The organism is Bifidobacterium sp. WCA-178-WT-4B (assembly GCF_009696495.1).
GTDB lineage: Bacteria > Actinomycetota > Actinomycetes > Actinomycetales > Bifidobacteriaceae > Bifidobacterium > Bifidobacterium infantis.
On sequence record NZ_VULV01000007.1, the window covers coordinates 1 to 57,671 of the forward strand.

Sequence of the window (57,671 nt, forward strand, 5' to 3'; positions counted from 1 at the left end):
TGGCCGCCTACCTGACCCACTACAATGAAACCAGGATCAAGAAGTCACTGGACTGGATGAGCCCCGTGCAATACCGCAGAAGTCTTGGACTGGCCGCCTGACCGTCCAAAAAAACATCCGCACCCCCTTCATTGCAAAAAAAGGCAATTCTTTTCACGCGTTCACATCCTTATATACATTGTGGTTGTTACCTTTTCCGCACAGCCGTTTAAAACTCACAAAGATGACGAGAAAAACGGTAGTGCAACACAAAGAAAGACAAAAACATGGCAACGAACGCCTTACATTGGCCTTACAAGGCACATCCAATTAACATTAAACGCGGAATTTACTACGGCATGCTCGACTTGATGGGCGGCGGCTGGAACAATATCGTCTCCGGCGTTATCTTCGCCTACCTGACACTGGCTCAGGGTTTCAATCCCGTCATCGCTGGCAGCATCGCAGCAGCAGGCCGTATCGTGGACTGCATCTGGAATCTTTTCCTTGGCCTCATCACCGATAATTTCTACACGACCAAGCTCGGACAGAAGTTCGGACGCCGTCATTTCTTCCTGGTGACAGGTCTTATCCTCTTCACCTGTGTGTTCCCGCTATTCTGGATTTCGTCCACTAGCTGGCTGTACTACCTTGCGGTCTATGTCGCGATGGAGATCATCATCGCCATGCTGATCGTCCCGTGGGAGTGCCTGCCTACGGAAATGACTCGCGATTACAAGGAACGTACCGTGCTGTCCGGTTCTCGTATGGTCATTTCCTCAACCGGAACTGCAATCGTGTTCATTATCCTTGCTGTGCTTAAGCAGGCGAACAACCCCAACGCATACCTCGTCGCAGGCATCGCTTGGACCATCCTGTTCGTCATCGCCATCGCCATCTCCACCTTCGGCACCTGGGAACGCCCAATTACCGACGAGTTCATTGAGGAACATACAAACCAGCCTAAGGTGAAGATCAGCGACTTCATCAAGAATTCCATTCACGAATACGCAGAGACCTTCCATAACAAGGCATTCCGCACCCATCTTGCGGTGTACCTGTTGTCCTTCACCGGCAAAGATTTGTTTTCCACCTTGCTACCGACTTTCATTGTGTGCTGCATTACCGGTGCCGGAGAAAGCTGGCCTTGGACGCTCCAAGCTCTATCCATCGTCGGTATTCCGGTGACCATCGTCGCAACGAAGCTCATGGTGGTGAAGGGCCCGAGGTTCATTTTCCGTCTGAGCTATATTAGCATCATCGCGGCAATGGTAGTCTACATCGCGGTCTACCTGCTGAATATTCACAACCCGTTCTGGATTTTCATCATCGCTTCGCTAGTCTACCAGTGCGGTCGAGCCCTGCTGGAATTCACCCCTTGGAACCTGTTCCCGTTCATGCCGGATGTTGATTACATCATGACGCGTGGCGACCGTGCCGGTCTGTACGCATCCGTGATGACCTTCTTCCGTAAGTCCACTGGAGCAATCGCCACTTGGATCGCCGGCATTCTACTGGAGTTCACAGGCTATAACTCCGCGACTATGAAGAACTACGAGACCACCCCAGCTCAGGTACGTTTCAGTATCACGCTCATCTTCTTCTTGGGCACCGTGATGCTGATTGCGTATGCTCTGTGGCTCTCCAGGCACATCTACCTCGATGCCGATACGCACGCCGTACTGAAGAGCGAAATCGAGCGTCTTGAAAATGGCGGAGATAAGAAGGATGTGTCCGATGAGGCGCGTCTGGTCTGCGAGGAACTGACCGGACATCCTTATGAATCCCTGTGGCCGGAGACCTCTTCCGTCAAGAAGTGATTCCCTCTCCACTTGAAGATTGATATAAGAAGGTGGTAGGTAAAAAATGAACCGCACCCCGATTGTTGGATTGAGGAAATTCAGATTCGATAATCGGAGGTGCGGTTCTTTCGTATGCGTGAGGATTGAAGGAAACACTACGACGATGGGTTCCGGCGCGAGGCGCTGGAACCCATCAAGGCCGGAGCCGGCGGGGACACGCTCGCCAGACGGCTTGCCATGCCCAGACGGACCGCGGAAAAATGGATCATACGTACAGGTCCGGTGGCGAGGAGGCGGTCATGGGAGGCAACGGCGGCAGACGCTACGACTGGGAGACGAAGGTCGCCGCCGCGCGCGACCACGTCGAGAACGGCATGACCAAGACGGAGGTCATGGCCAAGTATGCGATCGCAAGTGTGTCTGTTCAATAGAAGTTAGGCCGAATGCGGGATAAGGGGCTGCGAACGTTTTCTTGGAGACTGAGCGAAAGGTTTTTCGTATGTTCAGTCTTGAGGAACGAGAGCGTGCGGTGGGCCTGTATTTCACCACGCCGATGACCACGGCCCAGGTGGTGGAGCACCTGGGTTATCCGACCAGGCAGTGCCCGGAACGCCGGCTGGCAAAGGATCCCCGGTATGCTGGCCATATGGCCAAACCCATCATCCCCCTGGAGACACGGCTGAAGGCGATCGAACCGGTGCTGGGCGGCATACAGCAGAAACAGGCCGCCGAACGGCTCGGCGCGGGCGTCGGCGCGGTGCATGGCTGGGTCAGGGCGTACCGCAAGGGCGGCATGGCCGCGTTGCGGCCCCAAAACGGGAACGCCGCGCAGGGCAATAAGCCCGCTGACTCCCGTCGCCGGCCGTCCGCAGCCGATGATGATGACGCGGAGGCTTTGCGTCGCAGGGTCGAGGAGCTGGAGTTGGAGAACGCGTTGATGCGGGAGGTGGCGGAGGTCCGTAGAAAAAAGACCCAGGCGCCGACCTTGATAACGCCCGTCTTCTTGCGCAGATTCGGTTGTGAGTTCCGATGAAAAGGACATGGCCCGGCTTTGGTACGATTTTCAGTCGCTTACACATGAAAACCGCGAATGGAAAGAGGCCGGGAACCATGCCCAAGGAAATCATACAGTTCGATCAGGCCATGTTCGAGTCCAGGCTCGACCGGATGGTGCGCAAGAAGGTCGAGCAAACCATCGACCTGATGCTTGACGCGGAGGTCGACGAAATCGCCAACGCCGCCAGATACGAGAGAAGCGGCGACAGGAAGGCCTTCCGCGCCGGCCACTACGACCGCCACCTGACCGCCAAGGCCGGCAAGCTGAACCTTCGGGTCCCGAAGCTGAAGGGCGAGGTGTTCCGCAGCCAGGTGATCGAGCGCTGCCGGCGACGTGAGGAAAGCGTCGAGGAGGCGCTCATGGAGATGTACATGGCCGGCGTCTCCACGCGCCGCGTGGACGACATCAGCCAACTTCTGTGGGGCGACGGTAGTGCCCGTGAATAAGTTAGGTCATCTTTATCGTAAGGCGAAGTACAGAGACAGTGGCCCGTTTCTCAAGACACACCGTAACAAATATAGCGGCTGGAAGTCCAGCCGCTATAAGGTCACCGATACCGTCTTTCACCGAATCGGTGTGTCAAGGTGTCGCAACATCCATCCGGCAATCTGTTCAGGACGCATGGACTCAAACGAGTACTGATCACTTGAGCGAGCTCCTAATCGCAATGCGCCAAAGAAGGAACGCCGTAGTACCGGATCGGCACCGCCGTGCCCACCTTCGTCAAGATGTCCATGATCAGTCGTAACGCACACCAACCAATCCTCGTCCGGATAATTGGACGAACGACGTTCGACTGCATCAAGTATTTCACCGACATGCTCATCCACACGGGATAGCGCGGATTCGTATTCCTCGCTAATACCACCATACAAATGACCAGCCTCATCCACCTCACCAAGATAGATGAAGGAGACATCGGCGGGATCATTACATATTGATATCACCGCAAACCGTGCAATTTCACTGTCGGCAAGACGGTACCCATACGTCTCACCATCGCGTACCACCAAACGGTGATGACAAGAGATAATCTGATCGTTGCGTGTTGCAATAACCGGACCAGGACCTGCAGGATCCACCAATGGGGGCCAACTTGAAGCGGCAACCGTTTTCATCATCGGATGAGCAACAGCCGCACGTGTCAGAAAATCGGGGCACTCGTATAAACGATTTCCACGGAAGGTGTTGTCCTGCACCCCATGCTGAGCATGAGTGGTGCCCGTAAGTATCGATGACCATCCCGGCCCTGATATAGTAGGCACTTCCATTGTCATTTCAGCCGAAGATCCATTATTGAGAATCCGATTAATATTCGGTGCGTGATTTTCTTTACGCACAATGTCAAGGCGTACTCCGTCCACACCAATAAGGAGAAGTTTTTGTTGCATAGAAAGTCCTTTCGCAGAATCCCGCGGATTCCGTAATTCGTTGTGACGATTTTTATCGGTAGAGGCGGAATTAAGCAACACACTCGACTCTTCGCGCTGTGCATAACATAGGCTCGTCGGCAATCCTCACCATTACCGAGCATCCCGGAGTGAACAGCTGTGCGTCCTTCGACGGCAAATCTACACGAAGATGCAATCCGTCACCCATGGCAACCATTACACTGGTGAATGCGCCACGCAATACAGTTGATGTAACCGTTCCCAATACAGCATCGTGATCATTGAGGTCATCATTGGCAATTTGCAAACGCAGCTCCTCCGGCCTGACGAACACATCAACAGGACCGGGGTTCAACGTCGCCGCACCGGCTGCTGCGTGTACAGGCACGCGACAACCAATCGTCTGTGCCGTTCCATCGGTCGACAACACGCCAGGCAGCACATTCATAGATCCGACAAACCCTGCTACAAACGCAGTGGCAGGCGAATGATAGATTTCTGCAGGCGTTCCAACTTGTTCGAAGCGTCCGTTGTACATAACAGCAATCCGGTCGGCCATCACAAGAGCTTCCTCTTGATCATGCGTAACCATTATGGTCGTGGTATGAGTTTCTAATTGCAAAGCACGGATTTCGTCCCGCAACTGCACACGCACCTTGGCATCAAGAGCCGACAAGGGCTCGTCGAGCAATAAAACTCGCGGTTTAGTGGCCAAAGCACGAGCCAACGCCACGCGCTGTTGCTGACCGCCTGATAGCTGCGCTGGATAACGATCTGCGTAATCAGCCAACCCCACACTAGCCAGTAGCTCAACGGCGCTGCTTTTCGCCTCTGTCTTGGCCACATGTCGTATGCTGAGCCCATACATGACGTTTTCGACCGCGTTCAAATGGGGGAACAGCGAGTAGGCTTGAAACACCAGTCCGATGTCACGACGATTTGTCGGCACACCGCTCACATCAACATCATCCAGTAACACTGAACCCTGATCTGCGGCTTCAAAACCAGCGATTATGCGCAGCAATGTACTCTTGCCGCAACCCGAAGGTCCCAGCAATGCGACTAACTCACCGGAATGAATATTGAGGTCAAGTCCATTGAGCACCTTCGTAGTCCCGAAGGATTTAGTCACATTACGCAACGTGACGGATGTCCCCTGTGGTAAAGAACTCACAGCAACTGTCGTCATTTGTTTTCCTTACTACTGTATTGTGCGGTTTTATGTTTGCCAGTTCCTCCAACCATTGACAGCAGTCCAAGCAGTATCCATGTGACCATAATCGTGATGAAGGCCAACGCTGCAGCCGAGTGCGGATGCGCAGTACCAACCTGCGAAAGAATCACAGGAAATGTAGTCTTGAGCAAAAGCTGAGCAATAGCAAATTCACCTAAAACAATTGCGCATCCCAACAACGATGCCGACATGATGGCACTGCGAAGGTTAGGCAGGATGGCACGCACCAACGTGGTAACCGCACCTGCCCCCAATGATGAACTCGCATCCCAAAGCGTGCGCACATCAACAACCCGAATGCCCGCATCAAGGGAACGGTACACGAATGGCATTATCACCACCATATAGAGAGGAACTAAGCCCAGTGGACTATTTAACGCCTGAGGCAGGATGATGCGATACAAAGGCCCCACAGCACTGACTAAGGCAATGGCAGGCACTACGTATGGCAACACGGAGAAGCCCTCCGCCACAGGCAACATCTGCGGTGCTTTTAAATGTAAAATTAACAAAGTTGGCAACATAAGCACCAAAGAAAGCAGACACGTCATTAAGGCCAGTCCAATGCTGAGAGCAATCGACTCACCAATACCAGGCATGTGAACAATCTCCATCAACGGATCAAAAGTGATGAAGGTGCCGGGCAAATGGATTCCGAACCAAAGCGAAGCGAGAAGAGGTAACAGGAAAAACACCGCGCAAACGCTTAATACTATTGTCTGCCCCACATACCTCGGATGGTTCCGTCGAACGTCGGAAAACGCATTTCCCGCAAAACATTTGGCACCACTAGCGGAATCGTGGTTCGTCTCGGCACCAATCCGCGATTCCGACTTTACTGACGAGACGGCCTTCGAATCAGTAGTCACTGCAGCCATTTCGCAGTTCTCCTTTCAAGCACAGAACGCATGATAAAGGCCACGAGGATGATGGCAATCATTCCGACAATGAGCGCAGCACCAAAATTCTCATCCACAAATACGTTGCCTGTCAGGAAGACGCCCACCATAATGGCAATAAGATTCGCCGACCCTCCGCTGAGTGCATAGGCAGTAGCATAGGCAGCAAAGGCATTGGCAAACAGAAGCAACATAGTGCCAATTATCGCGGGTGTCAGAACTGGAATGGTCACACGCATCAGCGTCTGCAAGGCACTGGCACCCAATGCAGCGGAGGATTCCGACCACTCTTTCTTTAAACCTAAGATAGGCGGCATAATGAGTACAGCCATCAAAGGAATCTGAAAGTATAAATAAACCACGGTCAATCCCCAGAAGGAGGACAAATCAAGGAACTTCGAGATATCGACACCGCTGACATTCCGAATAGCCACAGTCAGCACTCCCTCGGTACCCATCAATGCGATAAAGGCGAAGGCCAGCGGGACGCCACCTAGTTGGGAGGCTACAGCTGAAAATGAGAGCATAATCTTGGCCAGCCATCGTGGCTTGGTAGCCGTGCAGAGCGCCCATGCCAGCAGTAGACCCAGCAGGCCACCCAATAAAGCAGTGACCAAAGATAATTTAATGGTGTTCACGTAGGCATTAAGGTATTCAGGAGCAAAAATGCCTCGCAACGGCTGCAACGACCATGCTCCGGAACTATCATGTAGACTTCGCCAGAAATTAAACAGCACTGGGATGACCAGAAACAAGGTCATGAATACTGCGAACGGCAGCAGCCCTAGCCATCCAATGAGCTTCGTACGCGACACGCCTTGCTTAGCCCGTTGCCGCTTAGAGGAGGCATCCCCGGTAACGTTCATCATGATAATTACGCCACTCCACTCTGCATCTCATGATGCCTTATTCGAAGTTAGCGACTTGACTGCCCCAGTTCTTGACCACCAACTGCGACATCTTGTTACCTTGCTCGATGTTCGGGAAGCTGATCCGCTTAAGCGTGTCGGCATCAGGCAATCCGGCTTCAGCTTCCTTGGTCAGGGTACCGGCTTTCTTCATCTCTTGGAATCTCGCCGGGATAGCGCCATGCTCAGCATAAATATTGGCACCATCATCACTCAGCAACCATTCAAGCCACAACCTTGCGGCGTTTGGATGCGGGGCATCCACCAACGCGGATTGAGCATAGTAATTGCCAAATACACCATCCGTCGGCACATTGACCGTAAGCTTGACGCCGGCCTTCTCAACTTCGTCACGGATGCCGTTGAAATTATAATTCCAATCGAGCACCACAGCAGCTTGTCCGGTAGTCAAAGCCTGCGCCGTGCCACTAGCCTTGGCAAGATATCCATCCTTAGCGAGTTTAGAGAAGAAATCAATACCCGGCTGGATGTTGTCCAACGAACCCCCATTCGCAAGCGCAGCCGATGCGACTGCAGCGAGCTGGCTGGCCCCCTCTCGAGGATTTCCTATATAGATCTTACCCTTGTACACAGGCTTGAGCAGATCTTTCCAACTGGTTACTGCAGGTACTTTGCTTTCGTCCACGCCAATGCTCAACACGCCATAGTATGCGCCAACCCATTTTCCATCTGGATCTTTGAGATTGGCAGGCAATTCATTGGCCACCGACGGCGTATAAGAACTCAGCAAGTTCTTCTGCTTAGCCGGATCAGTGAACGAATAACCCAAATCGGGAACATCGGGCTGAGAAGGCTGTCCTTTGAGGGTCTGTATGCTTTGGATTTCTTCCGCGCTGGAAGCATCCGGGCTAGAAACGTGAATCTTGATGCCATACTTCTTGGTGAACGCCTTGAACGAATCGCCATAACCAGCCCACGTTTCCGGATAACCAATCAACTCCAACTTACCCTCTTGCTTAGCAAGCTTGGTGATTTCCTCAAGATTTGAACCGACCTTCGTATCGGACTCACTTTGTGCAGAAGACGTACCGCAAGCTGACATCGTGATTCCCAACAACGCCACCAATAATCCGGCGACACCCTTGCGCAGTGTATTCGTCATAACCATCCTCTTCATAAAGAATTTCTATCTATTCATTCACACTGGAAAACGCGGCTTGTCTCCGCCTTCCCATCGAGCGATGGTAGATGACCCAAATGGCGCGAATCTATCTTTGACGTGAATTCAAAACGCATATTGCGGATAGTGAGTAACAAACATATGAACCAGTAATAAAGCCGTTTGCATGTGTTGAGCACTTGAAATGCTCAGTGAATTATTCGTCTTTGTACGAACACCAGAAAGCAAGCCCCTGTAAGTCCCGACATTACATCATGTCCAACCCCAAACACGAAGTTAAAAACGGAGATGGATTTGCGTGATAACCGGAATAACGAATGACGACAATGCATCTTCATTCATGTGAGAGCGAAGAAACGCCATGTCCAAAATCTGTATGCCGACCGCATTGAACAGTTGAACGAATACCTGACGCAACCCTCATAGCATACCACGGAACAGAAAAGTGGTCCCGCCGCTAAACGGCAGGACCACTTCGTGCATTCCACGCGCCAGTGCATCACGCATCAGGCGCGGTCAGTACGCCATGGCATCACGCCTTGGCAACCTCCACACCCAGCTCGGCGCCTTCCTTCACCTCGAAGGAGGAGGCCAGCGTCTCATGGGCGATCAGATCGCGGAACTGCTCGACATCGGCCACATTGGCGGCCGGCACGGTCAGCACCAGGGCGATGCGATCGGCGATGTCCAGACCGGCGTCCTTGCGGGCGTCCTGAATGGCGCGGATGGTGTCGCGGGCGTAGCCTTCGGCGAGCAGATCGGCGTCAAGCGCCGTGTCGAGAATCGCGAAACCACCGGTCGGCAGGGCGGTGGACACCGAGGAGGCGGCCTCCGTGGCGTTCTCCTCCTCCACACGGTTGATCAGCTCATACTCGCCTTCGACCAACTCGAGATCGCCGGACGGCGTCGACACCACGGGGGCGCCGGACGTCGCATCGACATGCCAGTCGCCGGACTTGGACGCCTTGATGGCGAACTGAACCTGCTTGCCGAGGCGCGGGCCGGCGGCGCGGGCGTTCACCTTCAGCTCGTGCACGATCTTCAGACCGTGGGCGGCGGCATCCTGCAGCGTCGAGAACTCGATGTTCTTGATGTTGAGCTCGGCCTTCAGCAGCTCGTCGTAGGCTTTGACGGCCTCCACGTTCCCGGCCACCACGGTGAGCTTGGAAAGGGGCTGGCGCACGCGGATCTTGGCGGCCTTGCGCAGCGACAGCGTGCCGGAAACGACTTCGCGCACCTTCTCCATCGCATCCACCAAGGCCGGATCGTCGACCAGCACGCGGCCAAGCTCGGTATCGGCGCCGGTTTTCTCGTCCACCACGAACGGCCATTCGGCCAGATGCACGGATTCACCGCCGGTCAGGCCGCGCCACACGGACTCGGCCTCCATCGGGGCGAGCGGCGCGAGCACGCGCATGAACGCCTCCAGCACGGTATACAGCGTGTTGAACGCGGTGGCATCTTCGTTCCAGAAGCGGTCGCGGGTATTGCGGATATACCAGTTGGTGAGCACGTCGATGAAGTCGGAGACCGCATCGCAGGCGTCGGAGATGGCGAACTCGTTCAGCGCCTTCTCGGTCGCCAATACCAGGCGACGGGTGCGGGCCAGCAGGTAGCGGTCCATCTCCGGCAGGCCGGCGACCTCGTCCGCGCGCAGCTGGCGGGCGTCGAATCCGGCGCCGCCGTTGGCCGCATTGGCGTACAGGGTGAAGAAGTAGTAGGAGCTCCACACCGGCAGCATGACCTGGCGCACGGTGTCGCGGATGCCGTCCGCGGTGACGATCAGGTTGCCGCCTCGCAGGATCGGCGAAGACATGAGGAACCAGCGCATGGCGTCGGAACCGTACTTGTCGAACACGCCGTTCACGTCCGGGTAGTTACGCAGGTGCTTGGACATCTTCTGGCCATCGGAGCCGAGCACGATGCCGTGGCAGATCACGTTCTTGAACGCCGGCCGGTCGAACAGGGCGGTCGCCATCACGTGCAGCAGGTAGAACCAGCCTCGGGTCTGGCCGATGTACTCCACGATGTAGTCGGCCGGGAAGTGCTGCTCGAACTTCTCCTTGTTCTCGAACGGGTAATGGAACTGCGCGAACGACATCGAACCGGACTCGAACCAGCAGTCCAGCACGTCGCTGATGCGGCGCATGTGCGACTTGCCGGTCGGGTCGTCCGGGTTGACGCGAACCAGGTTGTCGATCCACGGACGGTGCATGTTGATGTTGCCGTCCTTGTCGCGCGGGTAATCGCCGAAGTCGGCCTTGAGCTCTTCGAGCGAACCGTAGACGTCCACACGCGGATGCTTCGGATCGTCGCTGACCCACACCGGAATCGGGGAGCCCCAGAAACGGTTGCGGGAGATGGACCAGTCGCGGGCGTTGGCGAGCCACTTGCCGAACTGGCCGTCCTGGACGTTGCCCGGAATCCAGTTGATCTGCTGGTTGAGTTCCAGCAGACGCGGCTTGATCTTGGTCACGGACACGAACCAGGAGGACACCGGCTTGTAGATCAACGGGGTGGCGCAACGCCAGCAGTGCGGGTAGGAGTGCACGTAGCTTTTCTCCTGGAAGAGGATCGCGCGGCGTTCCTCCGGGATGGAGGCGAGCGGTCCGTCGCCGGCGCGCAGGTTGCGCAGGATCGGCAGGTTGGCGTCGAACACGAAATCGCCTTCGTAATCGGGGCATTGCGAGGTGAAGCGGCAACCCTCATCGAGCACGTCGGTGCTCGTGATGCCGTGCGCGTTCAACGTGTTCATATCGTCCTCGCCGTAGGGGGCCTGATGGACCAGACCGGTGCCTTCGACGGTGTCGACGTAGTCGGCGGTGAAGATTGTGTAGCCGTTCGGGCCGGGCACATGGCCTTCGGATTCGGCCTCATCGCCCGAGAAGTACGGGAAGACCGGGTAGTAGCGTCGGCCTGCCAGCTCGTTGCCCTTGAGCTCGCGCACGACCTCGTAGTTCTCGCCGAGTTCCTTCTCGTAATGCGGCAGCAGGTCCTTGCCGAGATAGAACTTCTTGCCCGCGAACCTGCCTTCGGTCGGGCGCACTTCGACGTAGTCGATGTCGGCGCCGACCACGATGGCGAAGTTGGTGGGCACGGTCCACGGGGTGGTGGTCCAGAAGACGGCGTAGGCGTCGTCCTCATCGCGCATCTTGACGGCCACGGATACGGTGGTGTCCTGGCGGTCCTGGTACACGTCGGCGTCCATGCGCAGCTCGTGCGCACTCAGCGGCGTGCGGTCCTTCGGGCAGTACGGCAGCACACGGTACCCCTGGTAGGCCAAACCCTTGTCGTAAAGCTGCTTGAAGGCCCACATCACGGATTCCATGTATGGAATGTTCAGGGTCTTGTAGCCGTGCTCGAAGTCCACCCATCGCGCCTGACGGTGCACGTAGTTCTGCCATTCGTTGGTGTATTTCAGCACGGAGGCGCGGCAGGCGTCGTTGAACTTGTCGATGCCCATCTTCTCGATCTGGTCGACCGAGTCGATGCCGAGTTCCTTCTGCGCCTCCAGTTCGGCGGGCAGGCCGTGGGTATCCCAACCGAACACGCGGTTGACCTTGCGGCCCTTCATGGTCTGATAGCGCGGAATCACGTCCTTGGCGTAACCGGTCAGCAGGTGGCCGTAGTGCGGCAGGCCGTTCGCGAAGGGCGGACCGTCGAAGAACACGAATTCGTTCTGGCTATGGTCGCCGGAGGGGTTGCGTTCGATGGACTTCTGGAAGGTGTCGTCCTTGTCCCAGTAGTCGAGAACGGTCTCCTCCATGTCGGGGAAGCTGGGGTTCGGCGCGACGTGCGCGGTCTCGCCGCCCTCGTTCGCCTTGGGATATACGTTTTCGCTCACCGTAAATCTCCTGTTTGTACTGTGCACTGGTCCTACAGGAGCGTCATCGATGGCCGTCGCCGGGCGCCGACGTTCATCGGCCCGATCCACGGAGGTCACGCCGGGCCGCGAACCCGATCGTCAATCGTCTCGTGGCCGGAACCAACCGTGTTCCGCCCGGAACAGCCATGTCTGCCGTTCCTGCCTACGAGGACGATGACGGGCGTCGATATGCGTCCCGCACCGCGGTACCACCTCGCTTATCGCGTCGGCCGCCGCACCCCGAACCGTTACGTTCGAGGCCGCGAGCCTGCGCGACCGCTTGTGTTCGGCTGTCTCGGGCCGATCCCGTCGGTTCTACTGGGCGATTGCCGCCGTTCTTCCGAAGACTCCCCGCTGATAACGGATCACTGCCTCACAACGGTGCATATCCTAACACGCCACGCGGTCAAATCGCCGGCCCACGGCCACGGCACCGTCAGGAGCCCGATTTAGATTGAGACCAGCCACCACGGACCGAGAAAGGATTGTCGGACAATGACGTATGATTTCACGTCCATCATGAACAGGCATGGCATGGATTCGATCGCGGTCGACGGACTGGGCACCGACCCGGGATTCGCACCGGACCCGCCACGTGAGGGTTTCGACGTCATCCCCATGTGGGTGGCGGACATGAACTTCCCGACCGTGCCCACGATCCCGCAGGCCATCATCGAACGGGCGAAGCATCCCGCCTACGGGTACTTCTCCCCCACCGACGACTATTACGGCTCCATCATCGACTGGCAGTCCACGCGCAACGGGGTCACCGGATTGACCCGGGAGGCGATCGGCTACGAGAACGGGGTCCTGGGCGGCGTGATCAGCGCGCTGACTGCGTTCGCCGCCCCCGGCGACGGCGTGCTGCTGCATAGCCCGACCTATATCGGGTTCACCCGGAGTATCGAAAACAACGGCTACCGCATCGTCCACAGCCCGCTCACGCTGGACGAGCACGGCGTATGGCGCATGGATTACGAGGATATGGACAGGAAGCTCAAGGAGCATCACATCCATGTGGCCGTCTTCTGCAGTCCCCACAATCCCTGCGGGCGTGTATGGGAGCGTTGGGAGATCGAGAAGGCCATGGAGGTGTACCGGGCCAACGACTGCGTGGTGATCTCCGACGAAATCTGGTCGGATCTGACGTTGGGCGACCACCGGCACATCCCCACCCAATCGGTCAGCGAGGACGCACGCAACAGGACCGTGGCGTTCTACGCGCCCAGCAAGACCTTCAATCTCGCCGGACTGGTGGGAAGCTACCACATCATCTACAATCCCACGCTCCGGGACCGCATCGTGGCCAAAAGCTCGAAATGCCACTACAACGACATGAACGTGCTTTCCATGCACGCGCTGATCGGCGCCTACCGGCCCGAAGGCCATGAGTGGCTCGACGAATTGAAGGCGGTGCTCACCGGCAACGTCGATTACGCCTACGACTACATCACCGGGCATTTCCAAGGCGTGAGTCTGGCCAAACCGGAAGGCACCTACATGCTGCTGCTCAACTGCGAGCAGTGGTGCGAACGCCACGGCCTGAGCCTGCCTGAGTTGGAGAAACGCGGTTGGGATGTGGGCGTCGCGTGGCAGGACGGCGACATGTTCCAGGCCCCCTACAGCATCCGCGTCAATCTCGCATTGCCCTTGAGCCGCGTCAAGGAGGCCATGCGCCGCCTTGACCAGTACGTGTTCAACGCCTGATCGATGTGCCGGCGCGTCGGATCCCACGCGCCGGCACATCGCGGCGAGCCCACGGCCCGGGGCTTTCCTCAGCCCTTGACGACGGTGGATTCGCTCACTTCGAGCGGCGTGCGAGCGAGCGGCAGTCCGCAGTCCTTAAGCACCGCGGCGATGCGTTCGACGTTCTCACCGGCGAGCGGCGCGACCGGATTGGGCATCTGGTTCGTATCGAAGACGCCGAGCAACGCGAGCGCCGTCTTGAATGCGCCGACGCCGGCGCCGAACCCCTGCACACCCTGCACGACGCTGGTGATGCGCATGAGCGCCGCCATCTTGTCCTGTTCGGTGCGCACGGAACCCCAATCGCCTTTCCGGTAGGCGTTCCACATGCGCACGTATGCGGTCGCCTCCACATTCGCGAGTCCGGGGACGGAGCCGTCCGCGCCGGCCATGTAGGCGCCGTCGACGACGACCTCCTGCCCGGTGAGCAGCGTCAGCGGATGGCCCGCCTTGTTGTTGTCATCGACCAGGAAACGGAACGAGACGTCATCGTTCGAGGAATCCTTGACGCCCGCAAGAACGCCGTCGAGTCCCAGACGCACGAGCATGTCGCCGGGCAGTTTCGTGTGCACGCACACCGGAATATCGTAGGCGAACAGCGGCAGATCGGGAACCGCCTCGTGGATGAGACGGAAGTGCCGTTCGACTTCGGCCATGCCGCCGAGCGCATAGAACGGCGCGGTCGCGACGATCGCCGACGCGCCGAGCTCACGGGCTTGGCGGGCGTGTTCGATCACGCGGTTCGTTTCGGTGTCGATGCAGCCGACGAACACCGGCACACGACCGTCGACGATGTCGATCGCCGCGCGAATGATCTCCTCGCGGCGGGCATCGGTGCTGAACGCGACCTCGCCCGACGAGCCGAGCGTGAATATGCCGTTGATCCCGGCGTCGATCATGCGGTTGATCGAGCGGGTGAAGCTCGGCAGGTCGAGCTCCTGGTCTGCGGTGAGCGGGGTGACCGCCGGCGGAATGACGCCGTGGAATTGCTGTGCCATGATTGATCCTTTGTGTGTAGGGGATATGGTGCGCCGGTCCATCGTCGAACGTGGCACTCGGCGTGTTGATACGGATGGTGGATGGGTGTTGTCGGTCCGGTGGCGCACGCCGCGTGAGACGCGCGCCACCGGAGACGTGTGTGCCGCTATGCGCACTCCTCGGCCGTTGGATGCAGCAAGGATGGCGCGGCCGCCATGAGCGTCCTCGTGTAGTCGTCGACCGGATGGCGCATCACCTCGTCGGCGGTGCCATGTTCCACGATCGTGCCGTGGTTCATGACGATGACGTCATCGGAGATGTAGCGAATCGTCTGGATGTCGTGACTGATGAAGACCATCGACAAACCGAGCCGACGTTTGAGATCGCTCAACAGGTTCAGAATCTGCGCGCGCACCGAGACGTCGAGCGCGCTCGTCGGCTCGTCGGCGATGATCGCATCCGGGTTGAGCGAAAGCGCGCGTGCGATCGCCACACGCTGACGCTGGCCGCCGGAAAGCTGCCCGGGGAGGGCGCCGAGCACCGAGAACGGCAGACCGACCATGCGGATCAGCTCATGGGCGCGCTTGTCGCGTTCCTTCTTGCCGCCGAGATGGTGCACGGCGAGCGGATCGATGAGCTGATCGGCAACGCTCATGCGGGCGTTCAGCGCGGTCGCCGGATCCTGGAAGACGACCGAGACGACACGGCCGATTTCCATGCGCTCCTTCGCGGTGCGATGCGTGACGTCCTGTCCTTTGAACAGCACCTGCCCGGACGTGAGCGACTGCAGTCCGCACATCACGTTCGCCGTCGTCGACTTGCCGCAGCCGGACTCGCCGACGATGCCAATCGTCTTGCCCGGCATGAGCTTGAGATTCACGCCGTTGACGGCGGTAATCCTGTTGCGGTGGAACAGGCCCGAACCCGCACGGGTCGTGAACACGACCTTCGCGTCCTTCAGTTCGATGATCGGGACGTTCTTGTTCTCATGGGGTTTCGTCAGATCGATGCGTTCGCTCATCGTGCGCCTTCCTTTCCGTCCCGCGGGTCTTCGGCAGCGGTGATCGTCATGTCGCCGATCTCGGCTTCTGCGGCTCTCGCGGAGTTCTCTTCGGAGGCCTTCTCCACTTTGGCCGGCTCCTGGAGCATGTGTTCGTCGGCACGGGTGTAGTTGGCCGGTTCGGGCAACGGGGTGCCCGGCTGCGCCGCATAGAAGTGCCATGTGCCGGGCACACGGACCATGACCGGCCTCGTGTCGAGGCCGACGTCCGGATGCGAGGAGCGCGGAGCGAAGCGATCGCCCTTCGGGAAGTCGATCGGGCTCGGAACCGTGCCGGGCACCTGGTGCAGACGCGGGGCGCCCGCTTCGATCGACGTGACGGCACCAAGCAGGCCACGGGTGTACTCGTGACGGGGGTCGGTGAGGATCTCCTTCGTCGAACCCTGCTCGACGACCTGCCCCGCATACATGACGGTGATCGAATGGGCGACCTTGGCCACGAGCGCGAGATCGTGGGAAACGAAGACCATGGCGAAGCCGAGCTTCTTGCGCAGCGAGTTGAGCAGATCGATGACCTGCTTCTGCACGGTCACGTCAAGTGCGGTCGTCGGTTCGTCGGCGATGATGAGCTTCGGGTCACGGGTCAGCGCCATGGCGATAAGCACACGCTGGCGCTGGCCGCCGGAAAGCTCGTGCGGATACGATTCAAGCGTGCGCTTGGGATCAAGGCCGACGAGTTCGAGCAGTTCCTCGGCGCTGCGCGTGCCGCCGCGCTTCGTCAGCTGCTTCATCTGCGTCTTGATGAGCATCGACGGGTTGAGCGAGCTCAGCGCATCCTGGTAGATCATCGCGATCTCATGGCCGCGGATCTTATTGTATTGGCGCTGATCGCATCCCACGAGGTTCCTGCCGTTGAGCAGGATCTCGCCGCTGATTCTCGCCTTCGGGTCGAGCAGGCCCATGATGGCGAGCGAGGTGATCGACTTGCCGCAGCCGGACTCGCCGACGAGACCCATCGTCTCCCCCGGACGTACGGAGAAGTTGAGGTGGTCGACGACGTTGACGTCGCCGTAGCGCGGGAACTGGATGCACAGATCCTTGACCTCGAGCACGGGGGGTTCGGTGCTCCACGGCTCAAGGCGATCGGTGCGCTTGAGTTCGGCGTTGCGCAGCTTGGTGAGCGAATCGACGAGCGCATCATGCTGCTCGGCGTAGGCCGCGACCGGGTCGGTGAGCAGACGGTCTTCCTTGCGGTCGGCAGCCACGTCGGCCGCGGTCTTCTCGACCGGGGCGGTCGGGGCCGCCACCATCGCGTCGGTTATGCCTTCGGACAGGATGTTCAGGCACAGTACGGTGATCATGATCGCAAGACCGGGGTACAGCGCCTGCCACCAATACCCGAAGATGACGCCTTCCTTCGCGGACGACAGGATGTTGCCCCATGTAGGCGTCGGCTCGGGGATGCCGGCATTGATGAAGCTCAGTGACGCTTCGAAGACGATCGCGTCGGCGACGGATAGGGTCGTGAACACCATGACCGGCGCCGCGATGTTGCGCATGACGTGCTTGATGAGAATCCACGGGGCACGCGCGCCGGAGACGATGACCGCCCTGACGTAATCCTTGCCGTATTCGCTGATGATGTTGGCGCGCACGATTCTTGCGATCTGCGGAACGTAAAGAACGCCGATCGAGATGATGATGCCGATCATCGACTGGCCGAGCACGGCCACGAACACTGCGGCGAGCGCGATGCCGGGAATCGACATGACGATGTCGATCAGTCGCATGATGATTTCGGAGATCCATGCGCGGCTCACGGCGGCGATCGCACCGATGATCGAGCCGAGGACGAGCGCGAACGCGATCGATGACAAACCGATGACGAGCGAGTATCGCGCACCGAAGATGACTCGCGTGAGCACGTCACGGCCAAGGTTGTCGGTGCCGAACAGGTGGGCGCCCGTCGGGGCCTGATAGCTTTCGGTGATCGCCATCGGGCTGTACGGCGTGATCACCGGAGCGAACACCGCCGCGACGACGAGCAGCAGGATCACGATGAACGAGATCTTCGATCCCAACGTCATCTTGTTGAAGCGGTTGAACCTGACCTTGGGTTTGGTCGCCGCCGCCTTGACGACTTCGTTTTGTCCGAACAGCATCTCACACCGTCCTAATCCTCGGGTTAATCAGCACGTAAAGCAGATCAACCACGATATTGATGATGATGAACGAGAGCGCCACGATGAGCACTACACCTTGCACGAGCGTCGGCTCGTTGCCGTTGATGCCATCGAACATCGCCGTGCCCATGCCGGGGAGTGCGAAGATGACTTCGATGACGATAGCGCCTCCGAGCAGGTAGCCGATTTTCATGCCCAACGTTGTGATCGGCGTGATGAGCGCGTTGCGGAAGACGTTGCGCGCCACGACGACGCCCTTCGGCACGCCCGCGCCGATCGCGGTGCGCACGTAGTCCTTGTCGAGCTCCTCGACCATCGACGTGCGGATGATGCGTGTAAGCTGGCCGGCGACCGGCAGACCAAGCGCAAAGGTCGGCATGGCCATGCGTTCGAGATAGGCACCCGGATCCTGCGAGAACGGGACGAGCGGACCCGCGCCGGGCAGCCAGGAGAGCTTGATCTGCAGCACGTAGATGAGCAGCACGCCGAGCCAGAACGACGGCGTCGCGATCGCGATGATCGAAAGGACGCGGATCGTCTGGTCCACCCACGTATCACGGTAGAGCGCGGCGAGCACGCCGAAGATGATTGCGATGACGACCGCAATGAGCAGTCCGATGAACGTGAGCTGCAGTGTGATCGGGAACGCTTGTCCTATACGCTCGGAAACGGAGTCCTTGTTGACGCCGTACACGCCCATGTCGCCATGGCACAGACCGACCAGATAGGACCAGAACTGCGACCACCAAGGCTTGTCGTAGCCCATCTCGTGCCGAAACGCCTCCAGCTGCGCGCCGGTCGCGTTCTCGCCGAGCGCGGCGACTGCGGGATCGTACTTCGAGAACGACATCAGGAAGAACACGAGAAAGATGACTCCGAATGCCATGAACGGCAGGGCGATCAATCTGCGCCCGAGAAGTCTGAGGAAATTACTCATGATATGTCCAATGGTGAAAGAATCGGGAATAAGGGAATGGGGAAGACGGGCCCGTCCACGGATCGCGGAGGGAAGGGGAACAAGATGAACGGGCCTGTCTTGGTATCAGATCGTCAGGGAAGGGTTCTGCGCCATCGCTCCTTTGCGTGGCTCACTGTGCGACTTTGGCCTGGACCAGGTTGAGACCCGTCGTGCCCATCGTCTTGTATTCGTCGAAGACACCCTTCTTGACGGCCGTGCTCACCTTGCGGTGGAAGAGCGGATAAAGCGGCACCTGCTCGGAAAGCAGATCGAAGCACTGGTTCCAGTAGTCCTGGCGCTCGGCATCGCTCGACGCGGACAGGGCCTTGCCCATCAGGTCGTGCAGCTCGTCATAGCCTTCCGACCCCTTCCAGAACGTGCGCTGCTTGGTCCAGACGTTGTCTCCGTACCACCAGTTCATCAGCAGGTCGGGGTCGTTGCCGAAGACCGAGGGATCGCCCGGGGCAAGAACCATCGAGAAGTCAGCGCCGTCCTTGTCGGTGATCGACGGATACAACGCCGACGACTTCATCGACTGGATATCCACGTCGATGCCTGATTCCGCAAGATCGTTCTTGATCTGTGGGGCGAGCTGCGTGACCCAGGTCTGGTCGGTCGTGTACAGCGTGGTCTTGATCGGACCGTTGACGCCTGCTTCCTTCAGCAGTTCCTTGGCCTTCGCGGTGTTCTTCGTGTAGACGTTCTTCGCCTTATGGTAGTTCGCGAAGTTCTCGGGCAGGAAACTCGTGACGGTCTGCGCCTGTCCGGACAGCTGGTTGTCGATGAGCTTCTTCGTGTCGATCGAGTAGAACACGGCCTGACGCACGCGGGGGTCGTCGAACGGCTTCTTCTTCGTGTTGAACATGATGAACGCCTGGTTGAAGCCCTGCACCGTCTGGATGTCGGAACCCGAGGACGTCAGCGTCTGCACCGCCTTCGCGGGCACGTTTTCCATGACGTCCGTCTTGCCGGCCTGCATCGCGGTGACTCGCGCGGTGTCGTCGACGTTGACGTTCCAGACCATCTTCTTTGTCTGGGCCGGATACTTGCCGTTGTAGGCGTCGTTCTTCTCGAAGCTCACCTGCCGGTCGGTGATCGCCGTGTACTTCCACGGCCCGGAACCGGTGGGCATCTTCTTGAGTTCGGCGTCCGACTTGCCGGACGGGACGATCGGGATGAGCGCCAGACGCTTTTCGAACATCGGGAAGGCTTCCTTGAGCTTGAAGTCCACCTGGTTGTCGCCCTTCGCCTCGACGGAGTCGATGAAGTCGAGCATCGAGATGAACAGGCTGCCTTCGGCGGTCGAGCGCTTGTAGGAGCTCACGACATCGGACGCCTTGACGGGCGTGCCATCGGAGAACTTCGCGCCGTCACGCAGCGTGATCACGTACTCGGTGTCGGAGACCTTCTGAGGCGCGCCTTTGGCGAGCGCCGGGAATGTCTTGTAAGTCGTGTAGTCAAGCGCGTACAGCGGTTCGACGACATGCCAGTTCGCCGACATCGGCAGCGCTCCGGACGTCGTGTTCGGCATGAAGTCACGGCTCGCGTATGCCACTTCCGTCGTGATCGTGTCTGGAATCGAGGTGCCGGTGGCGCCGGCCGTGGCGGACGAGCCGCCGCAGCCGGCCATGGCGACAACCATGCCGCCGGCCAGGATGGCCGCCACGGCCGCCCTGACCCTTGCATTAATCTTGACCATTGAGATCTCCTCATCGTTGAGAATGTGTCATCGTGCGTCCAACTCGACGATAGTCGACATCGACAATCGTCCAGGCCGGCCGGACCGCCAATCCGCCGTGCCTCCGTTTCTGGGCTGAACTGGGTTTAATGATAAGACGTCTGACGTCTTATTTCAAATATCCCGACCCGCATGTCGCCAACCACGCGCCACGCAGGTGCGGCATCCCCCGACGTGCGCTACCATTGAAATCAGACGTCTGATGTTTCCCGTTGGTTGGATACCATGACTTCAGATGTCCCATTCATGGCACGGCATATATACGGGCCCGCTCAAAGGAGAGTCATTGACCATGGCAGCATCCAACCCGATCAGCTGGTCACAACGAACATTCCCCTCATCCGAAGGCACGATCGCGTGCAGATTCCGCGCACACGCGGACGGCCGCATCTTCGATGCCGTCAATGAATCGGCGAATGACGCGCCGCTCCTCATATGCGCCATCGAACATGACGCTCTGCGCGTGCGCGCGACGACGCCACGACAGCGCGTCGATTTCGACATCGAGGACACGACGGGGATAGCCGACGGCGCCATGCACACGTTCGCGCTCACATTCGGCGAGTTCGGCACGCGCGTCTACCTCGACGGCTCCCAGTGCTTCAGCGGCACGGCGAACCTGTGCCCCACGACGCTCACCGGAACCGAGGGGTCAGGCCAAGGCGCGATTCGCCTCGCGGGCCCGTCCATCGACGTGACCGACATGCGTCTGCATGCAATCCCCCTCACCTCCGAAAGCATCGCCGCCTTGACGCCGAGACCCGCACCGGACATCGACTTCGCCGCGGCCCAGCTCGCCCCGCGAGATGTGCGCCGCGTGCGCACGCTACGTTCCGGCACGATCTTCATGCATTTTCGTGTGCGCGGACCCCGCCAGTACGGCACGCTTCTCGCCGCCGGCGAGCGCGGCGAGGAACGCCTCGCCGTCTCGATCGACGACAACGGCATCACGATGACGGCCGCGGATGGCCTGTATGAGCCATCCACCTACCATGCGCGCGGCGCATGGGATGACGGCCGATGGCATGATCTGTCGATTCGTTCCGCGCGTGGCGCCATCGACATGTACGTCGACGGCTGGCACGAACTGCATCAAGCGGGACAGGTGTTCTTCGGCGACTGGCCGCAACTGGATGAGGTGGCCATCGGGCAGAACACGGAAGGCGTCAGGCTCATGGGCGAGGTGCGCAACGGCGGCGTCTTCACGACCCCGCTCACCGACGGCGCGATCCGCAGGCTTTCGGACGCACCGGCGCTCACGACGACCGCACTGTTCGACAAGGGTTACCACGGATCCGTGAGTTATCGCATCCCCTCGATCATCCGCACCCCTCATGGCGTGGTCGTCGCCGGCGCCGACCAGCGCACCGCGATTGCGAATGACGCGCCGAACCACATCAACTTCGTCATGCGCAGGTCGCTTGACGGTGGCCGCACCTGGCTCGACATGCAGACCGTGATCGCCAATCCAGGCGAAGGCGTCGACGGCGCGTGCACGATCGACTCATGTCTTGTATGCGACGAACGCAATGGCCGTCTCACCGTCCTCATCGACCGCTTCGCCGGCGGCGTCGGGTTGCCGAACAACACGCCCGGCACCGGGGTCGACCGGCACGGGCGACCGTGCCTGTACGATCGCGCAGGCACACGCTATGTACTCGCCGATGACGGCACGGTGCTTGACGGCGGCGGCGAGCGCACCGGATACCGGGTCGACGCGCACGGCAACGTGACGCACGAGGGACGGGCCTCGGGCAACATCTACCTCAAGGAGGGCGCTGACCCCGACGAATCACTGCTCATCGAACGCACGAGCTTCATCATCGAACTGCATTCCGACGATGACGGCGAGACGTGGAGCACACCACGCAACATCAACCACATGATCAAGGAGGATTGGATGCACTTCCTGGGCGTCTCGCCCGGCAACGGCATCCAGCTCCAGGCCTCCGAACATCGCGGGCGTCTGCTCGTCCCGTTCTACTGCACCGGCGCCTCACTCAAGCATTACTCGGGCGGAGCGCTCATCAGCGACGATGGCGGCGACACATGGCGACGTGGTTCGATGATCAACGACGGCCGCATCGTCAACGGCACCGCCGTCGACCCGAAGAACATCCGGGACGATGACGCGACCACGCACGAATCCGTGTTCGTCGAGCGCGCGGATGGCACCGTCGTGTGCTTCTTCCGCAACCAGAACCATGCCGGGCGCATCGGCGTCGCGCTCAGCCACGACGGCGGCGAGACATGGGATGACCTGTACTTCGACAAAGACGTCCCCGACATCTTCTGCCAACCGAACGCCGTGGCCTGCGCGCCGCTATCGGACACGATGGTGTTCGCGAACGCAAGCCAGATGCTGCCGTATCGCGGCAACGGGGTGCTGCGACTGAGTCTGGACGGCGCACGCACATGGGCGGCGCATCGCTGCATCAACCCCTATCATTACGGCTATCAGTGCATGACGATGCTGCCGGACGGCGAACTCGGATTACTCTGGGAGCGCGAGACCGCGGGATTGTACTTCACCATGCTGCCGTTGAGCGTATTCGGCGCGGCCGAAACGCACTGAGGGCGTGTTCGGGAACACGTGTGCGACGCATGTTCCCGAACACGCCCCCACCGGCCGCTAATGGTCGAGCCGGGCGGCGAACCAGCGCGTGATCGACGTCGGATGGGTGATCGCCGTGCCGACGACGGCCGCCCACGCGCCGCGGCTCATCACGTCATGCAGCTGTTCGGGCGTATGGATGCGGCCCTCGCATAGCACAGGCGTATCGGGGAACGACGACACCATGTACTCGAGCAACTCGAGATCGGGGCCGTCGGTCTTCTCCCGTTCGCCCGTGTACCCGGAAAGCGTCGTCGAGATGATGTCGCTGCCCGCATCGACGGCGCGGCGCGCATCGTCGAAGCTGCCGCAATCGGCCATGACCGTGACGCCCTCATCGTGCAGCGCCTGCACGGTCTGCGCATAGGTCCGCCCGTCCGGGCGCGGCCGTCCCGTCGCATCCAAGGCCACGATGTCCGCGCCCGCCGCCGCGCAACAGCGCGCATGACGCAGCGTCGGCGTGATGTACACGCCTTGCGAACCGTCCTTCCAGATGCCGATGACCGGCACGTCCACCTGGCCCTTTATCGCCGCTATGTCGGCGAGTCCCTGACAGCGGATGCCGACCGCGCCGCCCTCGACGGCCGCCATCGCCATCTGCGCCATCGTCTCCGGGTGGCGCAGCGGTTCGCCGGGGTACGCCTGGCAGCTGACGATGAGTCCGCCTTTCACACGTTCGATAACCGGATTCCTGCTCATCATTATGTATCCTTTCCTTGCACAGAGTATGCCGGACGCCGCGCCCGAACGCGACGGCCCGATCAACCGACGACGCGACGGGACGCGACGGCCGCGCCGATGAGCGGCGCGTCGCCGCCGAGCTCGCCCTCACGCATCCGCACATCGCGCAGCAATGGCAATGCGGAACGGGCGAACCCATCGCGCAACGCATCCCACCACACCGGCCCCGCATTCACGACCGACCCGGAGACGACGATGCCGTCGGGATCCACCAGATTCGCCATGCCTCCGATGCACGCGCCGAGCGCCCGGGCGCTGTCTTCGATGACCGATGAGGCAAGCGCATCGCCATCCGCCGCAAGCGCGGCGACGTCGCCGCCATTGCGCACCGGTTCGCCACCGGCGCGCATGTTGTACAACGTCGCCAGTCCGGTGCCGCTTGCGACCGGTTCGACATGCCCCTCGACGCTTCCGCACGAGCACGGGACCCCGGCACCGAGAGCGCTCACGACATGTCCGGCGTGTCCCGCCATGCCATGCGCGCCGAGGAACGGCACGCCGCCGACGATGATCGCGCCGCCGATGCCGGTGCCCACGCCGATCGACAAGAGGACACGGGCGCCACGCCCCGCGCCGTAATGCGCTTCGCCGAGCCCATGCGCGACGACGTCGCCGACCATATGCACCGGCAGATCGGTGATTGCGCCGAACGCATCGTAGATCCGCTGGCCTTTCCATCCGGGGAGCAGATCCGTCGCGGCGATGATCTCGCCGGTCTCGCCGTCGGGCACGCCGGCGGCCGCGATGCCGATGCCGCACGGCTCTATGCCTTGGGCGCGCGCGCGGTCGAGCTGACGGCGCGCGGACGCGACGATGCGCTCGCGCACGGCGTCGCCTCCCTGCGAGGCGTGTGTCGGCTCCTCATCGCGCAGCAACACGGTGGGAGCGTCATCGCCGTCGGACAGCCGGACGAACCCGCTGGCGATCTTCGTGCCTCCGATGTCGAATGCGAGGAAATCGCTCATTGTTCCACCGCCTCATGGATGTGCGACAGGTAGCGCACGCGCTCGTCGAGCGTCGCGTCCCGTGGCACGCACACCTTCGCGCCGACATAGGCGATCGGCCGTTTCTGCGTGTTTGCGGCGTGCATGCATTCGGCGATCGCATCCGCATCCATAAGCGATGTCGGCTCGTCCGGATTCATCGGCAGATGTCCGTCGATCCACGGGTATCCATAGATCGTCTCCTTCGGCCCCGCTCCCGAGAACATCAGTCCGGTAAGCGTGTCGGCGTCGGCGCACCGGCGCACGTGTTCCAGCGCGGTCCGCGCGCTTCGGCCTTCGACCGCGGACCGTCCCCAGTTGATGGTCAGTCCGATTCCCAGCTCCTTGCACAACGCGATCTCGTCGTCGAGGCGGAGGAAGCCCTTTTCCGGCTCCTGCCCGTCTATGTAGCGGTCGCAATGTTCGATGACGAGTCGTGCGCCGCTCCAATCCCATGATGCGAGCAGTCGCAACGATTCCTCCATACGCTCGGCATCGGAGACCCGTCTTGGTGCGCTGTGCAGTTCGATGTAGGCGATGTCCTGCGCGCCGCGGACGCGCGCGACGTCGGCGACGGCGCGTCGCAGGTCCTCGAAGAATCCGATCGCATCGCGGCGCCCGGCCTCCTGCGGGCTGGCGAGTCCGAACCACGGATCCTCGTTCATGCGCCGCATCGTGCCGGGGATGGCCGTGACCGAGTTCGTGTGCCAGTGGGCGGGCAGGTGTTTGGCGAGCCAATGGCGGTCGTCCTCATTCGCAAGGTCGCCGGGGAACGGCAGTTCCGTCCCGCGGACCCATGACTGCTCGCCCAGCAGCATGTAGTACAGTTCCTGCGACGGACGCCCCTGCGGAAGCGACGCATACGCGCCAACGATGAATTCCGGCTTCATATTTCCTCCTCGAAATATGAAATGGTTGAGACATGTACATCCCCGATTATACATCAGACATCTGATGTATATCAGTGCGCCGCGCCTCGTGTCGGGCGGCGCATACGGATCGTGGACCGACCCCCCGCAGCGACCACGCGTCAGCGCACGGGGAGGTGTTCGCGCAGTATCGATTCGATTGGCCGGTAATGCTCGCGCACGGCCTCACGGTACATCTGGGCGTCGCCGGCGATCGCCGCATCCAGCATGCGACGGTGCGCCTCGGCCGTGTCAAGCATCTTCTCCGAAGGCGCCAAGCCGATCTGCGGGAGCACGGCCATGTGCACGAGCCACAGGGAATGCACCATCTGCTTGGCGATGGTGTTGCCGAGCGGATCCAGCAGTCCCATATGGAAGTCGATGTCGGCATACAGGAAATCCTCGCCCCGTTCGGCGGACGAGACCATGGCGTCGACGAGCGCACCGAGCTCGGGCTGTTCCGTCCCCTTGACCTTCGCGCACACCTCATCCGCGCATCCGAGGTCGAGGAACCTCCTCAGCTCCACGACGTCCTTCAGATCGTCGAAGTTCTTGCCCACCGACACCATCGAGCGAAACGCCAGCGTCTCCACCATGGGGTCGAGGGACAGCGAACCGACGAACGTCCCCCTGCCGTGTTCGACATTGACGATGTTGAGCCCTTCGAGCTTGCGCACCGCTTCGCGCACGGACGAACGCGACGCGCCCACGGCCTCGCACAGTTCGACCTCCGTCGGCAACAGATCGCCCGGCTGGAGCCGCTCCCGCAGAATATACGATTTGATCGCGTCCATCGTCACATCGCAGCGGCTGCGCATCGGCGTCCGCTGCTGCAACGCACCGGGCTGCAGCAGCATGATCGTGTTCTCCTGACTGCTCATTGCGGTTCCTCCAAAAACCATCGCACCGCGCCGTCAAGACGCCCCACCACCGTCACGCACACCGACCTGACGCGGGGACGGCGACGCCCACGGCCCCACCATCCTCGTTCGTTGTCGGCGACCCCGCAACAGGGACATACCGGGCGATCGACATTAACCGCCCCTGACAGACGTTTCACGCACCAGCATAGGCCCGCACCGCCCCATCGGCAACCACGCGGCCGTGCGTTGCGGGGCCGTCCTTACGCTCATCGCACGGGAACGAAACTGTCCCGCACCACGAGGGTGGTGGAGATGAACGTGTGGTGCCGCAGCGTGCGTTTGCTGGAGATGGCCTCGGCGAGCATCGTGATCGCCGTGTCGGCCAGTTCGTTCTGGTCGATGTCGTAGCTGGTCAGCGTCGGCGAGGTGTATTGGGCGATGGATTGGTTGTTGATGCTGATCACGCTGGTGTCGCGCGGTACCAACACGCCCGCCGCGGTGAACGACTGCAGTACGCCGACCGCGATCGAATCGGCGGCCACGATGAACGCATCCGGCATGTCGTCGCGGTGGTCCTTGACCGCCTGATGGCCTAGGACACGTCCGGTGTCCACGGTGAAGGCGCCCTGCGCATAGATCAGCCCCTCCGTATCCAGCCCCAGACGCTCGGTCCAGTTGCGGAATGCGGTCAGACGGCCGTCTTCGGGGTATTCGTGCAGACCCATCGTGAAGCCGGCGCCGCCGATGTAGCCGATGCGGCGCTTGCCGGAGGCCATCAGCACGTCCAAGGCCTCCAGGATGGTCTGCCCCAGGTCCGGCTGCACCGAATCGAACAGGCTGGGCGCCGGGTTGATGTCGATGAACACGCCATGGGGCAATGCCAGGTGGAGCTTCAACAGTCCATCCGAAGAGAGTACGGACGGTCCGATGGAGATGAAGCCGTCGAAATCACCGGCGTTGGCAATCAGATCGTCGATATGGGAAAACGACGTGAGTTCCATGTGCTGGGCTCTGGCATTGTCGCCAAGCACGGACCGCAGTTCATCGAAATAGGCGTCCGCCAGTTCTTCCTCGCGGGTGGCGTTGTCGAGTACGGCCACACGGCGTGGCAATGCGATACGGCGTGATCCGGTAGCGTAGCCAAGCTGCTCGCTGACCTCGATGATGCGACGTCGCGTCTCCTCTTTGACGGACAATGTCGGGTCCCCATTGAGCAGCCGGGATACCGTGGCCTGCGAGAAGCCTGATCTCTGTGCGATTTCCTTCATCGTGACCATAGTTGAGCCTTCCACGCCTCAGTACGTAACAATACGCAGTATTTCAGTAAATTACTTTACTACATAGTGTAACTCACGCCCGCTGTCTATTTAGAAGTGCAACGCCCTTGTTCGTTGGTTAATTCCAGCAGTTCGTCGGCGAATGCCTCGGGGATTGTTCATATACGCGGCCCCTAATGCAATGGCCTCAACCAGCACGAATATGACGTGCTGGTTGAGGCCATTGAGAGAAACTACCGAAAACCGGTCAGGGCACAAATAGCTCACGAATCTGGGCGGCGGAACCGTAAGACGCTTGGGCACCCAGACCGGTAGCCGCATATGCAGAAACGAACGAAGCCAGCTGAGCCGCTTCACGCAGCTCAAAGCCTGAGGCCAGTCCTGCCAGCACGGCACCCATGAACGAGTCGCCGCAACCGGTGGTGTCCACGGCTTCGACCAGAACCGGTGCGATGCGGGTCACCGAAGCAACAGCACATGATGCATCCAGCACCATCGAGCCATCACCGCCGAGCGTCACAATCGCCCGGTCGAACCCGAGCTCCCGCATACGATCGGCCGCAGCCAGCCAGTCGAATCCGGACCAGTCGCCGTCTTCGGGTTCGGCGATACCGAACATCTGCGCCATCTCATGCTCGTTGACGAGCAGGATATCGGCAAGCTGCACCAGCTCGTCCGGCAGCACCGGCGTAAACGGTGAATTGTTGAGCAGTACCGGCACACCGGCTTCATGCCCGATACGCGCAGCCGCGGTAACGGTCTCGATCGGGCTTTCCAAGCACAGGCCAAGCACATTCGCCGAAGTCAATTCACCGCGCATCGCCTCGATATAATCAACACTGACCTGCGCATTGGAGCCCGGAGAGTAGACAATCGTGTTCTCTCCGTTCGCGTCCACGGTGATGACCGTGGTACCGCTGGCCCCCGGTACATGACGCACGTGCTGGGTATCCACGCCGGCTTCTCGCAATGCACCAAGCAGGAACTCGGCATTGGCATCGGAACCCACCGCTCCAAACATGTAAACAGTGGCGCCAATACGTGCCGCAGCAGCAGCCTGGTTGCCGGATTTGCCGCCGGGCAACACTTGCAGCGGGCCGCCGATGACAGTCTCCCCCGGTCCAGGCAGACGCTCGGTGACCACGGTGTAATCGGCATTCATCGAACCGACGACGCAAACCGTGCCTTGGATTCGATCAAGTGCCGCAAGAATGTCAGATGCTGTCATAGCATTTCCTTTCGTTGTCGTTGACGAATAGAGCCAACGATCACTCGCCGATCTTTTTTGCGGATGACGAGGCGGATTCGGTTTCCGGCGCACGGCTAGAATCCGGAATTTCAACATCACCGATGCCGTTGACGCCGTGGATGAAGGCGGAAATCTCGCCCACGGTGAAGGAATCGGTGGTGCTGGAATGTGGTAGACCCTTGTAAACCTTGACTTCCGGATGACCGAGCAGTTCGGTGATGGCGAGCGTGTTACGCACACCTTGGTCAATCGGCTCGTTCAAGCTTGGGGATGACGAACGAAGCCAGCAGAGCAAGGCCCAGAAGCACGGCCGACGCGATCATTGCCGCCGAGTAACCGGCAGTGCCGCCCGAGGAGCTCGCGAATGCGTTCATCACGGCATATAGCACTGCGTAGCTCAGGCCTGCGCCGAGGTTGAACGCGCCCGCATTGAGGCCGGGCAAGTATCCTGGGTTGTCGTCCGGCGACAGCACAATACCCAAACCGTTGAGCATGATGTTCGCCGTGCCCGCGTATGCCACACCGAGCACCACCGAGATAACCAGCAAGGCCCATACGCTCGGGAAGTGTGCAACGTATACGCCGAACAGCACGCCGACCAAGCTGACCAGAATGCCAACGCGGAGCATGCGATGGTAACCGAACTTGGAGGCAAGCACACCGGCGACCACGCCGAAGACCAGACCAACCAAAGCATATGGGGTCAGCGTGGCGAACGACACCACGTCGGCTCCCAATCCGGTGCCGAACTTACCGTCCTGAGCCAAGGCCGGCACAACGCCGTTCATGATGGCGAACACGCCGGTCATGGTGAGCAATGTGGTGAGCAGCAGGCCCCAGGTGCGCGGCTGCTTGAGATAGTGGGTGGTGACCATCGGTGCGGGATTGCGGTTCTCGACCTTCCAGAAGATCACGAAGGCGACCGCAGCCGCTACCACCTCGATAGCGACGAGCACCCAATTCGCGTCGCCGAGTTTCTGTATTTCATTGATGGCCAGATAGGCTGCCAGGAAGGCGATGCCAAGAACGATTGCACCGGCCCAATCCATCTTCGGGGTCTCTTTGGCCGTGCTTTCATCGGCGAACATCGACACCAGCACGATTGCGACCACGGCGACACCGACCATCACCCAGAACACGGAACGGAAGCCGAACGTGCCGGCAAGCCAGCCGCCGAGGATGGCGTCAACACCGCCAATACCGCCGTTCACCGAGGTAAGAATCGACATCAGTCGCGCATATTTGGCGTCCTCAGTCACCTTGGCGTGCAGCATGATGAGCGTCATCGGCACCACCGGTCCGCATACGCCCTGCATCACGCGACCGACCATCAGCATGGGCACATTCACGGCCAACGCCGAGACCACACAGCCGATGGCGGTGATGCTCAGCATGCCCAGCAATACTTTCTTGCGGCCTGCGAGATCGCCCAGTCGAGGCAGGAACAGTGAGAACAGCGCACATGCGGTGAAGAAGACCGTCTGGGTGAGACTGATCTGTGAACTGCTGGTGTTCAGCCCGCGCTCCATAGTGGTAAGCGCCGGCGAAAGCATGGAAGCGTTGAGCTGAAAAGCGAAAACCGACGCCATCAGCGCAGCCATCAAAGCGACAATGGACTTGCCGCCCTCATCAAGCATTTTTTCGGATCTGACTGTCGACATGACTATTCCCTTGTCCTTTTACGCATTCTTCTTCGTCCGTCAGCCGATAGCAACGATGGCATCGACAATGAGATCCCAGAACTTATCGAAGTCGAGTTTCACCGCGACCTGCGTATGGCATTCCTCGGCGGACGGTTCCGGGCCACGCAGGTCGGCAACGGTCATGCCCAGTGTCAGGTCACCGTGGATTTCGACATCCAGCGGGCAACGGCGAGTCGACACCACGCTCGGATCAATCAGATAGGCGACCGTGCAGGGATCATGCACCGGCGGATCGATGAAGTCCTGATTATCCCGATAGGTCTTGCGGAAAAAGTCCATAAGTCCGCTGGCGAAGTGTGACGAATCAGTGCCGATGGCATCAATGCGATGCTGAACCTCCGGAGTGCACAGCGCCTGATGGGTCAGATCAAGGCCAACCATGGTTAGCTTCCACGGCTCGTTGAACACGATGTGCGCGGCCTCGGGATCCACCTTGATGTTGAATTCCGCTACGGCGCTCCAATTGCCGACGTGGTATCCGCCGCCCATCAGGACGACTTCCTTGACGCGGTCTACGATGCGCGGCTCCATACGGGCGGCCATGGCGATGTTGGTCAGAGGGCCGGTCGGCACAAGCGTGATTGTTCCCGGCTCGCTGGCCATAATCGTATCGATAATCCAGTTCACGGCATGGCCGGAATCCAGTGGACGGGTGGGAACCGGCAATTCAACGCCATCCAAACCGGTCTCGCCGTGAATCGATGCGGCGACCTCCTGCTTGCGGACGAGGGGCCTATCGCAACCGGCGTGCACTGGGATGTCCGTGGCCTTCGCCATTTCCAGAACGGACCGGGCGTTGTACGTCACCTTTTCAAGGCTCTGATTGCCGCCCACCGTGGTCACACCCACTAGGTCAATTTTGGGGTTGCCTACAGCAAGCATGATGGCCATGGCATCATCATGACCGGGATCGCAATCCAGAATAATCTTTTCCATCGAAGTGCTCCTTTGCTGCCATAACAGCCGCTGGGTCATCTCTGACTTCTGATGATTTAACGTTTCATCATCAGCTTATTTGATGATAAGACGTTAAACACATCCTGGCGTTCCACGCTTTCCGAAGACGTGCCAATCAGAGTGGAGACCCCATGCCGGTAGAGTTCATCCTCCATCGAAGCAACCAGATCGGCGAAATACGGATTGCGCAAATCAGGAACCAGCAGGCCAACAGTCTTAGTATCCGACGAGCGCATGGAACGAGCACGTTGATCGGGCACATACCCCATTTCCTCAACAGTTTTCAGCACCAACTGTCGCGTATCACTAGAAAAGCGGCCTTTATTGTGAAGTATCTGGGAAACAGCAGCAGCCGACACACCGGCACGTTGAGCAACATCCTTCAACGTCACGAACGCCATAGTCCCCTCCTTGCGGCCGATACATCGTCAAAGCAACAGTTCAAATGTACTCTTTTCACCGCCAATATTCGTAATCCTGCGCCAACACACGGCTCTCAACATAGAAAACCGCACCTCAACCACCGGATGAGAATTGCTTCAACCCGATAATCGAGGTGCGGTTTTTACTGGCGTACCGGCTACTCCAGTTCCACCGCGCCGGTGTACAGCTGGTAGTACTCGCCCTTCTGCGCGATCAGCTCGTCATGCGAGCCACGCTCGATGATGTTGCCATGGTCGAGCACCATGATCACATCGGAGTTGCGCACGGTGGACAGGCGGTGGGCGATGACGAAGACCGTACGGCCCTTCATCAGGTTATCCATACCAGCTTGCACAACCTCTTCAGTGCGCGTATCAATCGAGGACGTGGCCTCGTCAAGGATCAGCGCGGGCGGATCGGCCACCGCCGCACGGGCGATGGAAATCAGCTGGCGCTGGCCCTGGGACAGGCCGGAACCGTCGCCTTCGAGCACTGTGTCGTAGCCCTTGGGCAGCATGCGGATGAAGCTGTCCGCATTGACCAGACGCGCGGCCTCGATGCATTCCTCATCGGTGGCGTTCAGGCGGCCGTAACGGATGTTGTCCATCACGGTGCCGGTGAACAGGTTCACGTCCTGCAGCACGATGCCCAAAGACCTGCGCAGGTCAGGCTTCTTGATGCCGGCCACGGAGATGCCATCATACAGAATCTGGCCGTGCTGGATGTCGTAGAACCGGTTGATGAGGTTGGTCACGGTGGTCTTGCCGGCACCGGTGGCGCCGACGAGCGCGATCTTCTGGCCGGGCTTGGCGAACCAGGTGATGTCGTGCAGCACCGGCTTGTCCGGGTTGTAGCCGAAGGTCACGTTGGTGAAGCGCACGTCGCCGCGCAGCAGGGTCAGTCGGCCGTCGGGCGAGGTGATCGCCTGCTCCTTGGCCTTCATCACCACCTCGCGGGCCGAGCCCTTGAGCTTTTCTGCGGCCTTCAGAGACATCGTACCGTCGTCGCCGACCTCACGCTTCCATGCCCAGTGGCCGGTCTCGTGGTCGACTTCGGTCATGGTGCGGCCATCCTCGCCAAGTTCCACGTTGACGAGCGTCACGGTGCCCTTGTCTTCCTCGATGGGTTCGTCCATCAGCTTGAAGATACGGGAGGCTCCGGCGAGCGCCATCATCACCATGGTCAGCTGCTGGGAGACCTGGCCGATCGGGTTGATGAACGAGCGGGATAGGGTCAGCAGGGAGACGAGCGTACCGAGGGTGAGCGGCTTGACGCCGGTCAGGCCGATGTCGTTGACGCCGGCCAGCGAGACGGCGGCACCGACGATGGCGAGCAGGATGTAGAGCAGGTAGCCCATGTTGCCGACGACCGGCATGGTGGCGTTGCCCCAGGTGTTCGCTTCGGCGGACGCCTCGAAGAGTTCCTCGTTCTTTTCGTCAAATGTCTTCTGGGTGGCGTCCTCATGGTTGAAGACCTTGATGACCTTCTGGCCGTTGACGGATTCCTCCACGAAGGCGTTCACGTCGCCGATCCACTGCTGCTGCTTGACGAAGTAGCGGCCGGAGCGGCTCACGATCTTGCGCACGATGAAGTAGAGCAGAACGGTGAACACGATCACGAACGCGGTGAATGGAATGGACAGCCACAGCATGGACAGCAGCGCCGCGGCCGCGGAGATAATCGAGGAGAACATCTGCGGGAACGACTGCGAGATGGCCTGGCGCAGCGTATCGGTGTCGTTGGTGTAGTGGCTCATGATGTCGCCGTGCTCGTGGCTGTCGAAGTAGCGAATCGGCAGCTTCTGCTGGTGGGCGAACATATCGTCACGAATCTTCTTGAGCGTGCCCTGTTCAACGGTGATAATCAGCCACTGCCAAGCCCAGGATGTCACGATACCAGCCACATACAGGCAGCCCATCAGACTGATGGCGCGCAGCAACGGAGCCCAGTCGGGGTTCGATTCCCCCACCATCGGCAGGATGTAAGTGTCAATCAGCGATTGGAGGAACAGCGCGGATCCGGCCTGCGCGGCGGCACCAACCAAAATGCACACCACGATGGCGATAACGCGCAATTTGTATTGGAAGATGTAGCCGAAGATGCGCTTGATGGTTCCGGGGTCGGCTTTGCCCATGGCGGGCTCGCGATTCTTGAAACTCTGGTCGTTGCTCATCGTGCTTCTCCTTCCTTGGCATCGGCTGCATTGGTATCAACTACGCTGGTATCGGCCGTGGGCATGGTCACTGTCACCGTCACGGTTTCGGACGGCTCAGCGGTAGATGACTCAGCAGCCTGTTCGGCAGCGGCCAGTTCTTCGGTCTTAGCCTGGTTCTTGGTCTGGGATTCGTAAATGGAACGGTATTCATCGCAAGTGGTGAGCAGTTCCTCGTGCGTGCCGGAGGCCATGATACGGCCGGAATCCATCACCAGAATCATGTCGGATTCCTGCACGGAGGCCACGCGCTGGGCGATGATGATCTTCGTGGTGTCCGGGATCTCGTTGTGGAATGCGGCGCGGATCAGCTTGTCCGTCTTGGTATCGACGGCGCTGGTCGAATCGTCGAGGATCAGAATCTTCGGCTTCTTCAGCAGCGCACGGGCGATGCACAGGCGCTGGCGCTGTCCGCCGGACACATTGGTGCCGCCCTGCTCGATGTACGTGTCGTACTTGTCGGGGAATTCCTGAACGAATCCATCGGCCTGCGCGAGCTGCGCGGCATGGCGAATCTCCTCATCGGTGGCGTTCGGGTTGCCCCAGCGCAGGTTTTCGGCAATAGTGCCGGAGAACAGCACGTTCTTCTGCAACACCATGGCCACCTGATCGCGCAGCGCCTCGATGTCATAGTCGCGCACGTCCACGCCGCCGACCTTGAGCGAGCCAGAGCTCACGTCGTACAGTCGCGGCACCAGCTGTACCAGAGACGACTTTGCCGAACCAGTACCGCCGACGATGCCGATGGTCATGCCAGAACGAATCTTCAGGTTGATGTCGTCAAGCACGGGCTTTTCGGAACTGTCGGAGTAGCGGAAGGTGACGTGGTCGAATTCGATGGAGCCGTCGGCCATGTCAGTCACCGGGTGAGCCGGGTTCTGCACCGTGCTTTCCTCCTGCAGCACCTGACAGATACGCTCGGCAGAAGCCTGAGAAATAATCACCATGACGAAAATCATGGACAGCATCATCATGGCCATAAGAATCTGCATGGCATAGGTGACCAGCGAAGTCAGCTCGCCGGTGGACAGGCCCAACGCCGCATTATTGCCGGAAGCGACGATCTGCTGCGCGCCCATCCATGCGATGAGAATCATCGAGGCGTAGACGCACACCATCATGATCGGCATGTTGAAGCTCATGATACGCTCAGCCTTGGTGAAGTCCTTGAAGATGCGCTGGGAGATGCGGCCGAACTTGGAGACCTCGAAGGATTCGCGGTTGTAGGACTTGACCACGCGGATGCCCTGCAGGTTCTCGTCGACCACGTTGTTCAGCGCATCGTAGGTGTGAAACACGCGCTCGAACACGGGGTGCACGAGCACGACCAGACCGCACAGGCCGATGGCCAGGATCGGGATGCAGGCCAGGAACACCAGGGAGATCGACGGGGAGATGCGGAACGAGAACAGCCAGGCTACGACCACCATGATCGGGGCACGCACGCCCAGACGAATGATCATCATGTAGGCGTTCTGCAGGTTCGTCACGTCGGTGGTCAGTCGGGTCACGATCGAACCGGTGGAGAACCGGTCGATGTTGGTGAAGCTGAAGCCCTGCACCTTCTCGAACTGGTCCTTGCGCAGGTTCTTGGCGAAGCCCGCGCCAGCCACGGCCGCGTACTTTCCGGACAGGAAGCCGGCACCCAGCGAAACCATCGCGCACACCAGCAGAATCACGCCGAACTTGACGGTGGCCGGCATGCTGCCACCGGTGATACCCTCATCGATCAGCGAAGCCATGATGGTCGGAATCAGGATTTCCAGAATACCTTCGACCGCCACGAACACCGGAGCCAGGATGCTGGCTTTCTTGTATTCACGAATCGAATGACCCAGCGTGCGCAGTACATGCTTAGGTCTACCGGGTTCGACGGCTTTGCGCGCCTGCGCGATTGCCTCTGCGGTATCGCTCATTCGTTCTCCTCCTTCGTGTTAGCAACCTCCGCTCCGTCTTGATCGGGAGCCATCACCACAGGTGACTGAGGGAGTGTTTGATGTTCAAATTCGCGTTGTGCGCGCTCGATGTTCGCACGCATGCGTGCGACGTAGTCGCGCAGAGCGGCCTTCTCTCCATCGGAGAAGCCACCGACCAGCAACCGTTCGACCCGGTCACCATTCGCCTTGAGATCGGCGACGATCGCGTCCGCCTTGTCGGTCAGGACGATGCGCTTGCAGCGCGCGTCATGCTCCACCGATTCACGGGCGATCAGGCCCTTCTTCTCCATCAGGGCCAGCACACGCGAGGCGGTGGACCGGGTGATGCAGAATTTCTGTTCGATGGTGTGCTGGTAGATCTCACGACCGCGATTACGCGCCAGGAACATGATGATATGCGCGTTGCCGCCGGTGGTTTCCCTGGCGGTTTGCGGCATGCTCTCGCCCAGATAGCGGTCGACGGCTTTGGTTACCGCACGCATTTCGATGCTGAGAATATGCCGATCCATTGTCCTCCGTACCATGCGGGGCCGTGTGCGTTTGCACCTTCACCCCACATTGTTGTATACGCAACAATTCATGATAAAGAGACCCATATACAACAGTTGCACATACAACAATCGGCGCGTTGTAGTATTTCCAGCTTTTCCGATTTTGGCGTGTAGGGGCATGTGTCAGAGGCGGGTTTGGATGGCGTGCCTGAAGCCGCCGGCGTGCAGCAGGCTTCTGGTGATGGTGGTGTCGAGGTTGCGGAATCCCAGGGCTATGCCTCTGAGGGTCTCGAGCCTTCCGCTACGGCAGCACCTTATGTTCGAACACCCACATGGTCTCGTCCGCGGATCTGCTGTCGGTAAGAATCGTCAACATGAACCGCTCACCGTCGTTCCTCACGTAACCGCATTGCACTGCACCTTCCGACTTGAGCCGGCTACGGACGACATCGTAGTCAAGCAGTCGCAGGAGACCTTCTTGATATTCGGGAACAATCCTCACACAGCAAAACTCACGTAATGCTTCGCGGAAGGAACCGCCATGACCATCAAGCATACGCTGAAAGAAATCGGGCACCATGATCGAACGCTGCGTATCGGTATTCAGATTGACGATAAATGACACCGGATAACGTACATTCAGATATTCAAGCAGCATTCTCACATCCCCATTGCGCACCAGAATATTCTCAAGCTGGTTGTTGAGCATGCGGAGCTGGCGTTTGCCTCCACCATTGACGTAATGCTGTTTCTTGTCCTGGCGCATACGGATTTCCGCCTGCTTGATGAGGTCTGGAAGATCCCCTCCATCATCGGATTCGGCCATGCCTACGGATATATCCCAATCACCTTTCAGAAAATCCCGACGCATACGCGCCATCCGACGCATACTTTGGCTCACTGTATGGTTGCAGCTGATAATCACGAACTCATCACCTCCGATGCGGTAGATCCTGTCGTCCCCGAAGCAGGCACGCATCGCATTCGCAAGGCAGCACAACACTGAATCGCCCTTGGCATGTCCCAAATAGTTGTTGATTTCATGCAGTCCATTCATGTCGACGTACACCACCGTCAACGGCTTGTCATGCGGGGCCTGGATGCACTCCAAATCGTTATCGTAGGCATTGCGGTTGAGTAGTCCCGTAAGCGAGTCCCTGCGGTAATTATCGGCATCACTGCATGCCAATAGTCCTATGGGCAGATTCCGTCCGACCAGCACCACAGCCCAAGGGTCGGATGGGGAGCATGCGTGAGTGGGAACCGCCGCGAATGTGACTACGCCGGTTTTGGCCAATATCTCGCTGCGGTATATCCCCAGCACGGTTTCCTGCCTGTATAGCCGTTCCCGGATCGAAGACAAATTCAGATCGGCGAGAAATCGTCCGACATCGTCAGGATGCACCACCCGGCTGGCGGTCACCGCACGCATGTAGGCGCCGAATTCGTCGACTTCCGGATCAGGAATCACCCCATCTCGTTTGATGGCACGGTATTCGCCTGTCGCCACATTCAACCGAGATATTTCCGCCAGACCATCAGCCAGGATTTCAAAGGCGTCGGCCGCCAACGCGGAGACTCCCAACAGCACCCGGCCGTTGACGGTCACATGACCGCGATGCAGGTAATCGCACGGCATATCCCAATAGTGCCGACCGTCGGCACGCTCGGCCAACAGCGTTTCCATCCGTTTCACCGGCAGTGGAGGGTAGAAATAATACCCTTGGATGTATCCGCATCCGACTGCTTCCAGCCAATCGACCTGTTCCTTGGTCTGGGCGCCCTCGGCGATGACCATCAGATGCAGCTTCTTAGCCATCACAATTATGGATTGGATGATTTTCACGCCTTTACCGGCATTCTCCTTGCTCAGCTCGATGAACTTCGTGTCCAGTTTGATCATATCGACATTAATGTCTTTGAGCATGTTCAGCGAGGAATATGCCGAACCGAAATCATCCATCAGCACCACGATGCCTCTCGCATGCAGTTTACGGATGGTGTCCTTCACCATGGACAGGTTTTTCGCCACGGTGCTTTCGGTGATTTCCACCCGCAACAGACGCGCGTCGACGTCATATTCGTTCAACAGTCCGCCGATCACGTCGGCCACATCCATCTGGTCGATATCCATCATGGACACGTTCACGGAAACCGGTACCAGATTGCGTCCTTCACGCTCCCATCTGCCCAGCATCTCAACCACGAAGCGCCATACGAACATATCCACATGGCAGATACGCCCGGCTCTTTCCAATACCGGGACGAACCATCTTGGGGGAATCACGCCATATTTGGGGTGATTCCAGCGCACCAACGCCTCAGCTCCTACAATGGTTCCTGTCTCCGCATTGCATTTAGGCTGCAGATAACAGCAGAATTCGCCGTTTTCGAGCGCATGATCGATGTCTTCGAATGTGAAGAAAGGCACCAGCTCGTTGTCGGACGGCATTCCGCCCATTTCTGGCATGTCGGTCACTCGGTCCTCCCCTCGTCGAAAAAACTATCCGTGGTATTCGCCGTTGTACTGTATCAGTGTGACGTCCTCGACGCCGTCAATCGCACGGATACGTTCGGCGAACGTCATATCCTTGTCGTCGCAAAACACTTCAACGGCCATTTCCGTGCGTTCGCTACGCATGGTTTTGGATTTGACGAAGAATTTAGTGCGTCCGAACGCGCGCATGATCTCATCGCCAACCATATCGCCCACATAGTGGATTACCGCAATGTACACGCGTCCCTTGTCCTGATGCGAATAAAACAATGCCAGCATGCCGATCATCACCAATCCGGCCACAATCACCAGCACATACATGCCAGCACCCGCCGCAATACCTGAAGTAATCGACCAGAACAAATACAGCAGATCCATCGGATCCTTGACCGCGGTACGGTAACGCACAATCGACAACGCACCGACCATACCAAGGGAAATCACAATATTCGTACTGATGGACAACGTGACCATGCAGGTGAGCACGGACATGCCCACCAATGTGACCGCGAAACTGCGCGAATACACCACGCCCGTGTAGAAACGGCGGTACACGTAGTAGATGATGATGCCGACGATCAACGCCACCAGCAATGCCAACGCCATTTTGGGCACATTGTATTGGGTGAAGGATTTCAGCACCGACTTTTTGATCATGTCATTAACGCTCATAACGCTGCTCTTTCTCTCTTACTTCCTTGATTCGTAACGTGTATTGTTTCGGGATACGCCAGCCGAAATGTCAGCTGATTACAGGCTCGGCTTTACAGGCTCGGCACGCTCCAGCCTTCCTGCCAGTAGCCGAATCCCCGCAAATACGAGGCTTTGTCATAACAGAACACGTATTTCGAAGCCGATGTCAACTCCTGAGCTTTGCCTGGCAACAGATCGCGTACCATTTGTGGCAGGAATTCAGTGAATTTGACTTCCATCACCAGTTTTCCAGGCTCAAGCACGGGCAATACCGGCAGTGTGGAGTCGAAAATATCGAATCCTCCAACCGCCGCACGCACGTTCATATCGAAAGTGACACGCACGGTACCAGCGTCAAGAATCCACGGTTCGCGCTCATAATCGACGATCACACGCGGACGCAACACATTGCACATGCATTCCACATAAAACTCGCGGCACAATTGATGCTCGCTGTCGCGCAAAAACTCGTAATCGCCGGCAAGAATGCGGTCGAACTGCTCATGGGTGAGCGGCGCATCCTCCTTGTAAATCCAACTGTCGCTTTTGCGTTTGCGTTCCAGTTTGATCACGCGGTCGCTGTAATCGTAGATGCGAATACGGTATTTCTTGCGCAGCAGCACACCGTCGACTTTTTCCTGATACGCGGTGTTCCAATAATCGTCGAAGTACAGGCTGCGAATCATATAGCCGCCATTACCCGCATGCTTGTCAAGGCCAAGCAGCGGTGCCATACGCACATTCAAATCGGCTTTTTGCGCGTATGAGATCAGATATTTGAGCTCATGACGGAACCGTTCCTTGGCCGTGCGCGGCGGAACGGAAAGCTCTTCGCCGACACGGTTCGCGATGCGGCCGAGCAGCGACGTGCCCTGGTTGCCGCGGCCGCTACTCATTGGCATCCTCCACAATGCTGCCGTCGGCTTTCACATAGAAGCATTTGGTGCCGTAAATCTTGTTGCCGTCGGTGAGGTAATGGTCGAATGCGTCTTGCGTGTAGCCTGACGCATTGCGCACGCTCACCTTGATGAAGTACTGGCCTTCGTCAGGCATGTCCATCACGGCTTCCGGCAGCACGACATCTCTTTGCGAGAACACTACGTCGTCGCCCGCATAGTCCTTGGACACGGTGACGGCGTAACGCAGATCCTCATCGTTGAAATCGTAGGCCACATCCCAGTTGAGCCTAAGCTTGCCGTTGGCGGGAGTCGGCTTGCCGATATAGAACGGCATGGGCTTGTTGAATCCGGTTTGGTACGTCTGGTAATTCTGCTCGATTTCGCTGTGCAATTGGTCTGCCACCGTGTCGTATTGGCTTGACGTCAGGGGCTCATGCATGGAGTCGGGCATCTTCTGCACGTATGGCTCAACGATGGAACGATACTGCCGCACCATGGAATTGATGCGACCGGCGCTCATGTATTTGTATTCGTCGTTGACGGCTTTATCGAGCGCGGTGCGGAACGACTTGGTCTGCAGGCAACGTCGTAACAGTATGTTGCCCCAATAGTTGCTGATGCCGTTTTCCCAGCTTTGGCCGTCAGCACGTTGCCTGATCTCATATTCCTTGCGCATGAGCATACCGTCGTTGTCCCAGTCAAGCAGGTAAAAAGTATCCGAATTCGTAGGACTATACAGGTACACATTACGGTTTTGCGTGTCGATATTGCCGGTCAATAATTGGAATGCCATCCAATATGCGATGTTTTCGGTATCGAAATATTTGCCGAGGATTTCGCTCATCGGAACGGAATAATCATTGAGATCATTCAGCATGGCTATCAGTTTGGTATGGTCGTTGTCGCCTTTGATTTCGAGTTTTTTCTCAAATTTCGTCTGATCGTAGTCGGGATCGTCGGCAAGTTTGATCACATCTTCGTCTCGATAGAATTCAAAATCATTGACTTTGTACAACTGGCCGTTTTTGTCGAGTCCGTGCGCCTGCAATGCGGTTTTGTTGAGTTGTTCGACTTGCGTGTACAGGCCGTAATCGTCGAAGGAATCCGATCCGCTGGTCTCGTCTTTCACATACAAGTGCACGAATTGCGTGCGCAGGCCCATCATCTGGTCAATGCCCTTGATAAGGTCGTACGCCATTTTGTTGCGGAAACGCAAGCCATCGTTCACATGTTTGTTCAATGCGATGGTGCGCTGTCCACGCCACTTGCCTTTGCCGTTTTTCAACTCGATCTTGTAGTTTTTCTGCTGAAATTTACTTGACGATTGGCCTCGTATCTGCACGGTGGCGTTCGGCGCGCTTTCGCCGAAGCCGAGTTCGCCGGAGACGGGACCCTGCTCATCGCCCACCTGCAGCAGACCATTGACCTTGTAGCGTTCAACGCCCATGGCCGTATAGTCATCTGCGGAATATTGGTTGATTTCACTCCAGCTATGGTCGGTGCCTTCCGACGAATTACCGCGCGATACCGTCAAATACATGGTTTCCACGCCGCTATCGTCATACACCTTGTATAACGATTCGTTGTCGCGCAAGTGTGCGCCGTCGATGCTCTGTTCAGCGCTTTTCTTGACTTGCTCATGCGTCCGCGACGAATCCGATGATTGCGATTGCCCGCTTTCGCCAGGTGTCGAGGTCTCGCATCCGGCGCAGAAAAGCACCGTCAGTATTGCCATCAATGCCGCTATCCGCTTGACAAGCGCGGTAATGGCTTTTGCGCTGCGTCGATTCCACCATGTCATGATTTACGATTCCTCCCGATTATGCCATCCGTTTTCTGCATTATTCACCTTGTTAGAAGACCGTGCATACCTTGGACGATGCAATGATTGGTCGATCCGCTGTTCGCCACGTTCAAGCAGTATGCCCAATTCCATGAAACGTCCCCGCTTTGTTTGCGCCACAATCGGCTGCTGCCCCAATACTCGGTACGGAAGATTGTCGGTATATGAGGCGAGACGGAAAGTCGCGTATATGGCAAACAACGAAGCGCCCATCAGGAAACCGAAACCGAACAGTGTCGTAGTGAAAAACTGACTGATCACCGTGAACACAACCGTTGAAACGGCAAACAATGCCGATGCCGTCAACGCACCGGAATAATCGGTGAAATACAGCAGAATCAGCATCACGGTGTTGCCGACCGCATAAAGGGCATACCCCACGCAGAGCACACGGAAATATCCGTGCATCACATCGTTGAAACCCAAAGGTAGCGCGTTCAGCACTGTTTTTTCCAACGAAATCACGGCAGCGGTCACCAGCAATTGCTTCAATGCCGTGTAATGCAATTCTCGATTGAGCACAGCCAGCATTTCGTTTTCGGCAACGGTAATGTCTTTGACCGTGCCTCCATCATTCAACAAACTGTAATACGACCGATATGTTGGGTAGAAATTGACCTCCACCGACACCACAAAATTCACCGTGGTGATCAGAATCGTCAAAAACGCCAGCATGGCGGGCACATCGTAATATGGCGCACCATAAAACAAACCCTTCACCTTGATACCAAGAGGTCCACACCAGGTGATCACCAAATGGGCGAACAAGCCAATGGTGGTGAACAATCCGGTCAACGCCAACGGCAGAAACTGATCGACCCACTGCAGAAACAGCCACGGATGCTCACGACTTTGCGGAAAATACCGATGCAACAGCAGCACATCCCACACCAGCATCACACCATAGCCAAGCACCACTGCGAACAACAGCGACTCCACAGGAGGGCATGCCAACGCAAGCAACACGCATGACGTGACGAACGCCACCAGCACCGCCGCAACAAAAGAATACAGAATGCTTTTGTAATCTTTAATGGCCGTCAAATAACTCATCGCATTCCAGTTGACGACCATTTCAAGAAACAACCATAAACACAACACACCCTGCATCAGCGTGGCTCCAGAAAACAGCAGAAACACCGTGTACAACACCGCGCCCGCTACCAACATGATGCCGGTAGACCCCCAAAACGACGGCAGAATCATCTTCTCATCGTGATCAAACAGCATATCCGCCAAAAAACGTGTGACCGGCATCGACAGAAAACTTGTCAATACCAACGAGGAGAGCAATGTGTATGTGATCATGCATACAAGCAGATCACGGTCGGGGCGGCCCACCTGCCACCGACTGCTCACGATCAGCACGCCAAACTGCAGAAGCACGCCCAGCAGCATCGGGCCGGCGCAAATCACGCCGGCATAGCCATAGGCTCGCAGCATCGCCATCAAGCCCCTACGATGGAACAGTTTCTTCAGTTCAAATCCAATACCGGCCATATCAGCGTTCCAATCCGAACTGATCCGCGGTATCGGCATACAGCTTGCGATAATCGTCAAGCATGCGCTCATGACGGTAATAGGCGTTCACACGATTGCGGCCGATCTGCCCCATGGTTTCACGCAACGTACGGCTGGAACACATGCGTTCCATCGCCCCGCTTAAGCCTTCGCGGTACATGGGAGGCACATAAAAGCCGGCAGTGCCGAAATCGTCGCCATCCTCGCCTTCCAAAAGCTCACGGCAACAGCCGACATCAGTGGTCACGCACGGGCGTGCGGCTGCGAACGATTCCAACACCGACAATGGTTGGCCTTCGGAAATGCTGGTCAGCACGGTGAAATCAAGCTTGCGCATGTATTCGACCACGTTCACACGTCCTGTGAACTCAAGATTGCGCACACCCAACTGCTCCACAAGCTCATGGCATTCGTCGGCATACTCCTGATCGTCAACACCGCCGAGAATATGCAGGCGAACGTTGTCAACACGAGATGAAAGCCCATGAAACGCGTGAATCAGGGTCTTCACGTCTTTGATGGGAGCCATGCGCACCACCGCACCGATATCGACCCAACCGTCATCGGGCTTCAGGGGAATATCACAAAAACGTTCGTATTGAATGCCATTGGGAATAACCTGGCAGGCATCGGCGGGAGCACCCATACCGATTTGGATAAGACGGGCACGACCGAACAAACTAGTGACACGCCATGCACGCTGGTAGATATGTTCTGAAAGCATGTAGAAGAAACGAATCCAACGCGGACGGAAAGCCGGCAGCACCCATTCGGCGGAAATAATCTCCTCTTCACGTTCGCGCGTATAAATGCCATGTTCCGTAAGCAATACCGGCGCATGGTTGATGGAACCGCCCAAACAAGCCAGCAATCCGCCATATCCGGTGGAAATCGCATGGTATATCTGCGCTTCCGGCACTTCGCCGCCCATCAAGTACAACACCGGAAGCAACATGGAGCGCACAGTATGGAAAGCGTCGGCATAGGCCACATACGGATATTCTTCCATGCAGATTTGCGTAAACAGGTCGATGAATTCACGGCTTTGCAGGAACGAAAGCGGATGCACGCCTCTTGTGTGGAACAGGTTGAAAAGCACATCCCAGTCCGGGCTGCCAAGATTCACCAGTTCGCGCAATGACCGCAATTCCCCCTCGGTGAACGACACTTGCGCTCGTTCACCGCTCAGACGCAAGGCGTCGTCGAGGAACACCTCATGCACTTCCACCACATTGCCGGGCAGGTCATATACGAATTTGCCGCGGTCTTCGGCTTTGGCGCCGATCACCCACAACACGAACTCGTGCTCTTTCATCGCTTCGATATAACTATGCATCCACGTGGACACGCCACCATGCACGTACGGGTAGCATCCTTCCAAAACCAGGCAGATTCTCATGCCTCTCCCCCGGTCTTGCGTTCGATATGAACCGTGGCGCTCGTGGCTTTGAGCAGATACAGGTTCCCGGTCAGCTTGGTGAGACTTCCGCCACGAACCCTGCCAGGCGTGCCATTGTTCGCACGGAACATGAGCCAGCCCTGATCGATAAGGTTGCCAAGATGCAAATCCCAACTATCGTCGGACGTTGCCATCGAAACCGTCAATCCTGAGAATCGCTGCACCGCCGCAGCGCATTCCGTTCCAGTCTGCATACGAATGGACGGAGCCGACTGTTCCAACCAATCCAAATAATCTTCTAATCCCTTGCGATAGGTTTCCCAACCTTCTTTCGCGCCACGATCTTCATCAAGCAGATCGTCGGGATGCATGAAGTGCGAACTCACGTAATGCATATTCAGTTCGGAAACCGCGGCAAGACGCATGTATGAATTATTCACCATGCTTCCCGACACAATACGGGGAGCTTCAACCACACCATCGGCTGCCACGCCGAACTCCTGCACATACTCCAGAGAACTGTCGGGAGGAAAGGCCATGCTGGCGATGGCACGAATCTGAGGCACATCCTCACCGATGATTTGGCGGCCTTCACTGGAAAGAATATTGGACGGCGGCACATAGACCGACGATGTCGCAGCGGGAAGCACTGTCTTTTGAAAGGCAATCAGTTCGTTCAACGAATCGACGATGGCTTTGCGATTCGGCCATTGCACGTACGTGTATTCGTTGCCGTAATCCGTATTCGGCAACACCAACGGCTGATGGTTGTACCCGTGATATCCGATTTCGCCGTTTTGCCGAAGCAGCAATCCTCCGTAATACTCGAATTGTGTGTTGTCCGTCTGTCGTACAGGATCATTCTTGGTGTCATCGCCGTAATTCTCAATCATCACACCGGTGAAACGAATACCGTACCGTTCCGCAAGACGCACCAAATCTGGCCACCATACTTGAGAATAGAATTCGGAAATGCTCATGTTGTAGTCACGTTTGATGTATTTGCCATTGCCAGACGGTACTGGAGACGGAAAATCGTCCAGGTAGAAAGCCGCGCTGTTAATCACCGGATAGGCCATGGCGGAACTGAGCAGACTGAACGCCGAAGCGTAAAATCCTCGAACCATCTTGACGTAAATGCCGATATTGCACATCACAGCCGTTCCTGACTCCACCGAGCTCCTCCACACCAATGGCGTTCTGCCATTGCTGCTGACCGCCTCCACCTGTGCACGCTCATTCAACGCGACGCTCAGCGACGATTTGAACGGGTCACTGAACATGTATGTCTGACCGCCACCCAACATAAAATCCTCGGACGGTGTAATGCCCTCAGTCACCACATATTTGTATGCGGACGATTCAATGCCGATCTGCGGGCCGATCACATCCAGATAGCCGGTTTTCTCCGGGGTCATGGCGAACATGACGCCGCCGCCCTTTTTGACCCATTGCATGATCTGCAGCACATGTTCGCCCAACGGATCCAAGTTGGGCATGGCAATCACCATCGTCTGATACTGCTTCAACGTAGGAATCTCGTCACCTTGCGCAAGATCGACGGTGACAGTGGGCACTTTCATGTCAAGAAGCACACGGTCAAGCATGCTTTCAGCATCGGAGACACCCTCCTGCGAACTGTCGATCACCAAAAGGTTCGTGGCTTTTTCGCCAGCGATGGCGTCGGCTGCTGGAATGGCTTTGTCTCGATCCAAGTAGGTGATGTCGAACCGCGTTGCACCGTAATGCACGCCCAGGCTCTCCACCAGCAACACCAAAGCGATGGCCATGAACATGGCCCAGACTTTGACCAGACCTTGCCAGCGGAATCGCTTCCACTTGGCCAACACGTCTGACAGGAATCCTCTGGTCATGCGCGTTCAACCTCCTTGGTTCCAGTCCAGAACCGCAGAGCTCGTCTTCCCTGGCCACCGAGATAAATATGTTTGCTTTCGATCTGCTGAACGGTTTGATGCAACGCATCGCCATCATTGCGTGCGGCATCGAGTCGCAGACGCATCAGCCATACATCGCCTTGATCCGGCCACCGTTCCATAGCGCCGTCAACGGTGTGTGCGGCATCATCAAAAAGTCCAAGATCAATCTGCATTTGCGCAAGACGGCACGCAACGTGATAATCGCCATGTTGGCGAAGTCGTTCCTGCAACACTTCGGCATATCGTTGTTTCTGCAACTGCAAAGCGTATCCTTGCGCAATACCGGAATTGACATATCGTTCCAGCGCATCGCAATACCGTTCCAACATCGTTTCGGAATTTCGATGCTGCAGATAATCGTTACGGCAGCGCTGCAATGCAAGATCTTCCTTGGCACTGATCTGCGCCAAGGCGGTAGCCGCGTAATGCACGACTTCCACATCCTCATTCAGTCGGGCCTGCGACAGCACATCGATATAACGGCTGGGATTATCGTTGAGAATGGACATCACCAGACTGCGCCGCTGACTCGAATCATTGACGATCAACGCCTCTTCCAACGGCACTGTATTGGCGAAATCGGCTCGTTCCCCAACGAGAATGCTTCGACGCTCCTCATCATCCACACGCATTTGCTCAAGCCCCGGAACCGTGTGCTCGCCAGCGCGAATCAGCGTGCTCGCATGCAGCAACAGCACACATAACGGCCCCCACAATGGCACCAGCAGCATGAAAGGAAGCAGCCGCCCCTCCACACGAAGCACGCCAACGCGAGACAATACGCACAGCAGCACGCATATCATTACATGCACGGCGATAAGCAGCATCGCCATCACCGTCGCATTCATGCTGCGCCACCTTCATGCGATGCGGAGTCATTCGGCGCAGCGTCACTGCGCGGCGTTTCATCCGCTTGCGACTCGGCAGCTACTTGTTCCGAAGCCTCAGCCAGCAACGAATCTTCCTCGTGGACTGAAACCAACTTCGCATGCAATCCAGCCTGGGTCAAACGACCGTTGATGATCGGCAGCTCATGCTCGCTGACCTGATTCATGAGCACATACACATTGCCGTCCTGCAGTACACCGGCCTCATCCGTTTGACGAAGGGCTCCCCTCAGGCGGCTACCATCGTCTTGCCAGGCGCCTTCCACACGCAACAGCAGATGATTGCTCATATGAGCGTACTTGAGCTCGTTTGCAGCCAGCACTTTGGGCAGGAACGCCTGAGTGTTCAAGAATTCCGTGCCGGGCACCAGCATCGTCTGCCGCGCAACATTCTCATAATCGAAGGCACGCACCATCGCGGATTGCACCAAGCCGCACATGATGGTGAACAGGTTCTGGAAGTACAGGTTCATTTGGTCGGGCTGCGCTTTGGCAAGCACAATCACCACGGCCAGCTTGCCATCGGCATGCACGCCCGCCGCATACATTGGAAGGTTTTGTTCAAGATTGCGGTTTACCCACAATCCGCCATGATCCAAGGCCGTGACAATGTTGGCATAATTCTCAAGCAGCACCGATTTACTGAATAAGGATTCGGCCTGCGGACTCGCGGCCACCAAACGCGCGAAACGACCACCATTATCGATTCGGTAAATACCGAAACTATCGCCTCCCAACGTATCTTGCATAATGCGAATGGCCGCGTGATACAGCTTTCGAGGCAGCACTTCGTCCAATTCACGGGTCATCGCATACATTTTGCCGAAACTGTCGCGCCTGCCGATAATCTGTCCGCGCAGCATACGACGATCATCAAGCACATCGTGGTACAGGTCACGCAGGAACGCAAGTCGTTCACGCAGCAAACTGTTTTCGTCACGCATGAATCGCAGGTTTTCGCGATTGCGCATCTGCACGTATCCGCATACTGCGCCGGCAACGAAATACACTACGAATGCAAGCCAGTTCGACGTGTCGTAAAACAGTGGAGCGAATGACGCGCCGTTCGACGCGTACGACAACGCCATGCCGGCACATGCGAGCGCGGCCGCGAACACGCCTGCGTTCATTCCGTACATCGTGCCGACGATCACCACGAAAAACAGGCGCAAATCCACGGTTCCCAGCTGACTGTCGCCTTGTACCGCGGTGCGAAGCAGTTCCTCCAGTATGAACGTGACGCAGATTTCGAATGCGATCCATGGTTTCGAATGGTTACGCAGAAAATCCCAGATCGGGTGCTTTTCGGACTGTTCCCGCGCACGCGCCTCTTTCCAGCGTTGCAGCACCAGGGGAAGATCCTGTTTGAGCGAGTATCGTGGCGACCAGCCATAACGCAAGCGCAGCGCATGGTCGTCTGCTGGGTAGCTTTGGGGCCTGCCTTCGCCAAAAGTCACCGACAATCCGGGAAATGCCGCGCTGATCACATCAGCCAAATCACCGTATGTGAAGTTGAACACGTTGGGCACGTGGAATACTTCGCTTTCGGCGGTCCAATCGTCGAACATGCGGTAGATCAGTTCGGCAAGATCGTCGGCGCAGAGAAAGCATGTCTGCTGCTGTTCGCGTTCACGGAATGAGATCGACCCTGCTGACGCCTGTTCGAACAGCCTGCCGAAATATGCGGTTGCCCCATTGCGTTCGGGTGCATACAGGTATGGGCAGCGAATGATTTTCGCTTCCAGATGGTAGGTGTGTGCGTAGTACAGGCAGAGTTCTTCCGACGCTCGAGACATCAGGCTTTTGCTGGTATCGTGTACGTCGGCGTTTTCCGGATAGATGAATTCAGATTCGGGGCCGCTGACCATCAGCATTTGCGTTTGCCTGTTGCGAATGGCATGCAGGAGTCTTCGCAGTGCTCCCAGATCGCCGTCCCGGTCACTGCGTGGGGTCAGATTTTCGGAAAAGAATACGATGCGATCAAATTCGTATGCAGTAAGGGTTTCGGCAAGGGTGTTGGCGCCAGACATGTTGACGATTCTGAGACGGTCATTGCCGCCTACGGTGCCTTCTCGTTCCGCTATCACCACACGGTCTCGGGGAAAGGCATGCTGAATCCACTGTTGGGTAATGAAATCGGTATCACCGACCAAAAGCACTTCATGCTGCCACCCCATTACCATGTTTGGTAGGCCGCCTCGATGGTCGGGGCCGGGTCGCCGGTCCTGGTATGACTTTCCTGCCCTGTCGTTGATGGTCCGGGGGTGTTGTCGCCGGGAACGTCCCCCCCCCCCGTGAATACTTCCCTTAAACGGGGGTATGGCATAGTTCTGTCCACAAACCCTCCATTGTCCCTGCCTTACGGTATTCCAGTGTAATCCGTTAACAGACAAAATCCCCCTCAACGGGGGTTTCTTACGCCGTGCGATTGCCTCGCTTCAGTCCTTACTTCGCGAGCTTGGCGTACTCGTCGACCATGAACTTGGCGATCTTCTTGCCGCCTTCGCCCAGCAGGGTGGACAGCGAGTTGATCGGCATGGAGTTGAGGAACATGCGCATCATGGCGTTGTCGGGCAGCTTCGTCAGCTCGCCGGCCTCGCCGGCGGCGGCCACGGCGGCCACGATCTTGGCGCCGAACGGATCGGCCTCCCATTCGCCGTAGGTGGACCATTCGGTGAGCGGCTGGCTCTTGCCATCGCCTTCGAGGGTCACGACAACGGTGTCGGCAATGTCGCGGGAGCTCACGCCCACTTCGATGGCGTATTCGCCGGACTCCACGTGCCAGTCGTTGTACTTCTCAGACCAGTAGGCGAACGCGCGTTCATCGAGGTCGATGGTCACACTCTTGGATTCGCCGGCCTTGAGGAACACCTTGGTGAAGCCCTTGAGTTCATGCTTCGGGCGGGCCACGTCGGCCTTGCCCGGAGCCACATACACCTGCACGGTTTCGGCGGCGTCCACATCGGAGGTGTTGGTCACGGTGGCGGTCACGGTGGCGGTGTTTGCGCCGGTCTTGGCGGCGGCGACGTCAGCGATCTCGAACGTGGCGTAGCTCAGGCCGTAGCCGAACGGATAGTCCACAGACTTGCCGTAGGTGTCGTAGTAGCGGTAGCCGACGAACACGCCCTCGCCATAGTCGACATGGCCCTCCTCGCCCGGCCAGTTCAGCATGCTCGGGTCATCGTTGATGTCCAGCGGAATCGACTGGGCGAGCTTGCCGGACGGGCTGACCTGGCCGAAGATCATATCGGCGAGCGCCAGGCCACCGGCTTGGCCGAGCAGCCAGGATTCGAGGATGCCCTTGGCGTTCTTGGCCCACGGGGCCACGGAGACCACGGAGCCGTTGGACAGCACGACCACGACGTTCTGGTTCGTGGCGGCGACCTGTTCGAGCAGGGCGATCTGCTTGGCGGGCATGTCGAGGGTGTCGCGGTCGAAGCCCTCGGATTCCGCGGCTTCCGGCAGGCCCAGGAACATGAGGACCACGTCGGCGTTCTTGGCGGTTTCCACAGCTTCGGATTCGAGGGCCAGGTCGGCCGGTTCCAAATCGAGCGTGAAGCCGGGGGCGAAGTCGGCCTTGATGCCGCGCTCGGCGAGCGTGTCGAGGAAGCTGGTCATCTTGGTGGGGGTGATGTGGGAGGAGCCGCCGCCCTGGTAGCGCGGGGTGCGGGCGAATTCGCCGATGACGGCGATCTTCCGGGCCGCTGCCGGGTCGGCGTTCAGCGGAAGAATCGCATCGTCGTTCTTGAGCAGGACGATGGATTCGATGGCGGCCTGGTGGGCCACTTCGTCGTGCACGTCCACGTCGAAACGGTAGCCGTCGATGCTCATCGCAGCGCGGGCCTTGTTGATGAGGTCGATCATGCCCTGGGCCATGCGGTCGAGCTGGGCGGGGGCGATGCGGCCGTCGCGGGCGGCGTAGACGATCTGGTCGTCGGTGTAGCTCGGCGGCATTTCGAGGTTGAGGCCGGCGTTCAGGGAGGCCACGCGGTCGTGGTCGGCGCCCCAGTCGGACATGACGATGCCCTCGAAGCCCCACTCGTCGCGCAGCACGTCGGTCAGCAGCCAGTGATTCTGGGCGGAGTGCACGCCGTTGATACGGTTGTAGGAGCACATGATGGTCCACGGCTGGGCGGTCTTGACGATGTGTTCGAAGGCCGGCAGGTAGATCTCACGCAGGGCGCGCTGGCTGATGCGGGCATCGACGCGCAGACGGTCGGTCTCCTGGTTGTTGGCGGCGAAGTGCTTGAGCGAGGTGCCCACGCCCTTGGACTGCACGCCGGCGACGATGCCGACCGCCTCATGGCCGGCGAGATACGGGTCTTCGGACCAGTATTCGAAACAGCGACCGCCGAGCGGGTTGCGCTTGATATTGACGCCGGGGCCAAGAATCACAGCCACCTTTTCCTGGATGCACTCCTCGGCCATCGCCTCGCCGACCTTGTGGATGAGTTCCGGGTTCCAGGAGCTGGACAGGCCGGCCGCCGGCGGGAAGCAGGTGGCGGGCACGGAGTTGTCGAGATCGGTCTCGCCGGTGCTGGAGGTCAGGGACTTCCTGAGGCCGTGGGGGCCGTCAGTGATCATGTAGCCTGGGATGCCTTTGGACTCCACGCCCTGCAGATGCCAGGAGTCGCCGCCCGAGGTGAGGGATGCCTTCTCTTCAAGAGTCAAATCCTTGACGGACGGGTAGGTGGACTCGCTCATGATTCCTCTTTCCTTGAGTTTCTTGAGTTGTGCGGTTGTCCGATATGCGTTGGCTCCGATTCGGCCGGACTGTCTGGCTGTTGTTCGAGGTTCCTCCACGAATCTCGACTGCCGTTTTCTCTCGACCAACCGGCTGGTAGGTAGATTATCAAAATCTGTGTCACAACACACCGAAATCATTTGGAATCACTACTAACCGACCGTAAGGTTGCCTGTATGAACATCCCCTCCCCCACCGATACCGATCGCCGCACCGCGATTCTCGACGCCGCCGTCGAATCGTTTGGCAAACTCGGCTATTACGGCACGTCTCTGCAACGTATCGCCACCGAAGTGGGGCTCACCAAGGCCGGCGTGCTGCATTACGTGGGCAGCAAGGAGGGACTGCTCAAGCTGGCGCTGACCAAGGAATACGACCGGATCACCGAATCGATCAATGCCGCAATGGTCGCCCAGGAGCGCCCGCTTATCGCGGATATGTGGCGTCAGGTGGTGGCGGTGAACAACAAGAGGCCCGCACTGGTGCACATGTTCTCCACACTGAGCGCCGAGGCACTTGACTCGACCCACCCCGCGCACGATTATTTCGCCGACCGCGAGCGCCGCACGGTCACCATGGCGCTCAACATCAACTGGGCCGTGCCGGAAGATGTGAATATCGAGCACCTGCTGCAGTCCGGCTTCGCCATGATGGACGGCATTCAGCTGCGTTGGCTGCGCGCCCCCGGCCAAGATCTCAATACCATGTGGGCCGATTGCGAGGATGTTCTGATGCCTTTGCCCCTTTGGGAGGGATATCGCTAATTGGTGCGGCTGCGATGTCAGAGGACGCTCCGGATCAGCGATGATGGTTTGCCGCGATCAAGTAAATGCGGCTGTAACCACGACTGCCGCTGTCCCGAGCGGTGCCAATCTGCCAAACGCTGGCAGTTTGGCATCACTCAGCACCAGTAATTGCGCCAAGCTGCCAGTCCTTGGCAGACTAGCACCGTACAGACGCCATTCAGTGGCGTCAACCTGCCAAGAACCGGCAGTTTGGCGACGCTGGAATCCCGCCAGCGTCGCCATCTTGCCAGGGCTTGGCAACTTAGCGTCGCCAAACACCGGTTCGGCACAGCGCAGCGTCGCAATTATTCAGAGCTTCAACGTTTCGACTGCGGCCACGGTATGTGCGATAGTACCTGTTTTTCGCACTTCATCGAAGGATTTCTTTATCAATGATTGCGGATAATACCGTTCATCACGCATACGACCAAGACCGATGCACCAGACCTCATTGCCTGCATACAACACGATTCTGCTATTGCCTGACACTACGACATGTGTCACCTTTGACATATCCATGGCATCAGTCAGGACATCTGCCTTCTTCTTCAACCATTGCACATCACCATGAGGACTCACTCGCTTAGGTGAGATTCTGCGTCCCTTAAGCAAATCCTCATAGAGCTTTCTAGGAGGAAGACGGCGTCGCTTGGAATCATCCAGATAATAATCCAAGCCACATAAATGAGCAAAATTTCCCTCATCCCAAACTATGACAAGAGCCAAACCATCTTCGCAGTGAATTCTTGTTGCCCGACCTTCAAGTCGTTCATGGTACAGGAGAGCCGCAGCATGAGCTTGCGCCAATGCATACTCTTTCATCTTTGTTATATTCACGGCTCCCCCTTTGCCGAAAAATAGGGGGGGACATCTGAGCCAGATGTCCCCCCTGAGATGAAAAGCCATGTTTTACAGTCTTCTGCATGACTATCATCCACTTCCAGCGAAGTGGAATCAGTAGCGACTTCGGTTGGCCTAACCGTATCACCCAGTCACTGGGCTAGGCACCCTGCTCTCGCGGTATTCGTCTGCGCAGACGAATCAGGTGCCAGCGGCAGCTGACCTCTCATCTCGAACCCGCAACCCACCCCGCCGCAAAGGATAGGCCGGGTCACGAAGCTCACTCTCTACCTTACACAATTGTTTCGAATCATGCCATCAGAGAGCGATTTCGTTCTCATTACGCCATCCAACCGGCGTGCCAAACGTGAGTGAGATCCCAGGGGTCGAGGCGTGACGTGTCGGATTGCGGGTCGATGGTAGGCAAGAAATCACGATTACCACGTAATTGGTAGCTCCAATAGATTTGCCCGGCGGACACGTTCCATGCCTTGCGTTGCATGGCGGCGACCTCGCGGTAAATAGAGCCTCTGATAGATGCACTGTGCATGGCGTTTTCCTTGGAGCGGCCACCATCGCCTGTACGCTTATCGACCACCCGATTTACCAGACCATTAGCCACGCACCACTCCCCTACAATCACCGGCGTATAGCGCGCGGCCCGGCGGATGCGGCGTTCGTTCCAGCGCACGAACAAGCGATACCAGCCCATCAGCCACCGATCCGGGATCAGACGGAACAGCGGGAATTGCTCGGCCATGACCAGATAGACATGCGTATCGAGCATGACGCCCCACATGCTCTCGCGCACGAACCAGTCCCGCCAACGGCCCAGTTGGAAGCCGTCATGGAACACGATGATTTGATTCCCTGCCAGAATCGGGCGCAACCGGTGGTATGTCTCGCGGTAGAAACGCTTGAGGAACGCCATCGGAATAGGCCCGCTTCCTCGCGCTTCGGACCGGTCTTTCGCCTGCCTGCTCGATGGTGACATGGCATACGTCAACCAATCGATCGGCTCATTCAGCACCTCGATACCGAACAGCGCCGCGCGATCGCGATACCGGCGAGCCAGACAGGCCAGCACATTCAACGCATAGGCGACCGCTCGCGGGCTACGATGCCAGCGCACCACGCCGGTGAGGCCGCCGTTATCGAATCCATTCTGCGAGCCGGGCACCGTGTGCAGGTCGATAAGAATCTTGAGACCGGTACGCTCGGCCCAGTCGAACGCCCTGTCCAAATACTCGATGCAGCCCGGATGACCGGACACATCCCCGAAGATAAAATACGGCACAGGAATACGCACCAGATTGCAGCCATGTGCGGCAATGTTCCGGAAATCGGCCTCGGTAATATACGTGTCGCGATGCCGCGTCAGCAAAGCCTCCAGCTCAGCCGACTTCGTAGCCCGATGCAGCCAGATCTCGTCCGCCTCGCCGCTGGCGGCAAAAATCCCCGGCTTCATCCACCGCTCCAGCACCAGCCAATTGCCGAGGTTCATCCCATTAATTCGTTCGCCAACACCCAGCGCGCCCGATGCCATACCTGTCACGCTAATCGTTCAATGCTTCACCGTAGCGAGCGACCAACCCCTGATTTGCACGCTCAAACTCGGGGATGTAATCAGCGATGATGGCGTCCACAAGACGCCGAGCTCGTTCTTCATCATAGATATGAGCAGAATCATTGCGATCGCGCAGCATGCGCAGCCACAACGATTCGTCCATGAAATCATAGTATTGAAAAGCGGTTTTGAGCACATCTCGCGGAGAGCCGGAAGCGGAAACAGGGTCTCCCTCATAAGCCAGCAGCGCCTTGAACAGTTTCCAACCAAGCTCGAACTGCAACCCGAACTTGTCAATAATGCCGCTCTGGATGAAATCATTGCCGAGATCCTGTTCGGGAGCCTTGCGCAGCGAATTCAATGCGGAAACGTAATTCTCATACTTTTTCATACAGCACCTTTCCGCTACGCTCAATCTCCGCCCTCAGCGATGAAGAAATCGGCTCATCCAGATTGATGACATCAACTTTAAGCAGTGACCACAGATTGTCCTGAAGGTTCTGCTCCAAGCGATTGAAATCGGGACAACCGGCCACGGCAAGATCGATATCGCTTTTAGGCCGGTTCACGCCCTTTGCGCGAGAACCGAACAGCACGACCTTGCGAGCGCCGGCATCAGCGGCAAACGCGCGAATCTGGTCGTACACGTGCTCGATAGGAACCATGACGCCTCCCGCCGTATGCAGAAAATCCCGGACCACCCGCGCTTCCATCATACGGCCGCGGCCCACTCACCGCACGGAGCCCGAACCACCCGAACGCGGCGACGCAGTTGCGGGAGGCGGGCAGCACCTGCGGCTTGGAGCTGATGAGCACGGTGAC

General features: G+C 58.3%; 42 protein-coding genes and 5 pseudogenes (1 of these 47 running past the window's edge). 8 read left to right on the forward strand and 39 right to left on the reverse strand.

Translation table 11 applies throughout. The features are described from left to right. The 5 genes and pseudogenes from FYJ31_RS06110 to FYJ31_RS06130 all read left to right on the forward strand — a co-directional run. A partial coding sequence (locus FYJ31_RS06110; RefSeq protein WP_143247652.1) for an IS3 family transposase occupies positions 1-101 on the forward strand: 101 nt, incomplete at its 5' end. A 237-nt stretch (positions 102-338) separates the two neighbouring features. Further along, the gene (locus FYJ31_RS06115; protein ID WP_014484664.1) at positions 339-1,799 is read left to right on the forward strand and encodes an MFS transporter; all 1,461 of its coding nucleotides are present in this window, start codon (positions 339-341) and stop codon (positions 1,797-1,799) included. Between the two features lie 165 nt (positions 1,800-1,964). Beyond that, positions 1,965-2,194: pseudogene (locus FYJ31_RS06120) on the forward strand (IS3 family transposase); the annotation flags it as partial. An 86-nt stretch (positions 2,195-2,280) separates the two neighbouring features. Further along, complete coding sequence (locus FYJ31_RS06125) at positions 2,281-2,814, forward strand: helix-turn-helix domain-containing protein (RefSeq protein WP_229773876.1); 534 nt, start codon at positions 2,281-2,283, stop codon at positions 2,812-2,814. Positions 2,815-2,891: 77 nt separating this feature from the next. Beyond that, positions 2,892-3,266, forward strand: a pseudogene (locus tag FYJ31_RS06130) (transposase); the annotation flags it as partial. A gap of 135 nt (positions 3,267-3,401) precedes the next feature. On the opposite strand, the gene FYJ31_RS06135 reads toward FYJ31_RS06130, so the two are convergent. From FYJ31_RS06135 to ileS, 6 genes are all read right to left on the reverse strand, one after another. Beyond that, on the reverse strand, positions 3,402-4,229 hold the full coding sequence (locus FYJ31_RS06135) for an alkaline phosphatase family protein (protein ID WP_154536279.1): 828 nt from the start codon (positions 4,227-4,229) through the stop codon (positions 3,402-3,404). Positions 4,230-4,299: 70 nt separating this feature from the next. Beyond that, a complete protein-coding gene (locus tag FYJ31_RS06140; protein ID WP_012577054.1) occupies positions 4,300-5,418 on the reverse strand; it encodes an ABC transporter ATP-binding protein in 1,119 nt (372 codons plus the stop codon). Then, a complete protein-coding gene (locus FYJ31_RS06145) occupies positions 5,415-6,341 on the reverse strand; it encodes an ABC transporter permease (protein WP_012577053.1) in 927 nt (308 codons plus the stop codon). The genes FYJ31_RS06140 and FYJ31_RS06145 overlap by 4 nt, the downstream gene beginning before the upstream one ends. Further along, the gene (locus FYJ31_RS06150) at positions 6,329-7,231 is read right to left on the reverse strand and encodes an ABC transporter permease (protein WP_071478148.1); all 903 of its coding nucleotides are present in this window, start codon (positions 7,229-7,231) and stop codon (positions 6,329-6,331) included. Before FYJ31_RS06150 ends, FYJ31_RS06145 begins: the two co-directional genes overlap by 13 nt. A 37-nt stretch (positions 7,232-7,268) precedes the next feature. Then, a complete protein-coding gene (locus FYJ31_RS06155; protein ID WP_060621587.1) occupies positions 7,269-8,393 on the reverse strand; it encodes an ABC transporter substrate-binding protein in 1,125 nt (374 codons plus the stop codon). A gap of 550 nt (positions 8,394-8,943) precedes the next feature. Next, positions 8,944-12,255: a mupirocin-resistant isoleucine--tRNA ligase gene (gene ileS, locus FYJ31_RS06160; protein ID WP_326831189.1), complete on the reverse strand. Its 3,312-nt coding sequence runs from the start codon at positions 12,253-12,255 to the stop codon at positions 8,944-8,946. 516 nt (positions 12,256-12,771) lie between these two features. Here ileS and FYJ31_RS06165 point away from each other — a divergent pair. Beyond that, positions 12,772-13,983, forward strand: a complete 1,212-nt coding sequence (locus FYJ31_RS06165) for a MalY/PatB family protein (protein WP_154536280.1) — start codon at positions 12,772-12,774, stop codon at positions 13,981-13,983. Positions 13,984-14,051: 68 nt separating this feature from the next. Here FYJ31_RS06165 and FYJ31_RS06170 read toward each other — a convergent pair whose 3' ends face one another. From FYJ31_RS06170 to FYJ31_RS06190, 5 genes are all read right to left on the reverse strand, one after another. Beyond that, a complete protein-coding gene (locus FYJ31_RS06170; RefSeq protein ID WP_154536281.1) occupies positions 14,052-15,020 on the reverse strand; it encodes a dihydrodipicolinate synthase family protein in 969 nt (322 codons plus the stop codon). 146 nt (positions 15,021-15,166) lie between these two features. Continuing rightward, a complete protein-coding gene (locus FYJ31_RS06175; RefSeq protein WP_012577048.1) occupies positions 15,167-16,021 on the reverse strand; it encodes an ABC transporter ATP-binding protein in 855 nt (284 codons plus the stop codon). Then, positions 16,018-18,162, reverse strand: coding sequence for a dipeptide/oligopeptide/nickel ABC transporter permease/ATP-binding protein (locus FYJ31_RS06180; RefSeq protein WP_154536282.1), 2,145 nt, complete (start codon positions 18,160-18,162; stop codon positions 16,018-16,020). The genes FYJ31_RS06175 and FYJ31_RS06180 overlap by 4 nt, the downstream gene beginning before the upstream one ends. Before the next feature lies 1 nt (position 18,163). Next, positions 18,164-19,120, reverse strand: coding sequence for an ABC transporter permease (locus FYJ31_RS06185; protein ID WP_012577046.1), 957 nt, complete (start codon positions 19,118-19,120; stop codon positions 18,164-18,166). Between the two features lie 151 nt (positions 19,121-19,271). Next, complete coding sequence (locus tag FYJ31_RS06190) at positions 19,272-20,840, reverse strand: ABC transporter substrate-binding protein (protein ID WP_012577045.1); 1,569 nt, start codon at positions 20,838-20,840, stop codon at positions 19,272-19,274. Positions 20,841-21,171: 331 nt separating this feature from the next. Between FYJ31_RS06190 and FYJ31_RS06195 the strand changes: the two genes are divergently transcribed. Then, the gene (locus FYJ31_RS06195; RefSeq protein ID WP_154536283.1) at positions 21,172-23,454 is read left to right on the forward strand and encodes a sialidase family protein; all 2,283 of its coding nucleotides are present in this window, start codon (positions 21,172-21,174) and stop codon (positions 23,452-23,454) included. Between the two features lie 57 nt (positions 23,455-23,511). Here FYJ31_RS06195 and FYJ31_RS06200 read toward each other — a convergent pair whose 3' ends face one another. The 23 genes and pseudogenes from FYJ31_RS06200 to FYJ31_RS06310 all read right to left on the reverse strand — a co-directional run bounded on the left by FYJ31_RS06200 (position 23,512) and on the right by FYJ31_RS06310 (position 53,617). Then, complete coding sequence (locus FYJ31_RS06200) at positions 23,512-24,195, reverse strand: N-acetylmannosamine-6-phosphate 2-epimerase (protein ID WP_012577043.1); 684 nt, start codon at positions 24,193-24,195, stop codon at positions 23,512-23,514. Between the two features lie 59 nt (positions 24,196-24,254). Then, on the reverse strand, positions 24,255-25,199 hold the full coding sequence (locus tag FYJ31_RS06205; protein WP_154536284.1) for an ROK family protein: 945 nt from the start codon (positions 25,197-25,199) through the stop codon (positions 24,255-24,257). After that, entirely contained in the window at positions 25,196-26,107 is a 912-nt protein-coding gene (locus FYJ31_RS06210; protein WP_154536285.1) for a DUF4862 family protein, read from the reverse strand. The genes FYJ31_RS06205 and FYJ31_RS06210 overlap by 4 nt, the downstream gene beginning before the upstream one ends. 140 nt (positions 26,108-26,247) lie before the next feature. Next, positions 26,248-27,006, reverse strand: a complete 759-nt coding sequence (locus tag FYJ31_RS06215) for a FadR/GntR family transcriptional regulator (RefSeq protein WP_442778611.1) — start codon at positions 27,004-27,006, stop codon at positions 26,248-26,250. A 248-nt stretch (positions 27,007-27,254) separates the two neighbouring features. Further along, positions 27,255-28,265, reverse strand: coding sequence for a LacI family DNA-binding transcriptional regulator (locus FYJ31_RS06220; RefSeq protein ID WP_065436324.1), 1,011 nt, complete (start codon positions 28,263-28,265; stop codon positions 27,255-27,257). A 247-nt stretch (positions 28,266-28,512) separates the two neighbouring features. Further along, on the reverse strand, positions 28,513-29,493 hold the full coding sequence (locus tag FYJ31_RS06225) for a ribokinase (RefSeq protein WP_154536287.1): 981 nt from the start codon (positions 29,491-29,493) through the stop codon (positions 28,513-28,515). A 70-nt stretch (positions 29,494-29,563) separates the two neighbouring features. Further along, positions 29,564-29,773 (reverse strand): annotated as a pseudogene (locus FYJ31_RS06230) (ribokinase); the annotation flags it as partial. Then, complete coding sequence (gene uriT / locus FYJ31_RS06235; RefSeq protein ID WP_154536288.1) at positions 29,760-31,175, reverse strand: uridine transporter UriT; 1,416 nt, start codon at positions 31,173-31,175, stop codon at positions 29,760-29,762. The pseudogene FYJ31_RS06230 and the gene uriT, both read right to left, overlap by 14 nt. 39 nt (positions 31,176-31,214) lie before the next feature. Continuing rightward, on the reverse strand, positions 31,215-32,153 hold the full coding sequence (gene uriH / locus FYJ31_RS06240; RefSeq protein WP_012577036.1) for a uridine-preferring nucleoside hydrolase UriH: 939 nt from the start codon (positions 32,151-32,153) through the stop codon (positions 31,215-31,217). A gap of 95 nt (positions 32,154-32,248) precedes the next feature. Then, positions 32,249-32,575 (reverse strand): annotated as a pseudogene (locus FYJ31_RS06245) (LacI family DNA-binding transcriptional regulator); the annotation flags it as partial. A gap of 179 nt (positions 32,576-32,754) precedes the next feature. Beyond that, positions 32,755-34,770 (reverse strand): ABC transporter ATP-binding protein, encoded by a 2,016-nt coding sequence (locus FYJ31_RS06250; RefSeq protein WP_154536289.1) that lies wholly within the window; start codon positions 34,768-34,770, stop codon positions 32,755-32,757. Beyond that, entirely contained in the window at positions 34,767-36,725 is a 1,959-nt protein-coding gene (locus FYJ31_RS06255; protein WP_154536290.1) for an ABC transporter ATP-binding protein, read from the reverse strand. The genes FYJ31_RS06250 and FYJ31_RS06255 overlap by 4 nt, the downstream gene beginning before the upstream one ends. Beyond that, positions 36,722-37,255, reverse strand: a complete 534-nt coding sequence (locus tag FYJ31_RS06260) for a MarR family winged helix-turn-helix transcriptional regulator (protein ID WP_154536291.1) — start codon at positions 37,253-37,255, stop codon at positions 36,722-36,724. Before FYJ31_RS06260 ends, FYJ31_RS06255 begins: the two co-directional genes overlap by 4 nt. A 283-nt stretch (positions 37,256-37,538) precedes the next feature. Continuing rightward, positions 37,539-39,707 (reverse strand): GGDEF domain-containing protein, encoded by a 2,169-nt coding sequence (locus FYJ31_RS06265; RefSeq protein WP_154536331.1) that lies wholly within the window; start codon positions 39,705-39,707, stop codon positions 37,539-37,541. A gap of 33 nt (positions 39,708-39,740) precedes the next feature. After that, a complete protein-coding gene (locus FYJ31_RS06270; RefSeq protein WP_154536292.1) occupies positions 39,741-40,406 on the reverse strand; it encodes a DUF4956 domain-containing protein in 666 nt (221 codons plus the stop codon). A gap of 92 nt (positions 40,407-40,498) precedes the next feature. Continuing rightward, complete coding sequence (locus tag FYJ31_RS06275) at positions 40,499-41,323, reverse strand: polyphosphate polymerase domain-containing protein (protein WP_154536293.1); 825 nt, start codon at positions 41,321-41,323, stop codon at positions 40,499-40,501. Next, positions 41,316-43,127 carry a CotH kinase family protein gene (locus tag FYJ31_RS06280; RefSeq protein ID WP_154536294.1) on the reverse strand — a complete coding sequence of 604 codons (1,812 nt, stop codon included), beginning with the start codon at positions 43,125-43,127 and terminating at the stop codon, positions 41,316-41,318. Before FYJ31_RS06280 ends, FYJ31_RS06275 begins: the two co-directional genes overlap by 8 nt. Before the next feature lie 3 nt (positions 43,128-43,130). After that, a complete protein-coding gene (pelG, locus tag FYJ31_RS06285) occupies positions 43,131-44,669 on the reverse strand; it encodes an exopolysaccharide Pel transporter PelG (RefSeq protein ID WP_071478163.1) in 1,539 nt (512 codons plus the stop codon). A 1-nt stretch (position 44,670) separates the two neighbouring features. Beyond that, positions 44,671-46,089: a GT4 family glycosyltransferase PelF gene (gene pelF / locus FYJ31_RS06290; RefSeq protein WP_012577027.1), complete on the reverse strand. Its 1,419-nt coding sequence runs from the start codon at positions 46,087-46,089 to the stop codon at positions 44,671-44,673. Next, positions 46,086-47,963: a DUF2194 domain-containing protein gene (locus FYJ31_RS06295; protein ID WP_154536295.1), complete on the reverse strand. Its 1,878-nt coding sequence runs from the start codon at positions 47,961-47,963 to the stop codon at positions 46,086-46,088. Before FYJ31_RS06295 ends, pelF begins: the two co-directional genes overlap by 4 nt. After that, positions 47,960-48,874 carry a hypothetical protein gene (locus FYJ31_RS06300; RefSeq protein ID WP_032744722.1) on the reverse strand — a complete coding sequence of 305 codons (915 nt, stop codon included), beginning with the start codon at positions 48,872-48,874 and terminating at the stop codon, positions 47,960-47,962. The genes FYJ31_RS06295 and FYJ31_RS06300 overlap by 4 nt, the downstream gene beginning before the upstream one ends. Next, positions 48,871-51,096, reverse strand: a complete 2,226-nt coding sequence (locus FYJ31_RS06305; RefSeq protein WP_143724429.1) for an NAD-dependent epimerase/dehydratase family protein — start codon at positions 51,094-51,096, stop codon at positions 48,871-48,873. Before FYJ31_RS06305 ends, FYJ31_RS06300 begins: the two co-directional genes overlap by 4 nt. Positions 51,097-51,358: 262 nt before the next feature. Further along, positions 51,359-53,617 carry an exo-alpha-(1->6)-L-arabinopyranosidase gene (locus tag FYJ31_RS06310; RefSeq protein ID WP_154536296.1) on the reverse strand — a complete coding sequence of 753 codons (2,259 nt, stop codon included), beginning with the start codon at positions 53,615-53,617 and terminating at the stop codon, positions 51,359-51,361. Between the two features lie 216 nt (positions 53,618-53,833). Here FYJ31_RS06310 and FYJ31_RS06315 point away from each other — a divergent pair, with 216 nt between their 5' ends. After that, positions 53,834-54,421: a TetR/AcrR family transcriptional regulator gene (locus tag FYJ31_RS06315; protein ID WP_154536297.1), complete on the forward strand. Its 588-nt coding sequence runs from the start codon at positions 53,834-53,836 to the stop codon at positions 54,419-54,421. Positions 54,422-54,751: 330 nt separating this feature from the next. On the opposite strand, the gene FYJ31_RS12450 is transcribed toward FYJ31_RS06315, so the two are convergent. The 5 genes and pseudogenes from FYJ31_RS12450 to FYJ31_RS06345 all read right to left on the reverse strand — a co-directional run. After that, positions 54,752-55,279: a PBECR4 domain-containing protein gene (locus FYJ31_RS12450; RefSeq protein ID WP_234883543.1), complete on the reverse strand. Its 528-nt coding sequence runs from the start codon at positions 55,277-55,279 to the stop codon at positions 54,752-54,754. A gap of 343 nt (positions 55,280-55,622) precedes the next feature. Beyond that, positions 55,623-56,828 carry a glycoside hydrolase family 5 protein gene (locus FYJ31_RS06330; RefSeq protein ID WP_154536298.1) on the reverse strand — a complete coding sequence of 402 codons (1,206 nt, stop codon included), beginning with the start codon at positions 56,826-56,828 and terminating at the stop codon, positions 55,623-55,625. 10 nt (positions 56,829-56,838) lie between these two features. Continuing rightward, positions 56,839-57,240 (reverse strand): nucleotidyltransferase substrate binding protein, encoded by a 402-nt coding sequence (locus tag FYJ31_RS06335; RefSeq protein ID WP_007052491.1) that lies wholly within the window; start codon positions 57,238-57,240, stop codon positions 56,839-56,841. Continuing rightward, on the reverse strand, positions 57,227-57,514 hold the full coding sequence (locus tag FYJ31_RS06340) for a nucleotidyltransferase family protein (protein ID WP_007052490.1): 288 nt from the start codon (positions 57,512-57,514) through the stop codon (positions 57,227-57,229). The genes FYJ31_RS06335 and FYJ31_RS06340 overlap by 14 nt, the downstream gene beginning before the upstream one ends. A 112-nt stretch (positions 57,515-57,626) precedes the next feature. Next, positions 57,627-57,671 (reverse strand): annotated as a pseudogene (locus FYJ31_RS06345) (glycoside hydrolase family 3 C-terminal domain-containing protein); its annotated part runs 369 nt beyond the window's last position; the annotation flags it as partial.

Bases quoted from the DNA above. Each gene is read 5' to 3' on its own strand.
- FYJ31_RS06115 (WP_014484664.1), top strand. From the start codon at position 339: ATGCTCGACTTGATGGGCGGCGGCTGGAACAATATCGTCTCCGGCGTT.
- FYJ31_RS06125 (WP_229773876.1), top strand. From the start codon at position 2,281: ATGTTCAGTCTTGAGGAACGAGAGCGTGCGGTGGGCCTGTATTTCACC.
- FYJ31_RS06135 (WP_154536279.1), bottom strand. From the start codon at position 4,229: ATGCAACAAAAACTTCTCCTTATTGGTGTGGACGGAGTACGCCTTGAC.
- FYJ31_RS06140 (WP_012577054.1), bottom strand. From the start codon at position 5,418: ATGACGACAGTTGCTGTGAGTTCTTTACCACAGGGGACATCCGTCACG.
- FYJ31_RS06145 (WP_012577053.1), bottom strand. From the start codon at position 6,341: ATGGCTGCAGTGACTACTGATTCGAAGGCCGTCTCGTCAGTAAAGTCG.
- FYJ31_RS06150 (WP_071478148.1), bottom strand. From the start codon at position 7,231: ATGATGAACGTTACCGGGGATGCCTCCTCTAAGCGGCAACGGGCTAAG.
- FYJ31_RS06155 (WP_060621587.1), bottom strand. From the start codon at position 8,393: ATGACGAATACACTGCGCAAGGGTGTCGCCGGATTATTGGTGGCGTTG.
- FYJ31_RS06165 (WP_154536280.1), top strand. From the start codon at position 12,772: ATGACGTATGATTTCACGTCCATCATGAACAGGCATGGCATGGATTCG.
- FYJ31_RS06170 (WP_154536281.1), bottom strand. From the start codon at position 15,020: ATGGCACAGCAATTCCACGGCGTCATTCCGCCGGCGGTCACCCCGCTC.
- FYJ31_RS06175 (WP_012577048.1), bottom strand. From the start codon at position 16,021: ATGAGCGAACGCATCGATCTGACGAAACCCCATGAGAACAAGAACGTC.
- FYJ31_RS06180 (WP_154536282.1), bottom strand. From the start codon at position 18,162: ATGCTGTTCGGACAAAACGAAGTCGTCAAGGCGGCGGCGACCAAACCC.
- FYJ31_RS06185 (WP_012577046.1), bottom strand. From the start codon at position 19,120: ATGAGTAATTTCCTCAGACTTCTCGGGCGCAGATTGATCGCCCTGCCG.
- FYJ31_RS06190 (WP_012577045.1), bottom strand. From the start codon at position 20,840: ATGGTCAAGATTAATGCAAGGGTCAGGGCGGCCGTGGCGGCCATCCTG.
- FYJ31_RS06195 (WP_154536283.1), top strand. From the start codon at position 21,172: ATGGCAGCATCCAACCCGATCAGCTGGTCACAACGAACATTCCCCTCA.
- FYJ31_RS06200 (WP_012577043.1), bottom strand. From the start codon at position 24,195: ATGATGAGCAGGAATCCGGTTATCGAACGTGTGAAAGGCGGACTCATC.
- FYJ31_RS06205 (WP_154536284.1), bottom strand. From the start codon at position 25,199: ATGAGCGATTTCCTCGCATTCGACATCGGAGGCACGAAGATCGCCAGC.
- FYJ31_RS06210 (WP_154536285.1), bottom strand. From the start codon at position 26,107: ATGAAGCCGGAATTCATCGTTGGCGCGTATGCGTCGCTTCCGCAGGGG.
- FYJ31_RS06215 (WP_442778611.1), bottom strand. From the start codon at position 27,006: ATGAGCAGTCAGGAGAACACGATCATGCTGCTGCAGCCCGGTGCGTTG.
- FYJ31_RS06220 (WP_065436324.1), bottom strand. From the start codon at position 28,265: ATGGTCACGATGAAGGAAATCGCACAGAGATCAGGCTTCTCGCAGGCC.
- FYJ31_RS06225 (WP_154536287.1), bottom strand. From the start codon at position 29,493: ATGACAGCATCTGACATTCTTGCGGCACTTGATCGAATCCAAGGCACG.
- uriT (WP_154536288.1), bottom strand. From the start codon at position 31,175: ATGTCGACAGTCAGATCCGAAAAAATGCTTGATGAGGGCGGCAAGTCC.
- uriH (WP_012577036.1), bottom strand. From the start codon at position 32,153: ATGGAAAAGATTATTCTGGATTGCGATCCCGGTCATGATGATGCCATG.
- FYJ31_RS06250 (WP_154536289.1), bottom strand. From the start codon at position 34,770: ATGAGCAACGACCAGAGTTTCAAGAATCGCGAGCCCGCCATGGGCAAA.
- FYJ31_RS06255 (WP_154536290.1), bottom strand. From the start codon at position 36,725: ATGAGCGATACCGCAGAGGCAATCGCGCAGGCGCGCAAAGCCGTCGAA.
- FYJ31_RS06260 (WP_154536291.1), bottom strand. From the start codon at position 37,255: ATGGATCGGCATATTCTCAGCATCGAAATGCGTGCGGTAACCAAAGCC.
- FYJ31_RS06265 (WP_154536331.1), bottom strand. From the start codon at position 39,707: ATGCCAGAAATGGGCGGAATGCCGTCCGACAACGAGCTGGTGCCTTTC.
- FYJ31_RS06270 (WP_154536292.1), bottom strand. From the start codon at position 40,406: ATGAGCGTTAATGACATGATCAAAAAGTCGGTGCTGAAATCCTTCACC.
- FYJ31_RS06275 (WP_154536293.1), bottom strand. From the start codon at position 41,323: ATGAGTAGCGGCCGCGGCAACCAGGGCACGTCGCTGCTCGGCCGCATC.
- FYJ31_RS06280 (WP_154536294.1), bottom strand. From the start codon at position 43,127: ATGACATGGTGGAATCGACGCAGCGCAAAAGCCATTACCGCGCTTGTC.
- pelG (WP_071478163.1), bottom strand. From the start codon at position 44,669: ATGGCCGGTATTGGATTTGAACTGAAGAAACTGTTCCATCGTAGGGGC.
- pelF (WP_012577027.1), bottom strand. From the start codon at position 46,089: ATGAGAATCTGCCTGGTTTTGGAAGGATGCTACCCGTACGTGCATGGT.
- FYJ31_RS06295 (WP_154536295.1), bottom strand. From the start codon at position 47,963: ATGACCAGAGGATTCCTGTCAGACGTGTTGGCCAAGTGGAAGCGATTC.
- FYJ31_RS06300 (WP_032744722.1), bottom strand. From the start codon at position 48,874: ATGAATGCGACGGTGATGGCGATGCTGCTTATCGCCGTGCATGTAATG.
- FYJ31_RS06305 (WP_143724429.1), bottom strand. From the start codon at position 51,096: ATGGTAATGGGGTGGCAGCATGAAGTGCTTTTGGTCGGTGATACCGAT.
- FYJ31_RS06310 (WP_154536296.1), bottom strand. From the start codon at position 53,617: ATGAGCGAGTCCACCTACCCGTCCGTCAAGGATTTGACTCTTGAAGAG.
- FYJ31_RS06315 (WP_154536297.1), top strand. From the start codon at position 53,834: ATGAACATCCCCTCCCCCACCGATACCGATCGCCGCACCGCGATTCTC.
- FYJ31_RS06330 (WP_154536298.1), bottom strand. From the start codon at position 56,828: ATGGCATCGGGCGCGCTGGGTGTTGGCGAACGAATTAATGGGATGAAC.
- FYJ31_RS06335 (WP_007052491.1), bottom strand. From the start codon at position 57,240: ATGAAAAAGTATGAGAATTACGTTTCCGCATTGAATTCGCTGCGCAAG.
- FYJ31_RS06340 (WP_007052490.1), bottom strand. From the start codon at position 57,514: ATGGTTCCTATCGAGCACGTGTACGACCAGATTCGCGCGTTTGCCGCT.